The sequence below is a fragment of the Halodesulfurarchaeum sp. HSR-GB genome, assembly GCF_031432215.1.
Lineage (GTDB): Archaea > Halobacteriota > Halobacteria > Halobacteriales > Halobacteriaceae > Halodesulfurarchaeum.
In genome coordinates this window covers 56,247-104,878 of record NZ_JAVKGN010000003.1, presented here as the reverse complement: position 1 = coordinate 104,878, position 48,632 = coordinate 56,247, and the positions used below count along the sequence as shown (strand labels likewise).

Here is a 48,632-nt window from a genome sequence, read left to right as displayed (position 1 = left end):
ACTCTTCGTACGAGGTTGGACTCTTTTTTGGTATCATGAGCCTGTCATAGAAAGCGTCACGTGCGAAGCAGCAGGGTTTGGAGACTGTGTCTACCAGCTCCAAAGCCCTGCAAAACGAAGTTTCGGTCAACGAGTTCTTGAATGCAGCGGCTACCGAGACGGTTCCGCTGTTTGAACATCTTGACTTTGAGTTTCTACTGGAGTACGAAGTGTTCGCCCCCGCTCGCCGGGGGCGAACACGAGTTCACAAACCACCAGACCTCTTTTGCGGCTTTCTGCACTGCTACTACGAGGATGTCTACGGCACACGCCCGGTCACACGAGAACTCCAGCACAGCCTTGTCTGGTACTACTGTGGACTCGACAAACCGCCATCCAGAGACACTGTTGATCGCTTCCTCACCGATCTCGAACACGTTATCAACGATATCTTCGACAGGCTCGTCGAGCAAGCCGCCGCCCGCGGCCTGCTCGACTTGACGTACTCGATCGATTCGACCCACGTCGAAGCGATCCAACACAACGACGCCGCCTCGTGGAACTTCGATCCAACAGCCGAGGAGTACTACTACGGCTTCGGCTGTACGATCGTCTCGACCGGCGCAAAGATCCCGATCGCAGCAGAGTTCACACAGGCTAACAGTTGTTGCAAATACAGTTTCTTTATCCAGTACAGGACAGAAAATAATATGGACTAATTCCGGTATGAAAGCTGGTGAATAATTGCCCTGGTCGTTTGATAAATATAGTGATACAATCGACACTCGGCGCTGAATATAGAGAGTGTTAGCGTGTCAGAGAATCATGCCCAAGCCTTGCTGTGGTCATCGATGAACGCTTGAACTCGTGGCTGACTCGAAGAGAGCCTGTCTTTTTAGACCCATCCTACCGTGTTTCCTGTCATCTATAATAAGTTTGATGGTGGCATAGAACTCTTCTCACACCGTGATGATCGTGCTTCCCGGATTGTCTCCGCGTTCGTAGTTGGTGATTGCAACGATGAGGCGAAGACACAGCGCGAGGAACACTTGCGCTCGGGCACGTCCGCGCCCGAGGCCGCGTCCACGCACGAACAGAGGTGTTCGTTGCGCTCTGCCTCCGGCTCGTCGTCGCAATCACCAACTACGAACGAGGGACCAATCCGGGCTGTGAGAAGCTATGAGATGGATTCTATGACAGGCTCCTGTAGGGGCTATCCGACAGGCCCAAGTGATACATTGCATCGATCATCGCGAGCCTGCTGAAGGTGTCTGACGGGACGATATGAGCCTCGCCAAAGACGATCATTTCTGGCGCTTCTACGCTATCCTGAAAGAAGTCCCCGACGACGAACCACGTGATACAGAACCAACGATTGTGAATACCCCGAGGGAGAATCGATCGATCAGTACGGTCCATCGAGAGAGCGGCGTTTTTGAGCGAGTCGTGTTCAGCGTCTCGTAGTGGCACCGACTCGTGAGTCTCGCCGGAGTGTTTTTCGACGGATTGCCCGCCGACCACACGCTGACTGGCCAGTGTACGGTGCGACGCCGCTGTACGAGCGAAGCTCGCTCGACGGACTAGAGTCGGATATCCGGATCGTCTCGCAGACCTGGTTTAAACATGACCGCCACGAGTCGATTGAGAACTTCGTCTGTGCACTTCCGCTGGCGTATTTCGAATTCCACGCTCACGACCGCTACGCGGGGCCAACTCGCTACGAGATGGACACGCTCTTTCGTGTGTTCTTGCTGAAGGAACTCCACGGGTGGGAGCACGAAACAGCGCTGATCGAGTATCTCGAGTGTCGCCCGGCACTCCGCGAGCAGTTAGGCTTGGAGAGTCTACCGAACCAGTCGACGCTATGGCGCAGTTGGCACGAACGGTTCACTGCCGAGCTTCGTGGTACAGTCGAGACAGCTGCGCGGACCATACTTGTTAAAGCCCAGAACGCAGATGTCGCCGTTCCGCGCGAACCAGAACGGCACCTCCCATCTCACGGTGACGAAGAGGACGAATCAGATCTGGACGAGCAAGCTGTCCTTGACGAAGCGGCAACCGTTACGGAGCACGTCAGTCACGTCGTCTTCCCGGCGTTCTCACTGGATCGAGGTGAGGGCTGTGAGATTCACGAGAACGCGTACTGGGACTTACAGACGTATCTCGGACTTCGCGAGCGGCTGGCTGCTAACGAGGGCGCTCGTAGTTTCACCTACGAGTCGACTCGTGAGCGAACGCCGTTAGGTCACTCCCATCGAGAACACATTCGTGACCTCTCCATCGTGGAGATTCGCGAGATGTACCGACAGGCCGTCAACAGGCTCCTGAGCGAAGTCGTGGAGACAGAGGAGTTCTTCCGAGCCGGAATCATCGCCATCGATATCACCGAAGCAGACCCCTTCACTGGTGATAGAACGGGCCACGAAGACGAAATCATCGGCACGAAGGAGAAAACTGACGAGTACGCCTACCAGTGGGCCACCGTCCAGTTAGTTGGGAATGCAGTGCCGATTGTGATAGACGCACGGCCAGTTCGGAAGGGTGAGTCCCGCTTGGAAATCGTCAAGGATCTCTTGGATTCTGCTGAGGAGATGGTACACGTTGATAACGTGCTGATGGACCGAGAGTTCGACAGTCAGCACGTCCTGGAGATGCTCAGCCAGCGTGGCCTGTCGTACGTCGTTCCCAAGCGGATGCAGACCAGCGAGAAAGCCCAGGCCAAGCGGTTGCTCCAACGAGATCGGGATCGATACGAGACCGACCGGAAGCTCCACCTCGGGAAGAACGAATGGCACGAGACGACGCTGATCTACCGCCGGAAAGAGAACACTGAGCACGAGGATCACCGGCAGTACTCGGTGTTCATGACGAATCGAGGGAGCGGACACCTCACGGAATACGGCCACCGCTGGGAGATCGAGAGCGGGTACAAATCGATTAAGCGGTTCATGGCTGCGACGACCTCGAAAGATTTCGGGCTCCGGTTCTTTTACTTCGCATTCGCCTGTCTCCTCTACTCAATCTGGCGGGCTGTCGATCTACTCGTCCAAGCCGAGTTGACTGGCGAGTATGAGCACTCACCGGTGATTACAGCGGACAACACGCTGACGCTGCTGAAGAAGGAAACTGGAATCGGGTAGTGAGGAACTCTGTTCGGGTTAGCGTGCCGTCTGAGTGGCTACGCTGCTGGAAGTCTCGAAAATTTGTCCATATTGTTGGGTGGATGACAAGAATAGCCGCTTTGAGGGCCATCTGGGGCAGTACCCGCTGACCGAATCAGTCAAATTCACGCATCAGAGCCCTGCTAAACCCGCTGTAGTCTCAACTTCCATAGAGTTAGATTCCATATAGCGATATACACTTTATGACGAGATAATTAGTAGCAAATCGGCAATAGAACGCTTGAAATAGTGGAATTTGGTGGATAAAACAAATTTTCCAGCTGGTCGTGATTACCTCGATAATCACGGCCACTTTGAAGTACCCCGACGCCGTCGGTGAAGCACGAATGCTGCAACCGCCTCACGATGACGCTTCCCCCGGGGTAGAGCCACCGAGATCGGGCCCACAGGACGGTGGAGGGCCGGTGGATGCCTGACCGGGCACTCTCTACGCCGCTCGCCGACAGCTTCGAGCGCTACCTCCAGGACAAGGGGAAAGGCCGCGGTAGCGACGGCGGGAACTACCGACGGAACGCTGCGCGCGAACTCGAGCGGTTTGCCAAGTGGGCTGCCGGCGACCGCGGTGATGACGACTGGACAGGGATCGTCCCCAATGACGCCAATGACGTCGACCGAGAGCCGACATTCGAGGACCTCGACGAACGCGTCTTCCGGGAGTACGCCCGGCATCTCAGCGGAGATCGGGGACTCAAGCAGAACACGGTACAAACCTATTACCGCTATATCTCTGCGTGGTGTGGCTGGTGCGTCAACGAGGGCTACCTCGAGGCGCACTACGCTCAGCGGGCGAGTGCGATGGCTCCACTTCCCGAAGACGACGGCCGCAAGCCCGGCGACCAGCAGGCCTGGACATCCGAGCAGCGGCACGCCCTCACCCGGCACGTCGACGAGCGAGCCCGTGACGCCATCGAGACGTACACGACAATCCCCGAAGATACCGACCCCCTCGACAGACAGCGAGCGCGCTACACGGCGCTGAAGACGGCCCGTGACCGCGCCTTTGTGTTCGTCCTTGCGTACACAGCTGTCCGGGTTGGCGAACTCCTTCGGGACCCGAACGACCCGCGCCGGCGCGGGGTCAGGTGGGAGGACCTCTCGATCGACGACGGGAGTATGGATGTCTACCGGAAGAAACAGCAGTGGGACGCAGCGAGCCTCCCTGATCCGGTGATCGCTCCACTTCGGAGCTATCGAAAGCTGATGGATCCACCGACGGAACGCTGGCCGGTGTTCCCGACGTTCGACCAACGGACGCTTGCAACACTCGTGCAGGATAAGCTGGCTGACCGAGGGGAACGCCCGGATGCGATCGACGAGCGACGTGAAGAATGCGCGCGTGACCTCTTGCTGGCGCTCGACGAGGACGTTCGGCCGCCGTCGATCACGACGGATGGAGCACGGTCGATTCTCCAGCGACTTTCAGAAGCTGCGGAGATCGATATCGACCATCCGAAGCACGACTATCTCGCACCCCACGGCGGTCGACGCGGGATGGGTGAAGTCCTTGTCCGCGCGTTCGGGTACACGGTCGCTGCCCGGTATCTTGACAACTCGGAGGAAATGGTCCGCGAACGGTACTCCCATATCGAGGCCGGCGAGCTGGGTGACGTTGCGACCGAAGCACTTGCCGAAATCGATGGCTCGACGACTGTTGCGTCGCGGGTAGAAGACTGATTTATTCGGCCGTCTCGAACTTCGACGTCCGTGCGTTCGTCGATGGCGAACTCGGTGCTAACGCTCTCTATTGAGCGAAACTGGCCAGCGAAGCTGTTGGCGAGGACGGCCGAGACGGACAGCAACATCGCGAGCATTGCGAACACTGGGTGAACGAGTCCGATCGTTGCGGCGGCGACGCCGACGCCGTTAAACGCGAAGGCTGTCGCGAGATTCTGGCGGGTCTTCCGGTAGCTCTCCGTTCCGATCTCGTAGGCGTCCACCACGCCGCCGAGCCGGTTGCCAATCAGGACGATATCCGCTGACTCGATGGCGATATCTGTTCCCGCGCCGATGGCGATCCCGATATCCGCCTGCGTGAGTGCGGGGGCATCGTTGATTCCGTCGCCGACCATCGCCACGCGGTGGCCCTCGTCCAAGCTCACTCTGAATATCGAGAGATGGACGAATCGGGAAGCGTGCTAACCCTGTCGAGCAATTTCTCTCGTATATCAGATACAGACTCGGAATCGAAGTGGACATAGTCGGTATCGCCGCTTAACGCTTCGATCGTGAATTCGTGTAGCTTTCCTCTGATCCGTGGGTCATGCATATGCCGCCAGTAGCTCTCGAAAAATTTGAACAAGTCAAGCAAGGCTTCAAACTCCATGAACACCACTTGAATGTCGTCAACGCGTTCCTGATCGGCCTTTTGGAGATTTTCGCGGATGTTTTCGCTTACCCTCTCAAACTGGGTGTGCTTGAAATTCTGTGAGATGAAGATGTGTGCACTTGGCCCGGTGTCATCAGTTTTGTTAAGGATTCGCTCGTTCTGCGCGGCAGCCAAAATATATCGTGTAGCCTTATCCTCCTCGCTCGAATTTAGATCATATCCGTCATCCTTGTAGGAAAGCTTCGCGTCACCAGTCGCCACGTAGTAGCTGTTACCATCTGGTAATGGGCTAATGAGAACGCTATCTGGTTCGCGTTTACCCTCTTTACCCATCCGTTCGGAGAATGAGAAAATGCTCTTCAGGAGATAGAAAACGTGTTTTTCGAACTTGTTTCGTTTGTAGATGTCAGCTAACTCTTCCCGGTGATCGGAGATGCTATCGAAACTATCCATCTGCCGCAAAAGCCTCGATCCTGTCGATCTAGCCTCTCGCGATTTTCGAAACACCCGTTCCTGAACCCCAATCAGAGCGGTGTATACCGCTTCACCCACTGCATCATCCGTGTTCACATCGTCGTCAAGGAGAAGATCATACAGGCTGAGATGGCCGAAACCCTCCTGCTGGGTTGTCCGTGATCCGCCGAACGTGATGAGTACTGATTCCAGCAGATAGTCGTCAAGTTGCCTAGGCCGACGCTGGTTTCCGAGGGAGACGAAGTAGATCTCGCCATACGACGTGGTACTCACGTCACCTTCAATATCGAGACCATGGAACGATGCTAGGCCAATGGGCCTTTTCGACTCGCCTGATCCAAAGTGATCCCGATCAACCTGCCACTCTTGGATGCTCAATTTATCATGGCTTGGAGAACAGTCCTCTAATTCCTCGAACAGCAGGTCGAACGCTTTGTCTTCATCTACATCAACTACTAGGCGTTCGACGGGCTCGAAAAAGTCGTCATTGCCGCACTCTTCACATTCATCCTCGTCTGTTTCCACCTGATTTGAGCAACTCCGGCAGATTTTACGGGTCTCCTCAGAAGTCTCGATCAGGTCATCAACCAAATCTTGGGCCTCGCTCCCGAGTTCTTCATAGTATTTGGTATACGCATCCGCGCTTTCTGCCAGAATACGGTTCACGAGGAATCGTTCATCAGCTTGAGAACTGTAATCGTACAGCTTGTCGAATGCTATGTCGGTTGCAGAAACGAAATTCTGTTTGAACCGATCTCGTTCCGAGTCGAGTTTTCGCGGCGCGACCAGCTCAAATTCAAACCCTTGGTCACGATGTTTCACTGTGATCCTGAAATTATTCCCTGTTTCCTTGTCCTGTAGGTATAATTTCCTGATTTCAGACATACCTTCGAGGGAGATCAGGCCGACCTCTTTGAGGGTTTTAACGTCATTGTAAATCGACGACTCGTTTTTCACCTCAATCTGTGAGTTTCCAGGGAGTTCCGATTCCGAGAACTCCATCCCGGTGATCTTGAAGAACTGGTTTTCCGTAGTTAGCAACTCCTCAATCTTCTCAGCAATCGATTCAGACACCTGTTCGGGTTGCTTTTCATCGACCTCTTCGTCCGCTCGTAAATCGCCCAAAAGTGTCTTTTTGTCCTGTGCCCGCCCGCGTACCTCAAATCCATTATCTGATTTCTTGATGATAACCGGTTTCGCCCGCAGATATTTCCGTCCGATGACCTCGTTGGAGTCTTCATCGATTTCAACGTCAATCGTATCGTGACTTGGCCAAAGAACACGATACGCTTCGTCCACCTGCTCCAGAATCACATCGTGCTCCTCAGAAATCGATTCGATCTTCTCATCGGCACTTCTGTCCGATTCAAATTCTTCCCCATCCTTCTTCTGTGCCCAGAGATACTTCGTATAAAGTTTCATCAACCGATTCTCGGCATCCCCGGCATCCTTGATCGACTGATTAAATGCCTCGACCGTCTCGTATTCTTCTTCTATAATGTGTCGCTTCCGTTTGACAAATTCATTCAGTAAAACATCAGCGAGACTCTGATCGTCGTCACTGTCGGCATCGTCCCCAGAGTCGGCCTGTTGACTTGCATCCTCATAGTCAACATCAAGCTTGTACCAGAACTCGGAATCGTCGAAGACCTCGCTCAACCCGGTCGATGCCATTCTTATCGGCACACTACGAATATAAATGATAAAAGCCTTAGGAGTGGTTTTCTGCCGTTCCCCCCTTCAAACGCAGTGAAGCGTCCCTGAACCAACGTAGTATACTGCATTACAGTTGGTACTGGTGGCTGATCGATTTACGGCGGAACATATCCCTCGACGATTGAGCGGGCGCAGAAGGCCGATTATATCGGATTCCTCCACCGACACCCGTATGCGACTGACGCCTACGAACTCGGGTACGCGGTCGGGCACCGCGAGGACTACGAATACCTTACCCGGGACTATCCGAATGTCGATCTACCGACCATCATCCTCGACAACGACTTCCGCGACCCTGACATCGGCCGGTACCTTGACCAGTTCGACACATACGATCCGTCCGTCGCCATACTCGGTGACGCGTACACTCCAGCTGAAGCAGAGGGGTTCAACGCGGTTGTCGAGCAGCTTCGCGACGAGTTCTCGCACAAGGAGTACGTTGTGGTCCCGAAGTGCGGGCGGGCGTTCGACATCCTCGATCGAGACACGGTTCTGGGCTACCCGATGGGCTACAGCGACGTAGAGGCCGACGATTATTCCGAACGCGAGGACTGGCGCGGTCGCAAGGTCCACCTGCTCGGTGCATCCCCTCCGAAACAGTACGCGGTGATGCAGGAGCTGACACAGCCAAACCTGCGGGACGACCCGCCGGCGAACATCGTCGGTGTGGACTGGAATGGGCCGCACAAGATGGCGTACCTCGGCGAGTACTGGAGCCGTGACGGCTGGCAACCCGCCGATCACCTGTCCATCCGTAATACCGTCCGAAAAAGCCTGGAGGAGATCAAGCAGTACTGGCAGGACCGGGGCGTGTGGCCGGAGACGGAGCCGATCGACCTGTACGGACCGGCAGTTGAAGAACCGAATGAACTGATCTACATGGACCAAGGCGGCGACCCGATCGGGACGCGGGAAGACCTGGAGGCCGCGTACGTCGAACGGTATGAGGAGTACGGCAGGATAGCGTTCTTGTCGGAGCACGCGAAGAAGCGCTGGGAGTACTACGAGGGGTTGACGCTGGCGGACTGACGCCTAGTGCTTTACCGTGAACACGCGGTCCTCGTCTTCGATCATCTCTAGCAGCTCCATATCTGTCCTGAACTCCACCCCATTCTTCTCGACGTAGGACGGAACGAGGTTCGACACCACGAGTTTCCGCACTGTCAGATCCTGCCAGTCGTCCTGAAACTCGTGTTCGGTCTTCTCGCCCTGCTCGTCTTGCGCAGTAAACCGGTCACCCGGATCCAGGGCGAGCCAGGTATCTACCTTTTCGGGGAAGGGTAATCCGGTCGGCGATCCCTCATACCCGTCTGCCTCGATGTTGAAGACCTTGTGGTCGAACTTGCCATTTAGGGCCTCTACGCCCTCAGCAGTCCTCATCAATAGCTCTGGCATCAGATATTTGCATTCGATGAACCAGAGTTCGCCTTCCGCGTCGTTCACGACGAGCAGGTCGATCTCAGACGAGTTCTCCCCAGGTATCTCCGCGCTGTGGTAGCACTCGAAGCCCTGTCCGGATAGGTACTCGTACAGGTTCTCCTCAAACGCTTCCCCCCGTCGAGTGGAGACCGTGTTCAGGATCTCATGGCTGCTGGGCTTCTCGCCATTCTGGAGCAGCGGGAAGATCTGGAACCGCAGCAACTTGGCGTACCACCGTGGATAGACGAACCGGGTGAGTTTCCGCGTCATCGGTGGACGCCCTGGTTGCTGGTAATAGACATCCGTGATTGAGAGCTCGAAAAGGAAGGGGTGAGCATCGAGGTTGTCCTTACCGACGACAATATAGTCCCGGACCTCCTCCCAGTCGTCGCCGAAGGTGGCCTCTCCGGCCTGTGTGAGTCCGTCCTCATTCGTCCACGCGAGCGTGCTGTCCTGCAGCGCGACATCACCCTCCTCGGTGATAAACTGCCCGTCGAGCCGGTCGAAAAGCTCTGTGAGGTCAAAAACCGATACGTGGTCGGGAAGCGACGTACCGTAGATATCCCCGACGATACTGTCTGCCGACGCGACAAAGAGCATTGAGAGGATGAATCCATAGAAGGTGTCGCCGAAGTCTTCCAACGTGTCTATTTCATCGCTCGACGGCCGGTCAAAGTCACGAATCTCCTGGTGCGTTTTGTCGAAGAGTTCGACATCTTCCTCCCTGCCACCGATTAGGCTTCTTAGGCATCTCTGGAAGCAGTACCGGTATTCTGTGTCACGGAGATCGTAGTCGGCAAACAGGAACTTCCCGTCCCTCATCGGGACCGAATATTCGAGGCAGAGTCTGAATCGGTCTTCGACGTGGTTGAGCGCCATGACGAGTTTTGCCTGCGTAGAGAGGAGGGTATCGATATCGTCATCAGGCTCTTCGCCTCGCTCCAGATGTTGGTTCCCGAACTCGTTTTTGTCTACCGGATAGACGATATTGATCAGGTAGTTGATGTACGCGAACTCCTTCATGTTCAGTCGGCGGTTCTCATAGAAGTCGTACGAGACCTTGTTGAGCCGTTCAATCAGATAGAGAAGCAGGTGGTCTTTACTGTAATCTTCGAGGAGTTGGACTAGGTTCTCATCCTGCAGTAGATCTCGGTCGCGTTCGGCCTTTTCTTCGACGATGTCCCGGTCCTCGATCTCGAGACCGAGACAGTTCGGGCACACCAGTTTCTCGGCGTCATGGTTAACGAGAAGAAGATGGCCGCATTCAGAACATGGCATATATTTGTTGTTTGTAAGCTTGAAACCCTAATATACCTTGTCAGGGTGAGCTAGCAAAGCACAGGATGTCGCGATACAGGAGGTGTAAGGTCACGGTCTGTTCCAGGTGTGTGGGTTTAAACGTGATACCGGGCAATAGCGGTCGCATCGCACCGTGGACAGCGGTCAGCGTCGTGATCGACGGTCGTCCCGCAGTGGCGGCACTCGTACATGACGGTGTCACGGCCGCGGCCGACGAGCTGTTTCAGCCCGTCGACGATGGTGGCCGTCATGCCGGATCCACGACCTCCCGGCATCCATGGCATTCGGCCCACACGGCTTCCTGGCCGTCGCTGGTTTCGTACTCGATCAGGATATGAGACGCAGTAATCACGGTGTGGCAGTGCGGGCAGGTGCCGAGCCGGGACGCGTGCTGTGTGGACATGCTGTGATTCATCCGGTTGTCCGGGTGAACGTGGAAGGGGGGAGCGTGTGACACTCGCAGTGAGGGCCGGTAGTGTCGTGCCCTCTATCTCCGAAGACGGCGGGAGCCGGTAAATAGGTCAGCGAACCGGGTTGGAAGTGAAAACCGGCAGCCGCCACCACGGTATGTGACCCGCGTCAGCCCTACGTCAGACATAGATTGTTCAGCCGCCCACGACACGTATTGGGGAACAGGAGTCTCCAGATCTCGTTTCCTGAGCGTTACTCACGTTCGAGGTACGTGGCGAGATTATCGAACGTGACATCGTTTAAAAATGTCTGCCTGACGTAGTACGGTATGCCAGTCGAGCTGTTGTTGCGGTCTGGCGATACCCTTGCTGTGGACACCGAGGACTTGGAGCGGATCGACGAGCAGGTTCAGCGCCGCGGCAAGCTGGCCCTGACCGATGACGGGGGAAAGGACACCGTGGTGTACGCACCGCATGTCCAGGCCGCTCGCGTCGTCTCTGACGAATAGCGCCGACCGTAGAATCGTGCACCACGGGAATCCCGGTGTAGTAATACAGTCACATCCGTACCGTCCCGTTCCTGGCCGATAGTGAGTAGACGACGCCAGGGTCGGCGGGAGCCGGGGTTGGAATCAATTCTCCGGCTTGCGGACCAGATCAATGCCAATGATTCGGATGTCCAGCAGCTGGTGACGGCCGCCATCGCGACGGGAAGCCCCAACGTACGGAAGCGAATCGAGAAACGGTTGGCGGCCATGACCGCCCGATAGCAGGCCAACCCGTTCGACAGCGACGCGCACCCCGTCCAGTCAGTGCCCGACCGCATCACCTCGGCACCACCATCACCGGGAGTACCTACGACCTGCCGGAAGCCGATCTCACACGGCACCTGCTGGCGGTGGGGAAGTCGGGGGCCGGGAAGACGACACTGTTCTACAACATCATGGACCAGTTGTCGGTGCCGTTCTGGAGCTTCGACCTGAAGCAAGACTACCGGCACCTGCTCCACGACCGCCCGGACCTGCTCGTCCTGCCGTGGAGCGCGTTCAAGTTCAACCCGCTGCAGCCGCCGGACGGTGTCCAGCCGCGGCGGTGGGCGCAGGTGTTCGGTGAGATCTTCGGCCACGCCACCAGCCTGCTCTCCGGGTCGAAGAACTACCTGATGCAGCAGGTCATCAAGCTCCACCAGCTGTACGACGTCCTCGACGAGGCCGCGCCGCCATACCCGAATCTCCTCGAACTCCAACTGTTGATCGAGCGGGACCCACTCAACTATGCGCGGAAGTCGCCGAACTGCTCGAAGACGCTGCCGAGCGTGCCGAAGCAAACGACCGGAAGACGGTGCAGTCCCACGACCTGTAGTCCCCGACGTTTATCCTGCTGGTTCGCAATCGAAGATACCTTTTTGAGCTTCTATCCAGACGTTACAAGACGTGCATGGCGGACTCTTCGGGCACTGATCAAACACCAGATGCGCCCTCCGCGGCAGACGTACTCACCGTAACAGAGCTGAACGAACGGATCGCCGCGTTTGTCAAAGAAATGCCTGCCCTCCACGGTGTCCGCTGTATCGGGGAGGTCACTGACCTACACCAGAACAGTACCGCCCTCTACTTCACCCTCACCGACGGCGACGCCGAACTCCCCTGTATGCTCTGGGCGAACCGCTACCGGAACATGGACATCGAACTCGAAGACGGAACCGAGGTCATCCTCGAAGGCGATATCGACTACTGGGTCGAAGGTGGGAAAATCGACCTTAAGCCCTGGGAGATCATCGTCGTTGGCGACGGCGACCAGGCAGCCGCAGTTGAGCGACTCCACGCCGAACTCGACGATCGGGGCTGGTTCGATGAAGACCACAAACAATCCCCACCGCGGTTTCCAGACCGAGTTGGGGTCGTCACTTCGCTTCGGGGTGATGCACGGGACGATATCCAAAATGCGATCCACAATCAGGACCCCACAGTCGACATCCTGGTGAAAGACGCGACTGTCCAGGGGCCGGACGCCCCGACCTCCCTTGCGAACGGTATCCATCACCTCGATCGGTCGGAAGACGTCGACGCCATCATCGTCGGTCGCGGTGGGGGCAGCGATTCGAACCTGCAGGCGTTCAATACGGAGCGTGTTTCCGAGGCCATCTTCACCGCGAATACGCCCGTCGTGACCGCGATTGGCCATACTGCAGATCGACTCATAGCGGATCACGTCGCTGACGTCGCAGCGATCACGCCGACGGCAGCGGGAGAGTACGTCGCTGAATCACGCGAGGAGTTCATCTCAAGTACGCTCGAACCGCTTAGCCAAGAGCTTGACACGGCTTTCGAAACGTTCGAACAGGCACATGAACACGAGAAAGAGTTAGAGCAAGCGGTTGAGACAGCGACTGAACTCGAGGGAATGGCTCCGATTTACTACAAAATCGCCATCGTGATTCTGGTTCTCCTGCTCCTCGTCATCACAGCACTCTGGCTTGGGGTGATCTGAGATGGCGAACGATCCCGAAATCGGAGAGCGATTAGAACGGGTAGAAGAGATCATCGAACAGCTTGATGCGGACGAATGTAGTCTCGATGAAGGTGAGGTCCTCTACGACGAGGGGCACCAACTTCTTGCGGAGGTTCGTGACACTCTCAGTGGCGATCCTGGCAAGGTCACGGAACTCGAATAGTTGTCTCAGCCCGTCTTAACCAACACGAGGTAGACCGATGTAACGTGTCATCGAAACATTCACACCCGATTTACTGCGGTGCAACCGGGGGTGAAAAGTGTTAAGATAAATATAATTACAGAAGGCAGTGCAAGATACAGACCATGAGGGCACCGTAGAAAGGGTGCGAGTCGTAACCTCATTCTCGGTTGTTGGGTGACGCATCATAACAAAGAAACGATATCGGGAAAATCGGACACTGCTTGGCTTTCCTGTTATAATCACTCACAAAAGTTATATGCCAATAGCGATTGTACACTTGGGTATCTGACCACTCGGGATTTTGGTGAACGCATGTTTCAGAAAAACGATTCTCATACCCAAGAGCAGCTCTTTTCGCCCGTCAAAGAGCTGCCAGACGGCCCGAAGCAAAAGTTAGCGAACCACTGGTCGACGCATTTCTACGAACACGTCTTCTCGGAGATCGACGAGCAGAAATTCGACGTTCTCTATCACGACGGGTTCAGTCGCCCGAACAAGCCCGTCAACGAACTCGTCTCCCTGGAGATTATCAAACACCTGCTGGGCTTGTCGGATAAGGAGCTTGAGGCGGCCTATCTCTTCGATTTTCGTGTCCGGAATGCTCTGAGCAAAGAGACGCTTGGCGACAACATCTGTCCGAAGACGTTCACTAATTTCCGCCGCCGATTGCTTGAGTTCGAAGAGGAGACGGGGCGGGATTTGCTGCAGGAAGTTTTCGAAGATCACCGCGACTACCTGCAGGACGAGTTCGATATCGACGCCAGTACGCAGCGCATGGATTCGACGTTCATTGAGGGCAATATCAAGCAGCTCTCGCGTATCGAGCTTATCGCCAAAGTCCTCCATAACTTCCTCCGCGATCTACCGGATGACACTGTCGCGGACCTCCCGGACGAAATCCAGGACTTCGCCGAAACCGAGAATCTGGAACTGTCCTACACACTCGAACCGGATGAGATTCAACCCACGATAGAGCAGCTTGTGGACCAGGCTGCCTGGCTTGTTGACCGCTTCGAAACTCATGAACAGTACGCCGAGTTGGAGAGTTTCGCTCACCTTCAGCGGGTTCTCGACGAACAGTGCTACCGCATCGCTGAACTCGAAGATGATGACAATGATGAGGACGACGGAGATGGCCAGCCTGAATCTGGTGATTCTCCCGGCTGGCAACCGATCAGGTCCGGCAGGTCTGCTGAGGATGAAAATGCCCAGACCGACGAGGACGGAGATACCAGCCACATCGAACTGAAGGACCCTGACGAGATAAGCAGCGATTCGATGCAAAATCCACACGACGAGGACGCAACACACCGCCGGAAAGCAGGCAAATCATATTGCGGCTACAAGGCGAACGTCGCCGAGACCTGCGATGGCGACAACCCGTTTCGATTGATTATGACGATTCGCGTTGATACGAACAACACTGACGATGGTACAATGCTGGCCGAAGACGTGGCAGAGTTGCCGTATAAGACGGGATTGACCGATCTCCTCCTGGACGGCGGCTACACGCACAAGGAAGTGGAGTCACAGTGTGCTTCCCACGGAATTACCCAGCACTTCACTGGACTTACGGGACAACGACCACCCGAAGAGAAACTCTCGCTGGCAGCCGCAGAGTGGGATGGTCATCGGATGCAAGCGTGTCCGGCGGGGCACGAACCGTTCGAACAGCAGTACACTCGTGAGAGTGGTCGGATTTCCGGCCGAATGGACAGTAAGTTCTGCGATGCGTGTCCGCAAACGGAGAATTGCTTCGTGACGGAAAAACAAGAGTTCTACAGCTACGGCTTCTACGAACGAAAGTTGAAGTTGGCCAAGCGCAGAAAACGGATGAACGACTCCGAGAGTCAGGCGTTTCTGAACCAGCGAGCGGGAGCGGAGTCGTTGATGAACGAGGTGTATCACCAGGACGGTGAGAAAACGAGGTTTACGGGGAAGATCAAGGTGAAGAACGCGTCGATAGCGAAAGCTATCGGGACGAATCTGAAACGGGCGTCGCGGCACCTGAATTCGAAAAGAGATGGGAAGAAATCAGCGGGATGATCAGGAGAAACGGGTCAGTGAGGGTTCGATACCGACCTGACTAAGCGAAGACAGATAGGTTGGTCATCTGACTGAGGTGTAATACTGAGGTTTTGACCTGAGCGACGCCGGTTTCGTTGGTGAGTTTGGCAATTGGAACACCCCTTTCTCCTGTGCCCTCAGACCATCTATGCAGCAGATTGAAAGCAGAGACATTGAGAAACAGGAGGGCCGGGTTCAACTACATGTGGGCAAAGATTAATGACCTTATTGGAACGACCTACAATTGATTAGGTACGCTAAATGGTTGCAATCTCCGCCCTTCTTTCTGGGGCCGCCGTTCTACTCTCGGTACTCGCCATTATCGCCGTGTACGATCGCCTGATTCGAAAAGCAATTTACCACTTCTACGACCCGCACATCGATCTCACCCTCCAAGGCGCTGGCGAAGACACAGTGAAGCAATTTCACGTGGAAGAGGGCGAAGGCCATATCCCGACGTATCATGACGAATTCGAAATACCATACTACAAACTCCCAGAAAGAGACCCGACCGTCGATCGTTTCGACGCCGATACAGAAACAGAAACACGGTCATTCAGCATCTCGGTCCACGGGCAAGACACGAAGAAAGCCACTATCCAACTCCGCATCAGAACGAGAGGTTCCGCCGTTCTCCGGTTCGAACCACGCCGGTTGAATGACCCGACTGATCCGATCGAAATCACGCGTGACGGTCCGGATAAGGTGTACGAATTCCCGCGAAGTGAGATATCGAACGTCGAACCGTATTGGGCTCAGGCGAACTTCGAAATCCAGATGAATGAAAAGGGGACCTACCGGGTATTCCGCCTCTCAGGCGAGGTTGACTATACAATTAACGCGTCTGAATTTAGTATCCCGATAATCGGGTGGCAATTCCCGGAAATCGTCGGTGACATCGAATTTCCACCGATTCGCCGGGAGTGGGAGATTCTCGGTCCAGACCATGACGAAGTTGATCTGGAGGTGGCTGAACGGTACGATACACTGGAAACGAAAAAAGTCGAACCCGAGCAACGGCAGTGGGTGGCGGTAAAGGATGGAACGCCGGTCGCTAAGTTTGACGTGAATTCTACGACAGAGATACCCGTTTCGTGCGATGTTGAGTACGTTGATGATTTAGATACGGTCGAGCGTGACCCGTCCGTGTTGACTGAAGAGGAGCAGCATTTCTTTGGCGCCTTTGAGGTTGAATCGTGATAGTAACGATCCCGGTAATAAACAAAGCCCCACTGCAAGATATGCGCGATCTATTCAGCAAGCTTTGATTGTACTCATCCAGATAGTAACCGAAATGGAGTGCAAGATACAGACCTTGTAGTTAGCACGACAACTTCGTTGTTTTCTCCAGATAATCCCTGAATCAGCCGTCAGAACGCGCCTGCAAACCAACCGCCGAGAGTTATATTCGGCTGGATCATCTACTGTTATTTATGGCGGATGATAGACAGGGCCGAGAGGAGCAAGAGGATCGTGAAGAGAATCGCCAGCGCGAGAGAGAATTAGAGGAGGCTAAAGCCCGCGGCGATGAAAAGGAACCGCTGTTTGATGACGAAAGCGTGCGGCTTGGTGATCTTGATAAAGCGCTCAAATCGCACGACTATCCAACCACCACAACTGAGTTGGTTGAGGCCTATGGCGATTATGAACTTGAAACTCAGGGCGACAAGAAACCCCTGGAGGACGTACTCTCTTCAACTAATAACCAAACCTATGATTCAGCCGAGAACGTTCGCAGACGGATACTGGGACTCATAGGCCGATAGCTAATGCCCCAAGACACTCATCTCGTAAATTAGACCGCCTCACGTTAGCAGGAAAGACTTGATGGCTTCCATCTGTTACAATCCCTGACGATAAGTTCGCACGCTGTACCTACCAATTCCACACACCTCAATTCCACAACGGTGGGATGCTGCATACGCGCTATCTATTCAGCAGCGATGAACTGTAACTATTCAGATTGTAATCAAAACGGAGTACAAAATAGAGAATTTTTTTATTCAGCACTCTTCTTGGACGAAAACGGTCTGTTAATCGTTATAGAACTGAACTCCCATTATATAGCGAGATCAGCAAAGTGCCTTTTTCATACACTTGGAATTGCACGATAACAGCTCCGGGCACAGCTCACTCATCTTCTCTATGAGATTAGAGCGGCGTTATCTCGAATTTCCATTGGCCGCCAGAACCAGTTAGTGATGATTTGTCCGACCGATCGGCAACTTCGACTCCATTTGAGGCGGCTCTATCCATGAGGTCCGTCAATGCGTGGCGAAATGAACCAAAATCTCTGGGCTCAGGAACCGACATTCCCGGATTCGTATCCTGACTTTGTTTTATAAACCCCATATCCTTGAAACTCTGAATAATGGCCCCGGGTTCCCCGGATTTATCCATTATCCGTTCGGAAACCATTGACATGAACCTCGTTTCACCATTTGGCATTTCCACTTCAAATTCTGTGGCAATGGTATCCTCATCAACGTAACGTAATTCGACTTCCTCTTCGCCGTAACGTAGTTTAGGGCCCTTACCATCATCGTCTCGAAATCGTTTCAGTGGGCACCCCTCAGTTTCACAAAGCAAATTTGGTAACTGATCGTGGCAGTTGACTTCCTGTGAATTGGTGTCAATACCAGTCAATTCAGTCATATCGGAATTCTGTTTTATGACGTTGAAATCGGAATCTATGACACGCATTGGGAAAAGGTGGGATGTTTCAACAGTAGATGGTGCCATAATACTAGTACAATCCTTAACGTTAAATAATAAAGGTCCTAACGCCGAATTTACGCCGCTTTCAGATCCATCAACCAGTAGTATTGTCTGGACTAAATTCACGCTTTCCATTCAGCACGAGGATATTGCACCTATTCAGATGATAACCAAAACCGGGTGATGAACTTTGACTTTGAGTTCAGCATGACGCCCTCGATTATATCGTACTTCTCGGGATGAACCAGCCAATCACTACACTTTCAGAGTCAACAATCTGGGAAAAGATATGTGGTCTGAATCGGTTACCCAATATGCCGGCACTGGTTTCACCTTTCGAAGTAACCATGGGGGACGACACTCCTGACCTTTAACGGAAACACTCGCCGCAGTTTTGGACTGTCTGTCTCTGTCGGTCCCTTCACACGTTTGACAATTTATTTCCACCGTGGGATACAGACTACGAGTGTTTGACTGTCTGGGTTTATTGTTTTGGCTCAACAAGCGTTGAGCCATCACTGCGGACAGTTACTGTATACCCTGGAATATCAAATGAAAGCCTCCAGCTCCCCTTCTCTGCGTTCACTAACCTAACCAGCGCATCGGTGTCAATATGATTGTACAAAGTAAGATCCAGCTCGCTCGGTTCAACACCTTCGGCATCCGCGACCTCCTCCACAATTTTAGCAATTACATTTTGGCTCATATGTCACAAGTTAAAAATATAATTGAAGTGAACATGCAAAAATGTTTGGTGGGAATCAAACGCAACACCATGAGGCGGTTCTGATGACGGCTTGTTGTATTCGGGCCTTCTATTCCGCAACGACTTCGATCCCTGTAATTTCGAATCGCGCTCCACCCTCCGAACCTTCGGTAATATGAATGTCCCACCCATGGGCGTCCACAATCTGCTTGACGATGGATAATCCGAATCTTGAACCGCCACTCTCCGAGTAGCTCGGCTCGAAGACACTCTCACGCTTCTCTTGGGGAATTCCTGTACCATCATCCTCCACGTAAAACCCTTCGGGCAGTGATCCAACCCTGATGGTCACGTCTTCGCCACCGTGATCAACCGCATTGCGGAACAAATTCTCCAGAAGTTGGCGAAGACGGCTTCTATCAGCCTGTATTGTTGACTCAAGATCTGTAACAACCCTTGCATCGCCTGTCTCGACATAATTCCAACAGGTTTGGACGAGATCAGCCATCTCCACAGGTTCCATTTCACCAATCTCTTTGCCTCCTCGGGCGAGGGTTAACAAATCATCAATCAGCTCAAGACTCCGTTCGATCCCCTCCGCTGCAGCGTCGAGATGGTCGGTATCACTATCTTCCCGGGCGAGGTCAACCCGCCCCTGGGCAACATTCAGCGGGTTTCGGAGGTCATGTGAGACGACGCTGGCGAATTCGTCGAGGCGGTCTTTTTCCCGCTGAAGTTCACGTTCCCGTTCTTTCCGGTCATTGATATCGAGATGAATTCCGACTGCCCGAACTGGATTCCCATCTTCGTCTCGGTCGACGACTTTCCCAATGGTTCGCACCCATTTCCAGTCTCCAGAAGCGGTTTTCAGACGGTATTCACACTGATAGTGGGGCGTTTGGTTCTCGATATGCTCGGCCAAGGCTTTGTCGTGTCGGGTTTTGCCCTCGGGATGCACGAGTCGTTCCCAATCATTGATGTGAGCGCCCATTTCTTCGGGCGTGTATCCGAGCATTTCGGTGAGGAGTTCGTCCCGTTCCACTTCGTCGATCTCCATATCCCAGTCCCAAATCCCGATATTCGCCCCCTCGATTGCGAGTTCGAGACGTTCATTGAGGTCCTGAATTTCCTGCTCGCGCTCTTTTCGCTTGGTGATGTCACGAGAACTAAAGAGTAATCCATCGATAACTGGGTCATTCAATTTGTTCACGCCCCGAACTTCGATCCATTTCCAAGAGCCGTCTTTCGTCTCAACCCGGAGTTCCGCCTGGACTTCTTCTTCTGGTTGTGACACAAATGACGGGAATTCCTTCTCGATTGTTTCAAGATCATCCGGATGGATGTGTTCAAATCCGGAGTCACCAATTATTTCCGCAGGTGAAAAATCAGTGACTCGTTCGGTTGAGGCACTTTGGTATTTCACTTCTCCGTTGATATCCATGACTGAGATGATGTCACTTGATTGATCTAAATACGCTTCCCGTCGCTCCAGTTCACGTCGTCGCGATTCGCGTTGGATTGCACTGGAAATGATTTCCCCACTGATCCGCAAAATATGAATGAAGTCTTCCGACCATGGTTCTTGTTTTTCCACCCAATCGAAGCCGATAAAGCCGACGAGTTTGTCCCCCGACATCATCGGCGAAACGATTAATGACTTGAAATCTTGCTCTTGCAATATCTCTTGCACGGCGGAAGCTTCCGGTGGGAGTTCGGAAACGGCTGGGATAATGAGCGGTTCGCGAGCCTCCAACTGCTCCATCCACCAAGGGAAGGTGTCAATGGGAAGATCCTGGAGGTTGTCGATCTGCGGCTCGACGCTTTCCGCAGTCCATTCATGCGTGTTGCTGAGTGTTTTCTCACCGTGGTCGATTTGAAACACATAACTACGGTCCGCGTCAACGAGTGTCCCAATCGTTTCCAACGCTCCATCGATTTTTTCCTCGATGGGTTTTTGACCGGTCTCTAAAAGATCACTTGCCAATTCCGTGAGTTGGGTTGCGAGTGATTCCAAGAACTCTAACCGTTCCCGGTCTTTCCGCTTGGTGATATCCCGAGCAAATCCAAGGAACCAAACGTCTCCATTGATTTCGATCTTATTCGCCCACACGTCGACGGGGAAAGTCGATCCGTCTTCCCGTTCGTGTTCAGATTCAAATTGGCGCATGTCCCCGAGGTCCATGTCCTCCACTAGCTCACCTAACTTGTCTTTAGAGAGTGTAACATCGAAATCAGTGATATTCATCGAGAGGAGTTCCTCTCGTGAATAGCCAAGGTTCTTCACTAGCTGTTCGTTCACCTCCTGGATGCTCCCCTGGCTGTCATGAAGGGCGATGGCTTCCGGAGCTCTCTCAAACAAGGTATGGAATCGATCTTTGAGTTCTTGAAGCTCTCGTTCACGCGCCTTGCGCTCCGAGATATCAATCTGGACCCCCACGGAACGAACCGGAGCCCCTTCCCCGTCTCGGTCCACGATCCGTCCCAAAGTTTGGTGCCACTTCCAATCGCCCTCGACCGTTTGCAATCGGTACTCAGTTTCAAAGTATTCCGTCTCGCCGGCAATGTGAGCGTCTAAGCTATTTTCAACCCGTTCACGGTCGTCGGGGTGAATACGGGTTTTCCAATCATCGATGTGGTGTCCGAATTCCTCTTTGGAGTAGCCGAGCATCTCGACATAGCGTTCGTTGAGCTCGACTTCGCCAGTGGTCATGTCCCAGTCCCAGACACCCAGCCCGGCCCCCTCGACTGCAAGTTCGAGGCGCTCTTTCAGCTGCTGAATTTCCTGCTCGCGCTCTTTGAGTTCAGTAATATCCTGCACGATCCCGATGGCAGAGACCGGCTCACCGTCATCGTTGAAGGTGAGTTCTGCCTGTTCGCGCATCCATTTTACGTCCCCATCACCGGTGATAATCCGATGTTCGATATCGTAGGGTTGTCCATTTTTTGCGGCTTCCCATTGTTCGTCAACGTAGGCGGCGTCCTCGGGGTGGACAAAGTCCAGAAATGTCTCGTGATCGATTGACGAGACATCACCCTCAGCGCCCCACATCTCGTACACCTGTTCAGACCAGGTGATATCGTCCGAGGGGATGTCTTTTTGCCACCAACCCACCTCGCCGACAGCTTGGGCTCGTTCGAAAAGCTTGTTTGTGCGTTTAAGCTCTTGCTCGCGCTCCTTCTGCTCGGTGATGTCTTGAATGTAACCACGAATCGTCTCCCCGCTGTCAGTAGGTCCTCCACTCGCTCGGACCCATCGGACATCACCTGTTGCGGTGATTATTCGTGCTTCCACATCGTACGTTTTTCCAGCCTCACGTGCCTTGTTGACGGCCTCCTCGATTCGTTGTCTATCGTTCTTATGATAAAACTCGATTGCGTCCGTTACCGTCGGCTCGAAATCCGCCTCGACCTCGTGGATGCGTCGAGTCCCCGCTGTCCACCTGAGGTTTCCATCCTCTTCGACTTCCCAGGCGCCAAGATCCCCGAGTCGTTGGGCCTCTTCAAATAAGTCTCGCATCCGCTCAAGTTCCTGCTCACGTTCTTTGCGCTCGGTTACGTCCCGGCTGACAATGAGGTGTTGGCCGGGGATGATATGGCTTTTCGCGGTGTATTCGATGGGGCTCACCCCCCCCCCGTCTCCACTGACGATTTTCATCTCACCACGTTTTATTTCGGTGTCTTTGATTGCACCCCATTCGGCTTCGAAATCGAAATTGTCGGAGATGAATTCGCGTATTGGGCGGCCGATCAGTTCCTGTTGGTCGACTCCATAGATCCGGGCGGCTTCTTTATTCACATCCAAAATGCGAGCCTTATCATCAGTGATCGTCATCCCATCGCCGGCTTCTTTGAAGGCTGCTTTATACTGATCACGGGACCTGGCCAATTCGGGGACCTCCTGCTGACCAACTTCTTTTGTGGTTCTCGGTATTACGACCGTCAGCATCGTGCCCTCGTCTGTTAAGATTGCGTCGGTTAACCCGTCATGATTGGTCACGATCCAGTGTGCCAGCCACAGTCCCAAGCCGCTGCCGTGCTTCAGGGGCTTCTCCGATCCAGACCGAAGCACCCTTGCCTCCTGCTCTTCGATTCCAGGCCCATTGTCGGCGATTCGGATATGGACATCGTCCGATTTCGACTCTACACTCACTTCGACTGTCGGTTCGTCGCCGCTGTGCTTGGCGGCATTTTCGATAAGTTCGCGGATGGCCCGTTTGAAACTCGGCCGCACTTCGGCCGTTATTCCTCCGTCTGCCTCGACCGAGATGGACGCCGATGGATAGTCACGCCGCACCTGTGTGACGATTCCATTGATGAGGTCAGGGATATCGGTCGGTTCGGGGTTGGCGTCACTGGAGATGATATCGTCAAGTACACGGGCTTTCTCGCTCAGTTCGACGAGACTGTCAATGGTATTCAGCGCTTTCTCCCCATGGGTAGTATCATCCAGTTCATCAGCCATCATTTGAGTATAGCCCCGAACCACGGAGATGTCGTTGCGCAAATTGTGTCGCAAGACTCGATTGAGGACGATACTAAGGTTGGTCTGCCTTTTGAGAGCTTCTTCTTGCTTTTTCTCTTCAGTTATATCAATGACCCCGCCTCTGTATCCCGTGATACCTCCCTCCTCGTCTGTAATGGCTCTCACACTGTCGGAAACCCACCGCGTCTCGCCATCTGCTGTCCTGATTTGATATTCAAATTGATTGACTTCTCCGACTGCTTGGAGGGTTTCAGAATATTCTGCATATCTGTCCGGATCCACAAAGACCTCTTCTTCGATACTGTCAATGGCCTCGCATACGGCATCTCCACTCTCGTATCCAAGCAGGTCCGCGAACGCTGGATTGGCCATGCGATACTCGTCGAGACCCTCGGTGGTCGTATAAATCCCTTCGACGGCACTTTCGAAGAGCTGCTGATATCGTTGCTCCAGTTCAGACGCGAGCTGGAGCGTTCCCTTCGTCGTTTTCTCCAGTTCGGTTTGGAGTGACTCCTTCTCTTCACGCAGTTGTTCGTTTTCAGCCTGGAGATCCTGCACTTGGCGGGTAATGGATTCCAGTTCTTGTTGTAGTTCTGGGCCGCTGCGTGCTTTTGCGGTCTTCAGGAGTTGTTCAATCTGGTCAGTCATTGGTTTGGGTGACGACGAGGGCTGTAGCATCGTCGTCGGATTTGCCATACTGTTCGAGCAATCGGTTTGCTATCGTGCTGGCCGTTTCCTGACCTCCTTGTTGGATGTCCTGCCACTCCCACCCTGTCGCAACCCCGTCCGAAAACATGACCAATGTATGCGAGGGGTCCCAGTCCCGAGTGACAACAGAAGCCCCCGGATTGTTTCCCCCGATGACCCCACGTCGGACAATGAATCTGGTCCACTCGGGTCCAGCGACCCGAACCTTGATATTTCCAACGTTGGCAAAGGTGATCGTTTCAGCGGTCCAATCGAATTTCGCGAGCGCCATAACGACCCCACGGGTCCCCCTGCAGGCACGGTCTGTCCCTCGAAAGACCGTCTCAAGACTCTTTTCGGCATTGGACTCGACGTACTCACGAGCAGCGGTTGAGGCCTGGTGGGCTGGAGGCCCATGCCCGAGGCCGTCAATAACGCCTACCAGGGTCGTATCGTTCCACGTTTTGCAAATATACGAATCTCCGTTTGGTACGCCCTTAGATATGGGTCTCGTTGCGGCTCCAATCGAGACTGGAATTTGTTTCGGCATTTCCTGGTCGTCAACATTGGTCGGCTCTTCATCGGGGGTGGATCCCGGGTTCATCATTCCCACTTCCTGATCCGAATAGTGGTCCCCTCACCAGGTTCGGTCTCGATCTCCATATCATCCATGAGCGTCTGGGTCCCGGACAAACCACGTCCCATTCCATTCGAGGTAGAACATTCTCCTTTGAGGGCCCCGTTGAGGTCGTCTATCCCCGGCCCGTCGTCCTCGAAAATGAAGGTGAGCCCCCGCCGATTCTGTTCGGGAATCCGCTCCCATTCCATTGCTCCCTCACCAGCATACAGATAGATATTCCTGGCGAGTTCGGAAACGGCCGTCACGATCCGGGTGGTATCGGTTGTCCCAAGGCCAATTTCTTCTGCCACCTCCCGGGCAGCCTGACGGGCCTTGAGGATATCACCCTTGGAGTCGATCTCGATACGCCCTGTGTGGGTATTCATTCTGAGTCCCGGTTAACCCCTAATATTTCCAGTGCTTGGTCAGTTGAGCGGGCGGTTTCCACGTCACCGAGACCGTAGCCAAGTTCAGCAGCCGTGATCGCAACTTCCGGTCGCATCCCAGCAATGACGGTCGTTCCGCCCATGAGCTCGATTAATTGTGCTGTCTCAGATATATGGCGAGCAAAAAACGAGTCCATCAACTCCACTCCTGAAACGTCGAGGATAACGCCCTCCGGCTGTGACGTTTCCATCGCCTCCAGGATCGTTTCTTGCAATTCGTCGATAATTTCGTCCTTGGGATTGTTGGGGAAGGTCCCTAACAGGATGTCGTGAATCCGAACGACATTGGCACTGTTTTGCAACATCAGTCGATAGACACCTCCTGGAGTTCGAGTGCCGTTTTGAGCCCATCTTGAAGCGACGAGCGGGTTTCGACATCGAATGCGACCCCGAGTTTGACGAGCGTCTGGGAAATGTCCGGATTGAGGCCCGTAATGATGGTTTGGCCGCCCATCAGCTTGACCGCCTGAATCGTGTCGATGAGATGTTGGGCGGTTTGCGTATCGACGGTTTCAGCCCCGGTAATATCGATAATGGCAATCGAAGCCCCACTGTCGGCAATTCGGTCAAGCAGTGCTTCTGTGAACGTTTCTGCCTCAGCGGAGCTCAACTTGCCGATGACCGTCGATAGCAAGATACCGTCCCAGATTTCAACAATGGGGACGGAGAGTTCCTGGGATTTGTACGTTACCTGTTGACTTTCCGCCTCGCGGTGGGGTTCAGCGATCTCCCGACCAATGCTTGCCACTGCGCCGTCGTTTCGGTCCGTATTATTGAGTTGGGCCCATTGGAATTCGTACGGGACCCGATTCCCAGTCTTGGTTACGAGTTCCGTAGAAAAAGTGACCATTGTGGAATCTCCGGTCACGGTATCGAGAGCTTCGTTCAACCGTTCTCGCTCGGCCTCGGGGACGAGAGCGGATACATTCAACTCCGTGATTTCTTCTTCGGAGTATCCGGTGACGTTTGTGAACTGAGCGTTCCACTCGATGACCCTGCCTTCGAGTGTGAAGACGTAGAAGAAGTCCCCAAAGGAGTTGATTGACTCTTCGAGTAATTCGTGGGAGATTTTATTTGCCATATTCGCTGATAATGAGTTTAGGTCACATAGATTTTGTTATTCATTAATATGCGCACATGGATTTTAATGAATTATCTACTCGTCGCATTATCCTAATTACCAGTAAGAATCATCCTTCATAACAGATCAAGAGGGGGATTTTACTTTCGCCAGTTGCTGAATTCGCGCTTTGTATTCAGCACGCGAGTCTTGACAAGACTTGGATAGGAAGAGCGTGCGAATCCTTCTATGCCACACTCCGATGGGCAGTTTGTTGGTTAAACTGTAAGATTTAACTGCAACGAATCATTCTGTTATAATTTATTTTAAATAATTATACTACTAGTTACCAAAAAGTATATGTCACTCATCGGGCTATCGCACCCATATGTACCGGGACTCAACCGGTGCGTATCCATCCCCACACGTATGATCACACGGTCAGTCACCATCGAAGAGATCGATGAGCTATACCTAATATGGAACGACCACATCAACGCCTCAGCCCTCTATCGCCGCGCCCTCCGCGAGGAAATGGACGTTCGGGATGTCGACCCTGATGAACTCCGTGACCTCCTCGAACGGGCCCGCGAGCAAGGGTACACACTCGAAGAGATCGCTGAAACCACCAATCGCTTCGCCGATCTTCGATCACTCGTCGAAGATCAGCAGAGTCAGTCACCCACCGAAGATGCCGCCCGTGAGTAACCCGCAATGTCACAGGATACCAACCCCTCCGACCCTGAGCGTCGCACCGACCACGAGCCAACGACGACCAGCAAGATAGCCCGCCAGGCCGCCCTGACGATTGTCCTCCTAGGCCTGTTCGCTGTCCAGCCCGTCGCCGCCCAGAGTAACGCGGTCTGTAGCGCGGACAACCTCCCGAGCATGATCGAGGGGTTCTTCCAGCTGACCACCGCGCTGGGGATCGTCGGCCTCGCCATTGTCTGGCAGGCCGACTCCCTTATCGAGATGTTCACCCTGAACCCGGAGCAGAAGAAGGGGCTTAAGCGCCACAAGCGCTCCGCGATGAAGTCTGCCGTCGTCCTCGTCGTACTCGGCCCGCTGTACACAGTCGCCGGGTCGATGATGGGCCTCCCGCTGGCGCAGTGCGTCGATCTCGTCCCCTGGTGAGAAACCCGCTGTCCCCGTCGCAAGCCCTATGAACCACCGAGAGCTCTCCATGCTCATGATCGGCTTACTCGTGACGAGCCTAGTCACGGGTATCGTCGCAGCCGACCCGCCGCGACCGGGGACGGAGGACAACGGGCTCACGGAAAACGAGTCGTCAACGCTCTGGTCGCGCGATGCGGACACCTACATCAGTCAGGAAGAGTACAGTCAGCGCTATGGTGACGAACGGACGGCGATACACCAGCTCGCGAACGGAACGGACATTACGTTCAAGCGGCCGCCTGCAACCGCCGCAACCTGGACCCGGAACGATTTCGAGGACCTCGAAGCCGGAGGGTCGGACACATCTGTGTATCCGCCTCACGCGTCGCTCGAAGACGGGGTGTTCATCGAGGACGCCCATGCGACCGTGTTCGCAGTGCAGCCGTCCACCCGAGGCCACCTCGAGTCCGGTGACACTCCACTCTATATCGCGCCGAATGGAACGATGCGCGGGTTCGTCGATTACCGCGTCCGTATTCCAAACGGGAGTTCCTCCGGCAACAAGACTGTTGAGTGGTCGCTCACGAATGACGAGATCGAGGAAGTGCGGTTGAAGAAAAACGAGAAGACCATCGCGAGAACAGATGGGTCGCACACGCCGGCTATTAACTATCGGATCGACGACGACTGGAGTGCCACCCTCAGCCTCGAAGCGGAGATCCACGCTCGGCTGAAAAAGACGATCCGGATCGACCGGGGAAATGGGACTGACGTCACTGTCGTCTACCGCACGGAGTCACACAACGTCTCGGACTCGGTCGACGTCGAGATTTATGACCTCTCGGCGTACCCCTACTACGCCGAGTACCCCGATGGCGATGCTGGGGTGGCTATCTTTCAGTCCCGACCGTGGCAAGGATATACGCTCACTGACGAGGGGAACGCAAGCGTGCGTGGTGTTTGGCGGTTCTACACCGCTCGGAACACCAACTGGGATACGCTTGTTCGGTCGGATCGGACGGATAGTGCTACTGTCCAGTCTGACGCGATTCCGGTCTACGTCCACGCGTATCCCTCGCGGATCGGCCCGCGTGCCGAACCAGTTCGAGACGGGCCGGAGCTCATTGATACATGGGGGACTGACCGCTCGTCGCCGGTCGGAACCATCGGCGAGAACATCAACATCGACATCATCAACGAGGCCTACACGACGACGTACGGTGTCGCCGTTCGAGCCCAGAACGTCGACCGTGAGGCGCTTAACGTTGCGGGGATCGTCAGGGGCGTGAATGCCTCAATTGTTGAGCCAGATGCTGGCTCTGAGCGGCAGCTCCGGCGCAGCAACCTCTCCGTAGAGGTCATCCAGCAGAACCAGTCGCAAGCGACGCTCAGGGTCGAACTCCGGGATAATCAGACCGATGCACCAATCGCGCTCGACGATAGCCGCCAATACCCGATCGGCGGAAGCACTCGAAGCGGATACATCACCATCGCAGATCAGCGCGTCGAGACTAACGCATCCGGGGTGGCTATCGTGACGATTGATGAGCCGGGAATCTACACGGCTCGGTACCATCCGGGCTCGTGGCTCGGCCATACTCCCGCGTACGTGAGCGATTCCGCGACCGCTCGCTGGCATCCGCTGGGAACGATTGACGGGTGGTTCGCTCTCCTGTTCGAGGTCGGCTGGCAGCTCATCCCGTTCTTCGTGATGTTCTACGCAGGCAAACGTCTCCTCCGAATGCTCGGTCCAGAAGACATCTTCGACAGCAACCCATGACTCAACACAACGTACTCAGCAGACGGACCGCCCTCCGAACAGTCGCCGGTGCTGCGCTCGTGAGCGTTGCCGGCTGCTTGAACAAGGATGGCGGCTCTGGAACGCCTGGTGACGGAACTACCTCTCCAGGCGGCCAAGGTCCGCTCGAGCCTGTCGCTGTCGAGGGGACGACGCTCGTCGTCGAACTTTCCGCTGATGCTGACGTCAGCCAGGTTAACCTCATCCAGCCGAACGGTGAGCTGTTCGGACAGCGTGACGTGGCCGCCGGGGCTCAACAGGTCTCGTTCGAGATTGGAACCGCCTACGCGCCCGGTGAGTACCGAGTGGTCGCACTGAAAGGCGAGGAAACGATTGCGGAGAGTTCCACCGAGATTCAACCAGAAATTCAGATGCAAGATGTTGGGTTGTTCCGAAACAATCCCGACAAACCGTGGGACGAAGTCTACGGCGACACTGAGACGGACCGATTGAAGAACGGCGAGGCATTCGTCACAGTGACAAATACGGGAACTGGTCCAGAGGCTATCGTTGAACTAGTGTTTGCTGGAGACGTCCCTAATCCAATCGAGAATCCCCAGGGAAACGGGATGTATGATACTGAACAAGTAATAGTCGACCCTGGGGAGACAACGGACCTCTTCAGTAACTCGTTTCCATTCGGCTCAGAGTCTGAGAAGGGAATGGGATGCTCTTCCGAAGGCAACAGCGGCCAATTCACAGTTTTCGTAGAGACACGAGTCGGAGGCGACGAGGTCGCGAAATTGTTTGATGTCCAGTACTCTGGTTCTGATGAGATGAGCGATTGTGAAATCACAATCACGGAGACCTGACGATGGTCGATCTCATAGATGTCGTACTGGAGGGGATCAAGGATGTCGTTGAGTGGTTCATCGGTCTGTTCATGGATGGACTCCGGTCAGGGTATCAGACCCTGACAGAGGGGATGTTTGGAACTCCAACGCCACAGACAGATGGGGCATTTATTTTCGGTGAGCCAAGCAACGCGCCCTGGCCAGCGATTCAAGATGGGCTCGTTGGTGGCGAAATCATGCTTATCTCTCTCCTGCTACTCGTGATGAGCGTTCAGGGGCGCCACACGGTTCGAATCTTCAACATGGGAAGTGCCTACAAGGCTCGAAAGACCAAGAAAACTGCATGGGTCGGAGCATTTCTGATCATCACATGGTACTGGATCGGCGCCCTCACCCTGTACCTCGTTGATGGATTCACTATTGCCCTGATGCCCGATCTCTCTTCGGTGTCCGCAGCTATGCTACAGTTCTTGGGTGTATCTATTGCCAACCCCGGTCTAGGGCTACTATTCGCCCTCTTCGGTGGGATTTCGATGTGGGCTTTGGAGGCGCTGTTCTACATTCGCATGATTCTACTCTACGTCTACCTATACGGGATGCCGATTGCGTTCGCCCTAGCCTACGGGAATATTCCCGTCATCTCCGACATTGCAATGGGATTCTCCAAACGGTTCGTTCCCCTAGCTGTCCTCCCACTTCCAGCAGCAATGGTTCTCAAGGGATATGATCTCATCTACGCTGGTGGGTCGTTAACGCCAGGGACCGTGTTTCTCAAGTACCTAGTCGCTGTATCCCTACCGCTCGTCGCACTCTATGTGACCTGGAAGACGTTCAAATACGCGACGCCACTGACTGCCAAGGTCGTCGGTGGCGCGACGAAAGGCGCAGCCCTCATCGGTGGTGTCGCAGCCGGTGCGTACGTCGGTGGCGCCGGCGTCGCGACGACCGCCGCTCGGTGGGGACCGAAAGCCGCCGCCGGCCATGCAGTCGCGCAGAAGGCGGCCGCTCGAGGTGCGAACAGCGACGAAGACAGCCCCACGCCGTCGTACCGGCGTACCGAGAACGACCCTGGAAGCTACTAACAATTCATGTCCATAGATAAAGACGCAGCCGCACGACGCATCACGGACCAGTTCGGCGAAGTAAGTCGCATCCCCTACCTCAACATCGAGGAGGGCGATGTCGGCGTACTCATCGCATTCCCGATCATTGGGCTGTTCGTTGCTGGTCTCACCGGAATCGAATCGCTCGCCCTCCCGTTCATCGCCGGCGGGTTCGGTTTCGGCGTCGCAGTCATCTACGTCTCTCCCGACCACCTCAACGCGTGGACGTGGACGAAGGACGTCTACCGGTACGTCAAGCGTCCCCGGATCACTTTTAGCGCCCCGGAGGAAGCCGACAGTAGTACTAACGAGACGGAGCGGAACGAAGGCGGGCTCGCAAACTACACGCCGTTCAAGCCGGACGAACGAACGCAGGACCTCACGAACATCGAGCGGGCGTGGCCGGGAGCTGGCGCGATACAGCGAGCCGACGGGACGATGGAGGCGTTCATCGAAATCAATCCCGGCAACATGGACTTCGCGATGTCCGACGACTGGGCCCAGCTCCAGGACGCCGGCGAAGAGTTCGCCAACAAAGAACTGGACTCGAAGCTCAAACTCCACGCGACAACCCGCTCATTTCCGGTGGAACAAATCACCGAGAATATTGAAGACCGACTGAACGATGAGGACGTCACGGAGAACTCGATCTTCAAAGAACTCCTCGAGGAATACCGCGAGACGCGGCCGAAGGAGATGCGTGACCGGGGGACTCAGCAGGTTCGGTACTACATCGGCGTCGAGGTCACGCCGTTGGAGGTCTACGACCGCTTCCGCGATGAGGGTACTCCTGCCGAGAAGCTGACGCAGTTCCCCGTCATCGGCTTCCTGTTCAACCCGTTCGTCACCCGACGTGAGGACCTCACCGACGTCGAACGCCGCGCACAGATGTTCGAGAAGCTCGACAGCCGGGTCAACGACGTCCGCGCCGAGTTCATCCAGCAAGCATCCGGGTGGTCCGCGCGTCGACTCAGCACGGTCGAGCTATTCGTCCTGAATATGGACTTCTGGAACGGGCACGAGCACGACTACGACAAGGCAGAGCGCGTCGTTCGCGAACAACCCATCATCGGCCACTCGCGCCGGGAGGATGACCACGGTGCATAACCTGGTCCTCCAGTCGGGAAGCGGAGCTGTCGGTCAGTTAGTCGAGTGGCTCTCGGACCCGACTTCGGCTGAAGGTGCAGCACTTTACGTCGGTATCGTCGTCGTCCTCGGCGCCGTCGGGAAGCTCCTCTGGGACAGGTACACCGAGGAGGACGAAGAAGAGGTCGAGTTCTCCGACCTCCTCGACGAGGAGACGCTCGAAGACGGCCACGGCGAACGCCAGCTCCTCGACGACATCGCCGAGTCGCACAAGACGGTGACGGCGCCGGAAACCATCGAGTGGGAAACACGAGCCGCACGGGTCGGCGAGCAGTGGACGACGACGCTGTACATCGCCGACTACGCCGACTACCCGAACGATGGCTACCTAAGCGACCTCTTCGAGATGACCGACGTCGAGTTCGATCTCACCGCCCACATCACGCCGAAAAACCAGCAGCGGGCCCGGAACGAACTCCAAGACATCGCGGACGACCTCCAGGTCGACGCCGACCTCGAACAGAGCGTCCGGAGTGCCTACCTCCAAGAGCGGGCGAACGAGGCGGCCGCGACGTACAAAGCCGTCGAGAACGGCGCGAACGTCTTCGACCAGGGGATGTTCATCACGGTCCGCGCCGACGACAAAGACGACCTTCGGGATGCCGTCCAGAAGGTCAAGAGCACGCTCCGCGACGATCCCGCGAACCTCACACCGAAGACGGCCATCTGTCGGCAGGACCTCGCCCTCCAGTCCGCAGCCCCGATCGGTGACAACGAGTTCGGGCGCGAGTCCATCGCGCTTGGCGGCGCTGTCGGCGCGTTGCTCTCCGCTCCTCATAACGCGACGATCCTCGAGGAGGGCGGCGTCGAGGTCGGCATCCACAAGGACAATCAGAGTCCCGTCGTCATCGACCCGTTCGCCCGGGACAACGGCTACGCGATGTTCACCGTCGGTGACACGGGCTCCGGGAAGTCCTTTAGCTCGAAGCAGAACTTCATCCGCTCCATCGAGCAGAGCAAGAATCGGATTGGCATCATCCTCGAACCGTTGAACAACTGGGCCGGCGTCTCCGAGGCGCTCGATGCAAAGCGCATCACCGTCGGCGGGACGCTCGGCCTCAACCCATTGGAGATCCGTCAGACGCCGGAACGCGTCCAGCGCGCGATGGGCGAGGACGCGAGTCCGTTCAACGAAAAGCTCGACGACGCAATGAGCTTCCTGACGAACTTCTTCGCGCTCCGCGGTATCTCACTCGGTGACCGGCGGACGACGCTCGAACTCGGCCTCAAGCGCGCCTACAAGCGCAACGACATCACCGACGACATCACGACGCACAGCAATCCGAGTCCGACGGTTCGGGACATGATGGACGTCTTCGAGGACATGGTTGACGACCCCGAGGAGTTTGTCGTCCGCTCCGACGAGGAGGCCGGGAAGATTGAGGAAGACGCGACGTGGCTCCTCGATCAGCTCCGCCCCTTCGAAGATGAAGGTCGGCACGCCAATCTCGGGAAGGAGTCGGCGTTCGACATCCGCGACGAGAAGGTCATCTACCTCGATCTCGCCCAGCAGGAGGGCAGCGTGGACAGCAGCACGGCGCTGACGATGCAGCTTCTCATCTCGCTAGTCTACGAGCGGGCAAAGGTCTCGGACAAGGAGGTCGTGTTCTACATCGACGAGGCGCGGTACATCATGCAGGACGCCGCGAGCCTGGCGTTCCTCGAGACGGTCTTCCGGCACCACCGGCACCACGACCTCTCGATTCGACTCGTGACACAGACCGTCGACGAGTTCTTCGAGCACGCTGAATCCGAAGCGATCCTCGACCAGTGTGCAGTCAAGCAGTTCCACCGCCTCGATGGGATGGACGACCAGTGGGCCGACGAGTTCGGGTTGAACTACGCGCAGATGCGATTCGTGCAGGACGCAGTGCCGGGCAACGAGGACGCTGGGTTCTCGGAGGCGCTCGTCGGCGTCGACGGCGAGTGGCGCGGGATGAAGGTCGAGGCGATGCCCAAGGAGAAACAGGTTATCGACTTCGACCCGACCGCACAGGTTCGGTCCTCGCTGCCCGGCGCCGGTGACGGCGCCGTCGATACAGAGATGCAGGAGTTCCAGGAGGAGCTCGAGAACCGAGCAACGAACGGAACGAATAGAACGAGCGAAACGAACGAGGGGTCAGACGGCGTCGAGGCCGAGCCAGACGGGGGTTCAACAGAAGGGAACGATAATGTCTGAGTACCTGCGCGTAACGCCGACGTCCGAGCGACTCGATCCGGAGAGTATCCCCCGTATCCTCGACAGCCTCCACAAACTGACCACACCCGGATCGTCGGGCCTCGGGGCGAAGCTGAATCCGCTCCACAGTGAGACACCACCCCGATTCGAGTTTCTCGCGATGAGCGATGGCCCGGACGACCCGGTGGAATTCTTCTACGGGGCCGATGCGCACCTCGATACGCTCGAGAAACGCCTCCGTTCCATCTACCCGGCCACGTTCGACATCGAACGCGTCGACGTCGACGTCGCCGACCGGCTCATTCAGCCGGTCGAGTTCACACCGCAGGAATTCGTCAACCACTACGAAGCCGGGCGGCTTCAGTACGAGTTTGGCCCGGCGGAACAGTACAACCCCGTCGACGAGGGGCCAGGTGACTCCGAGTCAGCCGAAGCAGATCCGGTTGTCGACGGCGGTACGGCATCCACCACAGTACCTGACCATCATATTGCTGTCGGGGACTCGGTCCTCGAACTAGCTCCGCCCGATTCCCTCCCGGAAGACGGGGAGCGGCCGGCCATCGAGAAGCCGACGATGACACCGGAGGGGACGATTCTGGCTCGCCCAGCGAAAGATGCCGTCTCGCCGCTCGGTGTCCGGTGGTGTGGATCCACGACGCGAAAGCAGGACTGGATGACCTCGCTGACGCCGTTCACGGCGAAGGAGACGACCGGAGACCTCTCGTCCGCCGACCAACCCGGCGCAGCGCTCGCTTCGCTTATCGACCACCTGATGGAGGCGACAGCGCCGACCGCGTTCCAAGTCGTTTTCCAACGACGATCTAGCTGGCAGTCCGACGCGGAGGTTCGGAAAGAGAACCTCGTCGACGGCCGGGATACGTTCTTCCAAGAGGTCGTCGGGTCGTTGCTCGAGGTCAAAGACCAACGGAGCGACCAGAACGAACAGCAGATCAGTGAATCCGTCGAAAAGCGGATCGAGTACATCGATGCGAAGAACGCCAAACGGTCGTTCACGGCCAATATCCACGCCGTCGGCGTCCCCACCGAGGACACTCGCGACGATCTCGATGCCCGAATGGACTCACTACTGCCGGTGTTCGATCCACTTGATGGGCCGTTCTACGAGGTCGAGGGGAAACGCCTCCGTGACAATGGCTTCCGTGAGAAAACGAAGGAGAAGAAGGCACGGGCCGCCCTGCAGCGCCTCCTCAACCGCGAACTGACGACCGGACGAGGCAAGACCCGGCCCGATTTGGTGCTCTGTGGGACAGAGCTCGCGAACGTTGTGTTGGTTCCCTCTTCCGAACAGTTGACGGTCGAGGGAACGCGGGGTACCCGCGCCGAACAGCAAAGCCGGAATCCGCTGCCGTGGCCGAATCCAGACCTGATTCATCAGTTCCAGGAGGGGATGGCTATCGGGTACGCACTCGACGAGAACGGCGAGCCGCGGCCAGACCCAATTCGAATTCCTCCGGATCTGTTGACGACGCACTACGGTCGCTTCGCGTCGACGGGCGGTGGGAAGTCGAAGGCGATCATCAACGACGCTCTCTCGCTCCGGGAGACGACCGGCGGGCCCGTCGTCATCGTCGACCCGAAGGGCGACGGGATGTGCGAGAACTATCTGCGCTGCCACTACGAGCAATTCGGTGGGTTGGACGACGTCTACCAATTCCGCGTCCCGGAGGCCATCCCCGCGTTCTCCTTCTTCGACATTCGTCCTGCGCTGGAGGCCGGGCGCAACCGCGAGGACGCGATTCAGGACAAGGTCGACCACGTCCACGACATCCTCCGGATGATTATGGGCCGCGAGCAGTACGGCCAGGCGTTCGTCGCGAACGAGATCCTCAGCTACCTGATCAAGGCGCTCTTCGACGAGGAGTACGGGAGCGACGTGTTCGGGCTGGACGACCTCTTCGCCGCCGCCCTCCGGATGCAGCGCGACCAGACGATCCCGCCCGTTTCAGCCGACAATCAAAACATCGAGGAATCGCTGACGCGCCACTTCGCGAAGGACAACCACCAGTTCCAGGTGTCGATGGACGCCGTCGGGAACCGCCTCGACAAGCTCAAAGAGGACGCGCATCTCCGTCGGATCTTCAGTCACGTCCCCGAGCAGAACGACGACGGCGAGTACGTGGACAATCACTTCGACTTCCGCGAGTTCCTCGATGAAGACGCCACCATCCTGTTCGACTTCGGGGATCTCCGTCCCGAGGCGCAGCGAGCGATCACCCTGCTCCTGTTGAGTAACCTCTGGGACGCGGTCCAGGTGCGCCGGCGCGACGGCCAGACCGACTACGAGAAGCTCACGAACCTCATTATCGAGGAGGCAGCCCCGGTCGCTTCTACGAAGCTTGTCTCCGAGCAGCTGCTGCCCCAGGGGCGGTCGTTTGGGCTGAGCATGGGACTCGTGATGCAGTTTCCTGAACAGGTGCGCAACCGGAACGAGCGGGCCTACGATGAGGTGCTGAACAACATCAAGACGAAGCTCATCGGCAACATCTCGGTCGAGCGTGACCTCGCTGAGTCGCTCGCCCACGAGGACCTCAGCCCGACCGAACTCCGCAACCGAATCAATACACTTCCGAGTGGCGAGTGGATCACCCAACTCCCGAGCCCGTCGTTCGGGGAGACTGGGCCCGCTCCGTTTTCGCTGAAGCCGCTCCCAATTGCGCCGGGGCATCCAGAAAGCGACCAGCCGCTCACAGAGCCGCAGGAAGACCATTTCGAGTCCGTGTCCCGGCCACGGATGGTGGAACGGACACAGGCCCAGTACGGCCTTACAGGGAGGACTGAATCGAGCACTGCCCCGGAGGATGCTGACTGGGGAAGCTTGGGAGCCGACACGACGGTTCCGTCCAAAGACGGTGGTTCCGCCTCAGAGCCTACTCAGTCCTCGTTTATCAAGCAACCAACGACCGAGACGGAGACCGCGCCGGACAACCAAGACGACGCTGAGAGTGCGCCCGATGAGGACTCTCAGGAGATCAGCTCGTTGTTCGGAGTATCCAACGAGGAGGAGAGCACTGATGACCAGGGAACGGAGCCGGAGAACGGATCGACTCCGGTTCAGGAGAGCAATGTGGCTGTCACCGATGACGAACTCCGAAAACGGGGACTCAGTCGTGACGACGTCCGCTTCCTGAGTCGCATCCTCGACGTCATGAACAGGGAAGCTACCGAGTACACCCTCCTCGACTCGATGCGTTCGCTCCGAGACGAGTTCGAGGATCTCAATCTCCGCCGCCTTATCGACCAGAACCTCGTCGAGGAAGCCTCGGCCTGTGGCCGCAAATACTACACCGTCCTCCCAGCGGGGCGCGAGCTCCTCGGAGAAAAGCTGCAGGTGGGTCCCGGAAGGGGCGATATCGGAGGGAAAACGCCGCACAAGGTTGGGGTCAGACTCCTCGAGCTGTGGCTTCAGCAGCAGGACGACGTCGCTCGCGTCGAGCCTTACTACGAACACGATGACGACACCGTGTTCGACGTCGCCGGGTTCGACGCGGGTGGTGAATTCGTCTGGCTCGGGGAAGCAGAACTCCCGAGCAACAACACCCACGCACCGGTCGACGATTACGATAAGTTGAGTTCGGTAGATGCGGACGCAATCTGGGCGTTCAACAACCGCGAGACGGCCATCGAAGTTCTGGACAAGCTGGCCCACGCGGACCGGATCGAAGAGAGTGTCAGCGGACGGGACGCACGGTCGTTCTCGACGATCCGAGACGCTGTGGCGGACTTCGGTGCAGCGGGAATGACCACCGTCCGAGGGTTCAAGAATCTCGATCAGGAGGTCAACCAATGACGTGGCGACAGGCAACCCGCGAGGAGATTTACGCGTACTACGCCGAGGAGTTCCCCCGCTACATCGACAACCTCCCCGAATTCATCACGTCGACCGGCCCGAAACAGTACGCCGTCGCCTTTCGAGACCCCCATCCGGTTCGCAAAGACGATGTCCCTGACAAGGACTTCATCCGGCGAGATACGTGGCAGACAGATGCATCGGGAGACCGAACAGCGCCCGAGTTCGACGACTTCGAGGACGTCGTGGAGTTCATTCGGCATCCGGCTCGCAACGACCCACTCGGACGGAGCAAGTTCGCGCTTGCTGACCCGGAGGTCCTGGAGAAACCGGATCCACGGCCCGACGCCGTCTACTACGCACTGGATCATTGGGAGCGGCCGTGGGTCCTCCTGGTCGACATCGACGCGAAAGAAATCGCCCGGGAACGAGCAGCGGATATGGTCTCGGAGGACGTCGACGGCCAGGATGACGATGCGCTCCTTGATGCCGCAGGCCTCCTCGACGCCGCTCCCGAGGGGTATCCGTATGCATTCGAGGATGTGGACCGCGCTATCGAGTACGGGTTCGAGGTGCGCGACATCTTCGAGGACGATTTCGACGCCAAGGAGACGATGGTCGTGTACAGCGGGCAGGGTGTCCATGTCTACCTCCTCGATACGGACCCGGCGCACCGATACGACGAACCGAGTCGCGAGGTGTTGAACGACCTCCTCCTCGAGACCTACGAGATCCCGATCGACCCCGTCGTGACAGCCGACCGCCGGCGAGTCGCTCGCCTGCCCTACTCGTTTCACGCCGACGTCTGTAGCATCGTCCAACCCATCGAGAGCCCGAATTTTGACGTTCGGTCGGCGACTCCGGAGGTGATCACAGAATGAGTCCGAGAACCCCCACCGACGACGAGGACGCCGCGTATCGGGTTGCAGTGCTCCCATTGGAATACGGTGACACCCGCATCAACCAGCTGTTTACGCGTGGCTACAATCGATACGTCGTCGACGGCGAGGACCAGCCCGAAGACCTCTTGAACGACAGCGAGCGGTTCGGGATGGCTGCGTTCAAAGAGCAGGTTCGTGCCGACGCTGCCGATGAACCGTTCGTCGACGAGCCCGGGACGCTCGCTGTGCTCGCGACGTTGAGTGCGATCTGTGTGAAAGAGCACCCGAAGTTCGAGCACGCCTCGCCCCGGAACATCCAGGTGCTCTACGACATCCGAGAGCTGTACGTCAACAATCTCGCGTCACTCATCCGCGCCCACGGTGATGGGTCGCTCCAGCAGGACATCGCCGAGGTGCTGTACAGCAAAGATCCCGGTGAGGATGGGCCGCATCCCGGACGGGTTTGTACGGGAATCAAAGAGATGGCGGGGTTCGGGGATGGGCTGTACCTCGAAATCCCGATGGCTGCGGCGTCACGCAAATGTCTCGTTCGAGAGGAGGACGAGTCGTCGACAGAGACGGGCGATGGCGGGGAGATACTGACGCGAGTGAAGGACAACCATCTGTACGTTCCGGTCGGCGATTTCGACAGCAAGTATCGTGACTATGCTGAGCGGGCGTTCAAGAAGCTCTTGCGCGTACAGGAGGACGGCCTCTCGGACGACCAGCTAACGTGGCTGACCACGAACGAGTCGGCAATCACGGAGCGAATCGACCGCTTCCTCGAGACAGGCCATCACGAACGGATCTGGCGGAACTGGGACCGTGGCGAGCGGACGATCCGCGTGCTCCGACGGGCCCTGAGTGGTGCCGACGACGAGGTCGCCCAAAAGGGAGAGTTCCACACGGCGAAAGAACTCTATCGAGCGGTCGACGCGTACGGCGCCGAGGACGACTGGGAATCCTCCGTGACGGATTGGATCTCGAGTCCGAGTAGTCTCGCGAAGACGCTGGCCGACCACGAGTCCCATTCGGCCGTCACGATCGACCGCGACGGGCGCGTCAACACGTACCGGATCGGGCGAGCCGGGACCGGCGCAGAGCAGATCGAGGTCCAGGAGATAGAGGACCTCTTCGAACTACCCTGTATGGCCAATATGGAGGAGCGGTTGCACGAGAAGAAGCCCGTGCGGAAGGATCTCTACAACTTTGCGCGGATGGTGATGTGGCTCCCGCAGTATCAGGATAGCAGCCTCGACGAGGTCGTCGCAGACCTCAAGGGCGTCTTCTCCCGGTGGCCGTGGTACGACAAACAGGAAACCGAGTACCAGATTCGCTACGAGTTCTCAAACACAATCGACGGCGACACCCCGTTGCCGATGAACTGCGATAACGACGATATGCAGCGCTACTGCATCGGCCAAGACCAGTGCCCCTACTCGATCTGGGGGAGTCTCCCGTTTCCGGACGAGATGTATGAGCAGGTTGTGGAGGAATCCGCCGGTCCCGCTGAGCAGTTCTGAACTACAGATTGCTGGCTCTATTGAAATACTATTGATTAGATACTAACCCTGGTGAGACAGCTGTTAGTCAGCGAGTGCTCATATTCCAACTTGAGCGCCTATTCAAAACAATGTATTCTCGTTGAACTTCACATCGACTGTTGTCGGGATCGCTGTCTTAACGACATCTTTGTCTTCTGGTGAGACCTCTCCGGTCAACCGAAGACATTCGTCTCCCCATTCTTGCGTGATTCGGCTCCCATCAAGATCTTTTACGGCTTTGTAGACAGTATTCTTTGCCCGCTCTACGTCATAGCCCTCTTCGAGATACGGCATCTCGATTGTAAATTCGACTGTTCGCCCTGCCGCATTACGACTGCTTAATGCCGAATCGTAGTTGTCCCAGTGATCTATAAAGTGGAGGTAGACTTCCTCCAGTTTCTCTTGCTGCGACTGGTGGTTTACACCCGGAGTAAGCTCGAAGCAGATGATGTCTTGGTAGTTCCCCGAGACGTGTGCTGTTTTGAGGCCTTTTAGGTTTTCACTCTTATATGACCCTTCTCTGATTGGATTCCGTATAATGCGGATTGTTTTCTTCCGATACGTATCGAATGAGCCACTCTGTTTGAGCTCTTCCAGCTGGGATTCGAATTTCTTGTCCCAATTTACGTCCCAAGGAACATCAGTCGGGAGTTGGCCCATCAGCTAGGAAAGAAGTCGTTCCATGTCGGCATCTTCCACGGGGTCTCTCTCTGGCTCTCGGGCCATATCCCTCTCATTCGGGGACATTATGACCTCGTCAATGTACTCGGCGAAATCCATATCCTCTCCGTATTCGTAGTTCTTCCAGAGCCACGTATTCTTCGCACGGTCAACAAGTTCGTCAGTACTCATCCGCTTCGTCTCCGAGTGTATCTTCCCGATTAGATAGGTCTTCTTCGGAGAGATATTCCCACCAGACAAAGTCGTCGCATACTGGCCATCCTCTCGGATCGATATACGACCCTCTTCAACTAATTCGTCTAGGACGTTTGTGATTGCCCGGGAGTAGGGACCGTAATCATACGGCATAAAATCCGCGTCCGTCAAGCGCTGCCCCGTCTTAATCGCAGTCGCTATCTCTCCGTAGAAGATAAGCTTCTGAATCCGCTTCTCGTAGAGGCCCTCATAGCGAGAGAGGAACTCTACGACTATTTCCTTCAGCTCCTGCTTATCGTCAGAGTCCAGCTCAAGCGGAGGGTCTTCGGACGCGCTAGGAGCCATGATTCTTACATCTCAATCTGTGTTACAGTGGCATAAGCTTGGTGTTGAGCCATTTTTCCGTGATTTCTCCTCAAACAGCATCTTCATCAAGCATCTATCCCAATCAACGTACTCACCGACTATCTGCTGTCACTCAGGTTTCTTCTCAGGAGCAGAGTCAGGAACAGTACATCACTATCGAAGAAATTCACGAGAAAATTAACCGGCTGATGACCTCAACAGAGGAGAAGGAGCGCATTGAGGAGCGTGTGGAGGAGTTTGAGTTGGAATTAGAAGACGAAAACCCCGATAAAGACAATATGCTTGATATCATCCCTTTCGTACGGGAAACGAGTACCCAACTGGCATCGAGATTGGGGATGGTAGCACTACAGCGCGGTGTTGACCTCCTTGACGCGATTTGAAAAATGCCCTTCAATACCGACGCAAGAGTTGGGGGAAGTAAAACTTAGTTCGACAACTGTAGCCACGTCAGATGAACGCGAAGTAAGTCTGAAAGACTGCGAGGAACGCTGGGTACACAATCGCCATCATTCCCATCATCCGAACCGCAGGAACGAACAGGTCGCGCCCCATCGACAGCGATAAGAAGCCATATTTTGGCTCGCGGACGTCGGGGTCAATCTCATCTGGAAGGTAGTCGGGCACCTTCTTTGCGTGGCTCTGGCCCATAACCGCGACGACCCGATCCCCGTTCCCCGCGACACCCTCAATTTTCTCGGCGATTTTCTTGTCGCGGTTGTCACCAGACTTCCGAGTCTCGTGAATTCGCAGTATGATGATTGGCCCAAGGCCGGCCATCAGTAGAGTCGCGGCGCCGTATACTTGCGCACCGAGAAGACCGAATAGTGCCGAGAGGAAGACGAGGAAGTAGAACAAGACAAACGCTGACGCTACCACCAGTTTGTGCGAATTCTCGATGAGGGCCGCGTCTGTCTCTCGGGTGTACACCACGTCTGCTCCTTGTCCCTTCGCTATGTCCACCAGCGTCTGGTGGTCGGTGTATAGAAAGCTAGCGAACAGGTACTCAAAGATCATCATCGCAATACCGAACCAGCCGTGGAGCCAGCCGACTTCAGTTTCATCCTGGCTCCCCTCAACCACGAGCGTATCAACTCCCTCGGCGAGGAGTTCTCGCTCTTCTTCGAAGTCGCCTCTGCTGGAGTGGACTTCCCCTTTGATCACTACGTCGCTCGTCGTTTTGAAGTAATTGCTACCACTCATGATAACCTCAAGGGTTCCACGCATCGACCTCTTTGTGTAGCCCTACGTAGAGGAGGCCGAGGATCCCAACAACTCCCACGAATGGGTTAGTGACGAAGAATCCGTAGAGCATTGGGCCAGCAAAAAACCCGGCTACGGTGGTGAAGGCGATAGACGCCGCCTTTCCGAACATGGCATCTGATTTTGTTCTGAATTGTCCACTCCGACCGTGGTAGCCCGCCCTCGACGTCTGCCCGAATAGTCGGGCATTAAACAGAACGCCGACGACAAATCCAACAATCGCACCTAGATAGACGACCTGAACTGACATCTGATCTTACCCCCCGCCACCACCGAAGATCATCGCACCGACACCGACTGCCGCCAGTGTGTAAGGGAGGGCGTCAGTCATCGCGTGCTTGACGGCGTTACCGTCATCCGGATTATGTCTATCCATCTGCACCGTGTGGTAGTCGTCGTATTCCCGAATCTGGAAGCTATCCGTAATCCGCTGGTCACGGTAAACCTTGTTCGCCCCCATGTGTAGTGACATCGGCGACTCCGTGAACTGTGGCGGTAGGCGCCCAGTGGCCACCTTTGGGATCTTGACTCTCTTGCCGTACTCCTGCTGAGCCATGTGGAAAGCGGCGTTCCACGAATGCGCTCTTTCCATCACGCTGGCGTATGTGAGGGTGTTACTTAGTAGTTTTCCTGATATTCTAGATGAAGAAGTCGTCATCAACTTCTTTTGAGTAGTAGTGTGGCTCACCACAGAATTGATGTTGTCTGACTTTATGATATAAGTAGTAGAATGGAACAATTAGGCGATGAGTTGGGCCGCCTCGGATGGGGAAAGTATGAATCAACTTGTTACCATGCGCTCGTAAAGTTTGGAGAAATGAAGGCGAGTCAGGTAGCAGCTCGGATCGACGCTCAACCCGCAAAGGTGTATCAGCCGCTAAACAGTCTTCATGAACAGGGATACGTCAAGGTTCGAGGAGAGAATCCGAAGCGGTATGTCGCTCAGAATCCCCGTCACGTAATCGAAAAAGAACGGGAGCGGTTCGAGGCAGAGTCGGACGAAATTCTCGAAAGTCTCGAAGAAGCGTGGGAAGTACAGATCGAACGGGGGCCCGACGCCGATGACTCCGCGTGGGTACTGTCTGGACAGGATGGTATGAATACCGAATTGAGGAACCTGATCGAGGATGCCGAGGATTCCATCATCGGATTCGATACTCGATTAGCCTGGGCCACCCGCGACGTAATTGAAGCAATCGAAGAGGCTCTGGAGAACGATATCGATGTCAACATCATCGGGACACCGCACTCTTCAGACACATTAGACCGATTAGAAGAATCCGGCGCTACCACGAACATAGACGACAACCACAATCGTTCATCTTACTACGTTGTAGACGAAAAGCGAGTGCTCCTGAATATCGGCACACAGGACGCAACACTCTCATTTGAAGATTCAGACGTTGCAAGAATTATGGTGGATGACTTTCAAACATACGCGCACGAAGAAGTTGAGGCTCAAACATGAACACCAGAAAGATGCTCCCGCTCGCGTTATTGTACGCTCATGAGGAGCATCAGATTGACGGGCGTACCCGATTCCAGAAGCTCATTTTCCTGATGCAGATGGAAGGGAATCTGGAAAACTTAACTCCCACCGACACATATCGGTTCGAACCATACGATTACGGGCCCTTCTCCAGTAGACTGTACGACGATTTAGATGCTCACATCGAGCGGGGTTTAATCGATGACTCGAAAGAGAAACTTGACGAAGAGGATGACATAGTCAAGTACAAGTATCAACTCAAGCCGGAGGGGCGGGATTTTGTCGGAGAAAAGATCTCTGACGGAGATATTGAACGGATAGTCCAAGAGGCAGAACGGATAGTACGGGAATACGGAGATATTCGGTTGCCAGATCTTATTGATATAGTTTACTCCAAATATCCAGATTATGCAGAGAACAGCGTCCTCAGATGATTAGACGGCATATTTAACCTCGATAGCTATCTGGACCCCCTTCGAAAGGTCAGACAGATCTTATACAGCTCTCCCCATTTCGGAGGAAAAGCCCTCAAGATCGATTTTCTTGGTAAGGAGTCGGTGTCGTCTATTGTCCCCTCAAAGGGTGAGGGGGTCGCAGTGCTGGCGAGTTCCCTGAACACGGTGAGAACGATGGCAACCAGAGATATCTACGAAACTGGCTTCGACGAAGACGTCAAAATGGAGTCGAGTGCGAACCAGTGTCCCGAGTGCGACGGCCGGGTCACGACTAACGCTGTGGAAACGGTATGTGAGGACTGTGACCTGGTCATCGACGAACAACGCATCAATCACGGGCCGGGGTGGCGGGCATACGACGACAAGGAGAGCGAGCGAACGTGCGCCCCACTCACTGCGGCCCGCCACGATGGAGGCTTGTCGACGGAAATCGGTAGCGGCACCGACGCAAAGGGGAACGAATCCCCGATCGGGAGCAGTGGGTCTGTTGGCGGGCAGCTGATACTGACGACTCGGCAGACGGGATTTCACTCACACCGATCGATCCGGCGACCGGCGAGCGCGCAACCTTCGATGACGAAGATACGTGGAGTGGTTTTGAGGATGCATACGCCACGGCGACGGCGTCCGAACTCGATGTCGACGGACTCGCCTTCTATCCCACACACGATGACCCATTTACTGCTGTCGAACTCTCCGCCTGTCGTGATCCTGAGACCGGCGACCTCGATGGCTGGGCCCGGACGGTGATTGAGACGCTTGATTCCTATACTGAAGCTGCATACGACGGTCAGACCATTCGGATTATCGTTGCGGGGCAGCCACCGAGTTGGACCTCCGGGCCGATCGACATCTGTGATGCGGAGTTCTACATACCGATTACGGGTGATCGGCTGTCGTCGACGCCGGCGACAGTTACCGAGCGAACGACGGAACTCCGGGGTGTCTACAAGGCGTGGAAAGGAGCTGCCGACCCAGCCGAAGCCGCGGCGACGCTGTCTGTCGTCGATGTTCAGGAATTCGGTGGGTTGCCATCAGAGCCCAGTGTCGACGTTGATTTGAGTGATACCGCAGTCATCGAACGGGCACAGTACGGGCCCGCTAGTGACGTCTTCCGGCGGTTATGGACTGGCAGTAGTGCAGGGTATGCAAGTCAAACGGAGGCTGACGTCGCATTCTGCAGCCAGCTCGCGTATTGGACTGGCGGTGACGGCGAGCAAATAGAACGGCTGGTTCGACAATCGGATCGAAATCGAGCCGAGTGGGTGAGTCTTGTTTCAGAGGATACGCTGTACGACGAGCGAACTATCGAACAGGCACTCGAGCTTGTCGACGATTACCACGATCCCCAGTCAGAACCTGGTAGGCTTTGAGAGCTCTCCGGATCCCCGATTCAAAAAGCCGGTAAGAATGTACGTCGCGGCCTTGAGTGACTGAGTATGAAATTCAGTGGTGAGATCCTCGTTGAGCACACACATAGCGAGGTCAAAACACATTGGCTCGAGCGAGCTGGGCCTCAATTAGTTCTTGATATCGACGACGCCGAACTATTGGATGAAGAAATCGAGAACACGATTGAACAGTACATAGCAGACACGGGGATACATTACGTGGATGAGTTCGCTAGCGGTGGTGACTGGGTGACCTGCCAATTCGGACGAGTTGAAGTTCCTATCGATAGTTGGCATTGCAAGATTACAGGTACTAACTGTCCGATCCAAGCAAAAATAGATTTAACCGACAAAGAGCGATTCCTCCATGGATGTAACATAGAAGCCTCTGAGGAGACTGTCCAAGCGAAGTATGATCGCAGCCCAGAAGAGTTCAAGGAAGACATCTGGGACACTGTTACTGACGGTGATTATGAGGGTCATCATCACCATCCAGGAACTGCGCCCTGCTCTTTCTGTGAAGACGCTAACCGACGTGACTCGTATTATCTCCCTTGGGAAATGACCAGACTAACCGACCATCTCGGTGATTACGAAGATGCCAGATCGTCTGTAGAACTTGTTCAGGAGGGTATTGCGTACAAATTGGGGGACGCTATTTGTTCAACGTGTTTCGTCTCTCTGGAAGAGTCTTACCCGTCAGTCGATTTCAGTGTGTATGGGATTGATTTGAATACCTATGATACAGTTGAATATACGTTTGAGCCATAGATCCAACGCAGCAATTTGTGCGATTCGTCAGGACCTGTTCTAGTATTTTTACCACTCCGGGTTTGAACCTCCGTAAATTGGTCCCGATCTGAGAGTGGGCGTTTACACAGGTGTTTCAGGACTATTCTGTAGGTTCTGGGTACTGAAACACTCTCGAATCGGTGGCTCTCACCTCCGTAAATCTCCGCGATTATTAGGGGGAGTGAGGGTTGGTTATTCTTCGAGAGAGGTGTCTAGGTGAGGTATGTTCGAGAGGTGAGGGATATCAGGAGTGGGTGGTGGCTGGTGGTGTCGCGAGGCGGGTGCGAGCGGCGGCGTCGTAGTGGCGGCCGTACCAGCCGGTGATCGTGTCGATCCGGTCGATGCCGGGACAGTGGTAGTCGGCGTCGGTGTGGCTCTGGTCGAGGTAGCGGTTGCCGACTTGGATGCTGTAGTTTTCTGGCGTATCGAACGGCGCGTTCGCGATCCGGCAGTCGACGTCGCTGGCCTCGTGGAGCCGGTTCAGCGTCTCGAAGGCCGTTTGTCTGTTCTCGAAGATCCAGAGGTGCTGTCGCTCCGGCCGTTCGGCGAAGGTCGCGAACTTCGAACGGGGCATCGTTCGGTCGTGGTGGTCAGTCAGCACTTCGGCTTCCCAGGTGGTACCGTCGAGTGCTGTACTCCGAATGTCCGGTTGGGCCTGCCCCTGTTCGCCAGGATACAGCTCGACTGAGCGTCCCTGCTGGCGCCAGACCGCGGCCACGACGGCGACGCCGGTGCGGTGGAAAAGCGACTCGTCCCAGTCGCCGACGAGGCCGATGTCGGGCTCGTGCTGGTGCTGCGGGAGGTCGTCGTCGAACAGCCCGGCAAAGAGCGTGTCCATCGCGGTTCGGGCGCTCCGGGTCGGTGTCCACCGAACCTTGCGTCGGAGGATGTACTGCTCCGTGAGCCACGGCTGTGACTCCTCGCTCTGGCCGCTGTGCCGGTCGTCGACGAGCGTCGGCGACGTCGCGGGGGACTGGAGGTCGGTGAATACATCTTCGTATCGTTGCTCCCACTCTGTGTCGGAACAGCCGAGGAGCGTCTGGAGATCTGGCGGACGGTGCCACCCGATGTGATACCGTTGGTCGTCTCGCTCCAGAACGGCGCCGTTGTACCACTGCGCGATCGCCCAGAGAATATCGAGCGCCGGCGGGGACCAGTCCTCGAAGACGTCGTCAGCTTGCGTTTGTGTTTCAGGTGGTGCGCGTACCATTGGTCGTATCCTCGATTATGTTGTTCTAATGGTGCCGTGGCCTTGAAACTCCGTTCCAGCGCGACTCACATAGCGAACTCCAGTTACCACCAGAAAATTGTACGATGCCAGGCAATTCGATATACAATGGATGAG

General features: G+C 55.7%; 42 protein-coding genes and 6 pseudogenes (1 of these 48 only partly in view). 30 read left to right on the top strand and 18 right to left on the bottom strand.

Features of this window, described 5'->3' with window-relative positions:
- Positions 1-86: 86 nt before the first annotated feature.
- Positions 87-642, top strand: a pseudogene (locus RH831_RS11855) (IS5/IS1182 family transposase); the annotation flags it as partial.
- 296 nt (positions 643-938) lie between these two features.
- Here the strand turns inward: RH831_RS11855 and RH831_RS11850 are convergent.
- Positions 939-1,064: pseudogene (locus RH831_RS11850) on the bottom strand (IS5/IS1182 family transposase); the annotation flags it as partial.
- Here RH831_RS11850 and RH831_RS11845 point away from each other — a divergent pair.
- The 3 genes and pseudogenes from RH831_RS11845 to RH831_RS11835 all read left to right on the top strand — a co-directional run.
- Positions 1,031-1,162: pseudogene (locus RH831_RS11845) on the top strand (IS5/IS1182 family transposase); the annotation flags it as partial. The pseudogenes RH831_RS11850 and RH831_RS11845 sit on opposite strands and share 34 nt — an antisense overlap.
- A gap of 280 nt (positions 1,163-1,442) precedes the next feature.
- Complete coding sequence (locus RH831_RS11840) at positions 1,443-3,119, top strand: transposase (protein WP_310554361.1); 1,677 nt, start codon at positions 1,443-1,445, stop codon at positions 3,117-3,119.
- A 450-nt stretch (positions 3,120-3,569) separates the two neighbouring features.
- Positions 3,570-4,835, top strand: a complete 1,266-nt coding sequence (locus RH831_RS11835; RefSeq protein WP_050049420.1) for a phage integrase SAM-like domain-containing protein — start codon at positions 3,570-3,572, stop codon at positions 4,833-4,835.
- 26 nt (positions 4,836-4,861) lie between these two features.
- Here the strand turns inward: RH831_RS11835 and RH831_RS11920 are convergent.
- Both RH831_RS11920 and RH831_RS11825 read right to left on the bottom strand, forming a co-directional pair.
- Positions 4,862-5,251: pseudogene (locus tag RH831_RS11920) on the bottom strand (HAD-IC family P-type ATPase); the annotation flags it as partial.
- 5 nt (positions 5,252-5,256) lie between these two features.
- Positions 5,257-7,635, bottom strand: coding sequence for a hypothetical protein (locus RH831_RS11825; RefSeq protein ID WP_050049421.1), 2,379 nt, complete (start codon positions 7,633-7,635; stop codon positions 5,257-5,259).
- A 135-nt stretch (positions 7,636-7,770) separates the two neighbouring features.
- On the opposite strand from RH831_RS11825, the gene RH831_RS11820 reads away from it, so the two are divergent.
- On the top strand, positions 7,771-8,706 hold the full coding sequence (locus RH831_RS11820) for a DUF6610 family protein (protein WP_050049422.1): 936 nt from the start codon (positions 7,771-7,773) through the stop codon (positions 8,704-8,706).
- A 3-nt stretch (positions 8,707-8,709) separates the two neighbouring features.
- Here RH831_RS11820 and RH831_RS11815 read toward each other — a convergent pair whose 3' ends face one another.
- Both RH831_RS11815 and RH831_RS11810 read right to left on the bottom strand, forming a co-directional pair.
- Positions 8,710-10,374, bottom strand: a complete 1,665-nt coding sequence (locus RH831_RS11815; protein ID WP_079977874.1) for a TFIIB-type zinc ribbon-containing protein — start codon at positions 10,372-10,374, stop codon at positions 8,710-8,712.
- A gap of 116 nt (positions 10,375-10,490) precedes the next feature.
- A complete protein-coding gene (locus RH831_RS11810; protein ID WP_186007758.1) occupies positions 10,491-10,646 on the bottom strand; it encodes a hypothetical protein in 156 nt (51 codons plus the stop codon).
- A gap of 488 nt (positions 10,647-11,134) precedes the next feature.
- On the opposite strand from RH831_RS11810, the gene RH831_RS11805 reads away from it, so the two are divergent.
- The 8 genes and pseudogenes from RH831_RS11805 to RH831_RS11770 all read left to right on the top strand — a co-directional run bounded on the left by RH831_RS11805 (position 11,135) and on the right by RH831_RS11770 (position 17,333).
- Positions 11,135-11,314, top strand: coding sequence for a hypothetical protein (locus RH831_RS11805; protein WP_050049424.1), 180 nt, complete (start codon positions 11,135-11,137; stop codon positions 11,312-11,314).
- A gap of 81 nt (positions 11,315-11,395) precedes the next feature.
- Positions 11,396-11,575 carry a hypothetical protein gene (locus tag RH831_RS11800; protein WP_144426134.1) on the top strand — a complete coding sequence of 60 codons (180 nt, stop codon included), beginning with the start codon at positions 11,396-11,398 and terminating at the stop codon, positions 11,573-11,575.
- 502 nt (positions 11,576-12,077) lie between these two features.
- A pseudogene (locus RH831_RS11795) lies at positions 12,078-12,167 on the top strand (DUF1931 domain-containing protein); the annotation flags it as partial.
- A 75-nt stretch (positions 12,168-12,242) separates the two neighbouring features.
- Complete coding sequence (gene xseA / locus RH831_RS11790; protein ID WP_310554360.1) at positions 12,243-13,295, top strand: exodeoxyribonuclease VII large subunit; 1,053 nt, start codon at positions 12,243-12,245, stop codon at positions 13,293-13,295.
- 1 nt (position 13,296) lies between these two features.
- Positions 13,297-13,479, top strand: a complete 183-nt coding sequence (locus RH831_RS11785; RefSeq protein WP_050049427.1) for an exodeoxyribonuclease VII small subunit — start codon at positions 13,297-13,299, stop codon at positions 13,477-13,479.
- Positions 13,480-13,812: 333 nt separating this feature from the next.
- The gene (locus tag RH831_RS11780; protein ID WP_310554359.1) at positions 13,813-15,546 is read left to right on the top strand and encodes a transposase; all 1,734 of its coding nucleotides are present in this window, start codon (positions 13,813-13,815) and stop codon (positions 15,544-15,546) included.
- A 282-nt stretch (positions 15,547-15,828) separates the two neighbouring features.
- Positions 15,829-16,767: a hypothetical protein gene (locus tag RH831_RS11775; RefSeq protein ID WP_310554358.1), complete on the top strand. Its 939-nt coding sequence runs from the start codon at positions 15,829-15,831 to the stop codon at positions 16,765-16,767.
- Positions 16,768-17,000: 233 nt separating this feature from the next.
- A complete protein-coding gene (locus tag RH831_RS11770; RefSeq protein ID WP_310554357.1) occupies positions 17,001-17,333 on the top strand; it encodes a hypothetical protein in 333 nt (110 codons plus the stop codon).
- 385 nt (positions 17,334-17,718) lie between these two features.
- On the opposite strand, the gene RH831_RS11765 is transcribed toward RH831_RS11770, so the two are convergent.
- From RH831_RS11765 to RH831_RS11735, 7 genes are all read right to left on the bottom strand, one after another.
- The gene (locus RH831_RS11765; RefSeq protein WP_310554356.1) at positions 17,719-18,309 is read right to left on the bottom strand and encodes a hypothetical protein; all 591 of its coding nucleotides are present in this window, start codon (positions 18,307-18,309) and stop codon (positions 17,719-17,721) included.
- Positions 18,310-18,769: 460 nt separating this feature from the next.
- Positions 18,770-18,991 (bottom strand): HalOD1 output domain-containing protein, encoded by a 222-nt coding sequence (locus RH831_RS11760; protein WP_310554355.1) that lies wholly within the window; start codon positions 18,989-18,991, stop codon positions 18,770-18,772.
- Positions 18,992-19,100: 109 nt separating this feature from the next.
- A complete protein-coding gene (locus RH831_RS11755) occupies positions 19,101-24,122 on the bottom strand; it encodes a PAS domain S-box protein (protein WP_310554354.1) in 5,022 nt (1,673 codons plus the stop codon).
- Entirely contained in the window at positions 24,115-24,765 is a 651-nt protein-coding gene (locus RH831_RS11750) for a SpoIIE family protein phosphatase (protein ID WP_310554353.1), read from the bottom strand. The genes RH831_RS11755 and RH831_RS11750 overlap by 8 nt, the downstream gene beginning before the upstream one ends.
- Positions 24,765-25,166, bottom strand: a complete 402-nt coding sequence (locus RH831_RS11745; RefSeq protein WP_310554352.1) for an anti-sigma regulatory factor — start codon at positions 25,164-25,166, stop codon at positions 24,765-24,767. The genes RH831_RS11750 and RH831_RS11745 overlap by 1 nt, the downstream gene beginning before the upstream one ends.
- Positions 25,163-25,531, bottom strand: a complete 369-nt coding sequence (locus RH831_RS11740) for an STAS domain-containing protein (protein WP_310554351.1) — start codon at positions 25,529-25,531, stop codon at positions 25,163-25,165. The genes RH831_RS11745 and RH831_RS11740 overlap by 4 nt, the downstream gene beginning before the upstream one ends.
- Entirely contained in the window at positions 25,531-26,307 is a 777-nt protein-coding gene (locus RH831_RS11735; RefSeq protein ID WP_310554350.1) for an STAS domain-containing protein, read from the bottom strand. Before RH831_RS11735 ends, RH831_RS11740 begins: the two co-directional genes overlap by 1 nt.
- A gap of 408 nt (positions 26,308-26,715) precedes the next feature.
- Here RH831_RS11735 and RH831_RS11730 point away from each other — a divergent pair, with 408 nt between their 5' ends.
- Genes RH831_RS11730 through RH831_RS11685 form a run of 10 tightly spaced genes read left to right on the top strand, consistent with a single transcriptional unit; the run spans position 26,716 to position 40,634 of the window.
- The gene (locus tag RH831_RS11730) at positions 26,716-26,994 is read left to right on the top strand and encodes a hypothetical protein (protein ID WP_310554349.1); all 279 of its coding nucleotides are present in this window, start codon (positions 26,716-26,718) and stop codon (positions 26,992-26,994) included.
- Positions 26,995-27,000: 6 nt separating this feature from the next.
- The gene (locus RH831_RS11725) at positions 27,001-27,420 is read left to right on the top strand and encodes a hypothetical protein (RefSeq protein WP_050049437.1); all 420 of its coding nucleotides are present in this window, start codon (positions 27,001-27,003) and stop codon (positions 27,418-27,420) included.
- 28 nt (positions 27,421-27,448) lie between these two features.
- A complete protein-coding gene (locus RH831_RS11720; RefSeq protein WP_079977877.1) occupies positions 27,449-29,182 on the top strand; it encodes a hypothetical protein in 1,734 nt (577 codons plus the stop codon).
- Positions 29,179-30,012 carry a hypothetical protein gene (locus RH831_RS11715; RefSeq protein ID WP_050049438.1) on the top strand — a complete coding sequence of 278 codons (834 nt, stop codon included), beginning with the start codon at positions 29,179-29,181 and terminating at the stop codon, positions 30,010-30,012. The genes RH831_RS11720 and RH831_RS11715 overlap by 4 nt, the downstream gene beginning before the upstream one ends.
- Positions 30,013-30,014: 2 nt before the next feature.
- Complete coding sequence (locus RH831_RS11710) at positions 30,015-31,076, top strand: hypothetical protein (protein ID WP_050049439.1); 1,062 nt, start codon at positions 30,015-30,017, stop codon at positions 31,074-31,076.
- A gap of 6 nt (positions 31,077-31,082) precedes the next feature.
- On the top strand, positions 31,083-32,204 hold the full coding sequence (locus RH831_RS11705) for a hypothetical protein (RefSeq protein ID WP_050049440.1): 1,122 nt from the start codon (positions 31,083-31,085) through the stop codon (positions 32,202-32,204).
- A complete protein-coding gene (locus RH831_RS11700; protein ID WP_200899181.1) occupies positions 32,188-34,422 on the top strand; it encodes a VirB4 family type IV secretion system protein in 2,235 nt (744 codons plus the stop codon). The genes RH831_RS11705 and RH831_RS11700 overlap by 17 nt, the downstream gene beginning before the upstream one ends.
- Complete coding sequence (locus RH831_RS11695; RefSeq protein WP_050049441.1) at positions 34,415-38,230, top strand: ATP-binding protein; 3,816 nt, start codon at positions 34,415-34,417, stop codon at positions 38,228-38,230. Before RH831_RS11700 ends, RH831_RS11695 begins: the two co-directional genes overlap by 8 nt.
- Positions 38,227-39,111 carry a DNA primase gene (locus RH831_RS11690; RefSeq protein WP_050049442.1) on the top strand — a complete coding sequence of 295 codons (885 nt, stop codon included), beginning with the start codon at positions 38,227-38,229 and terminating at the stop codon, positions 39,109-39,111. Before RH831_RS11695 ends, RH831_RS11690 begins: the two co-directional genes overlap by 4 nt.
- Complete coding sequence (locus RH831_RS11685) at positions 39,108-40,634, top strand: primase-associated protein (protein ID WP_050049443.1); 1,527 nt, start codon at positions 39,108-39,110, stop codon at positions 40,632-40,634. The genes RH831_RS11690 and RH831_RS11685 overlap by 4 nt, the downstream gene beginning before the upstream one ends.
- 102 nt (positions 40,635-40,736) lie before the next feature.
- Here RH831_RS11685 and RH831_RS11680 read toward each other — a convergent pair whose 3' ends face one another.
- Both RH831_RS11680 and RH831_RS11675 read right to left on the bottom strand, forming a co-directional pair.
- Complete coding sequence (locus RH831_RS11680) at positions 40,737-41,315, bottom strand: hypothetical protein (RefSeq protein ID WP_050049444.1); 579 nt, start codon at positions 41,313-41,315, stop codon at positions 40,737-40,739.
- A gap of 3 nt (positions 41,316-41,318) precedes the next feature.
- Positions 41,319-41,876 (bottom strand): type II toxin-antitoxin system antitoxin SocA domain-containing protein, encoded by a 558-nt coding sequence (locus tag RH831_RS11675; RefSeq protein ID WP_050049445.1) that lies wholly within the window; start codon positions 41,874-41,876, stop codon positions 41,319-41,321.
- Between the two features lie 59 nt (positions 41,877-41,935).
- Between RH831_RS11675 and RH831_RS11670 the strand changes: the two genes are divergently transcribed.
- Complete coding sequence (locus RH831_RS11670; protein WP_144426139.1) at positions 41,936-42,280, top strand: hypothetical protein; 345 nt, start codon at positions 41,936-41,938, stop codon at positions 42,278-42,280.
- A gap of 67 nt (positions 42,281-42,347) precedes the next feature.
- On the opposite strand, the gene RH831_RS11665 is transcribed toward RH831_RS11670, so the two are convergent.
- Genes RH831_RS11665 through RH831_RS11655 form a run of 3 tightly spaced genes read right to left on the bottom strand, consistent with a single transcriptional unit; the run spans position 42,348 to position 43,716 of the window.
- On the bottom strand, positions 42,348-43,124 hold the full coding sequence (locus RH831_RS11665) for a hypothetical protein (protein ID WP_144426140.1): 777 nt from the start codon (positions 43,122-43,124) through the stop codon (positions 42,348-42,350).
- Positions 43,108-43,410, bottom strand: a complete 303-nt coding sequence (locus RH831_RS11660; protein ID WP_050049448.1) for a hypothetical protein — start codon at positions 43,408-43,410, stop codon at positions 43,108-43,110. Before RH831_RS11660 ends, RH831_RS11665 begins: the two co-directional genes overlap by 17 nt.
- 6 nt (positions 43,411-43,416) lie before the next feature.
- Positions 43,417-43,716, bottom strand: coding sequence for a hypothetical protein (locus tag RH831_RS11655; protein WP_050049449.1), 300 nt, complete (start codon positions 43,714-43,716; stop codon positions 43,417-43,419).
- A 174-nt stretch (positions 43,717-43,890) separates the two neighbouring features.
- Between RH831_RS11655 and RH831_RS11650 the strand changes: the two genes are divergently transcribed.
- From RH831_RS11650 to RH831_RS11630, 5 genes and pseudogenes are all read left to right on the top strand, one after another.
- A complete protein-coding gene (locus tag RH831_RS11650) occupies positions 43,891-44,628 on the top strand; it encodes a TrmB family transcriptional regulator (RefSeq protein WP_079977878.1) in 738 nt (245 codons plus the stop codon).
- Positions 44,625-45,083, top strand: a complete 459-nt coding sequence (locus tag RH831_RS11645; protein WP_050049451.1) for a type II toxin-antitoxin system antitoxin SocA domain-containing protein — start codon at positions 44,625-44,627, stop codon at positions 45,081-45,083. The genes RH831_RS11650 and RH831_RS11645 overlap by 4 nt, the downstream gene beginning before the upstream one ends.
- Positions 45,084-45,278: 195 nt before the next feature.
- A pseudogene (locus tag RH831_RS11915) lies at positions 45,279-45,566 on the top strand (TFIIB-type zinc ribbon-containing protein); the annotation flags it as partial.
- 284 nt (positions 45,567-45,850) lie between these two features.
- The gene (locus tag RH831_RS11635; RefSeq protein ID WP_050049453.1) at positions 45,851-46,477 is read left to right on the top strand and encodes a hypothetical protein; all 627 of its coding nucleotides are present in this window, start codon (positions 45,851-45,853) and stop codon (positions 46,475-46,477) included.
- A 66-nt stretch (positions 46,478-46,543) separates the two neighbouring features.
- Positions 46,544-47,266, top strand: coding sequence for a hypothetical protein (locus RH831_RS11630; RefSeq protein WP_144426142.1), 723 nt, complete (start codon positions 46,544-46,546; stop codon positions 47,264-47,266).
- Positions 47,267-47,531: 265 nt separating this feature from the next.
- On the opposite strand, the gene RH831_RS11625 is transcribed toward RH831_RS11630, so the two are convergent.
- On the bottom strand, positions 47,532-48,497 hold the full coding sequence (locus RH831_RS11625) for a hypothetical protein (protein ID WP_310554348.1): 966 nt from the start codon (positions 48,495-48,497) through the stop codon (positions 47,532-47,534).
- Positions 48,498-48,623: 126 nt separating this feature from the next.
- On the opposite strand from RH831_RS11625, the gene RH831_RS11620 reads away from it, so the two are divergent.
- On the top strand, positions 48,624-48,632 hold the beginning of the coding sequence (locus tag RH831_RS11620) for a hypothetical protein (RefSeq protein ID WP_148561344.1). Its footprint extends 1,218 nt past the window's final position; the window shows 9 of its 1,227 coding nt (coding positions 1-9); the start codon lies at positions 48,624-48,626; its stop codon lies beyond the right edge, outside the window.

Excerpts from the sequence above, each read along its gene's own strand:
- RH831_RS11625 (WP_310554348.1), bottom strand. The coding sequence starts at position 48,497 with ATGGTACGCGCACCACCTGAAACACAAACGCAAGCTGACGACGTCTTC.
- RH831_RS11630 (WP_144426142.1), top strand. The coding sequence starts at position 46,544 with ATGAAATTCAGTGGTGAGATCCTCGTTGAGCACACACATAGCGAGGTC.
- RH831_RS11745 (WP_310554352.1), bottom strand. The coding sequence starts at position 25,166 with ATGAATACCCACACAGGGCGTATCGAGATCGACTCCAAGGGTGATATC.
- RH831_RS11780 (WP_310554359.1), top strand. The coding sequence starts at position 13,813 with ATGTTTCAGAAAAACGATTCTCATACCCAAGAGCAGCTCTTTTCGCCC.
- RH831_RS11710 (WP_050049439.1), top strand. The coding sequence starts at position 30,015 with ATGGTCGATCTCATAGATGTCGTACTGGAGGGGATCAAGGATGTCGTT.
- RH831_RS11720 (WP_079977877.1), top strand. The coding sequence starts at position 27,449 with ATGAACCACCGAGAGCTCTCCATGCTCATGATCGGCTTACTCGTGACG.
- RH831_RS11650 (WP_079977878.1), top strand. The coding sequence starts at position 43,891 with ATGGAACAATTAGGCGATGAGTTGGGCCGCCTCGGATGGGGAAAGTAT.
- RH831_RS11665 (WP_144426140.1), bottom strand. The coding sequence starts at position 43,124 with ATGCGTGGAACCCTTGAGGTTATCATGAGTGGTAGCAATTACTTCAAA.
- RH831_RS11750 (WP_310554353.1), bottom strand. The coding sequence starts at position 24,765 with ATGAACCCGGGATCCACCCCCGATGAAGAGCCGACCAATGTTGACGAC.
- RH831_RS11835 (WP_050049420.1), top strand. The coding sequence starts at position 3,570 with ATGCCTGACCGGGCACTCTCTACGCCGCTCGCCGACAGCTTCGAGCGC.
- RH831_RS11785 (WP_050049427.1), top strand. The coding sequence starts at position 13,297 with ATGGCGAACGATCCCGAAATCGGAGAGCGATTAGAACGGGTAGAAGAG.
- RH831_RS11645 (WP_050049451.1), top strand. The coding sequence starts at position 44,625 with ATGAACACCAGAAAGATGCTCCCGCTCGCGTTATTGTACGCTCATGAG.
- RH831_RS11765 (WP_310554356.1), bottom strand. The coding sequence starts at position 18,309 with ATGGCACCATCTACTGTTGAAACATCCCACCTTTTCCCAATGCGTGTC.
- RH831_RS11690 (WP_050049442.1), top strand. The coding sequence starts at position 38,227 with ATGACGTGGCGACAGGCAACCCGCGAGGAGATTTACGCGTACTACGCC.
- RH831_RS11700 (WP_200899181.1), top strand. The coding sequence starts at position 32,188 with ATGACCACGGTGCATAACCTGGTCCTCCAGTCGGGAAGCGGAGCTGTC.
- RH831_RS11810 (WP_186007758.1), bottom strand. The coding sequence starts at position 10,646 with ATGACGGCCACCATCGTCGACGGGCTGAAACAGCTCGTCGGCCGCGGC.
- RH831_RS11680 (WP_050049444.1), bottom strand. The coding sequence starts at position 41,315 with ATGGGCCAACTCCCGACTGATGTTCCTTGGGACGTAAATTGGGACAAG.
- RH831_RS11760 (WP_310554355.1), bottom strand. The coding sequence starts at position 18,991 with ATGAGCCAAAATGTAATTGCTAAAATTGTGGAGGAGGTCGCGGATGCC.
- RH831_RS11735 (WP_310554350.1), bottom strand. The coding sequence starts at position 26,307 with ATGGCAAATAAAATCTCCCACGAATTACTCGAAGAGTCAATCAACTCC.
- RH831_RS11755 (WP_310554354.1), bottom strand. The coding sequence starts at position 24,122 with ATGACTGACCAGATTGAACAACTCCTGAAGACCGCAAAAGCACGCAGC.
- RH831_RS11770 (WP_310554357.1), top strand. The coding sequence starts at position 17,001 with ATGGCGGATGATAGACAGGGCCGAGAGGAGCAAGAGGATCGTGAAGAG.
- RH831_RS11655 (WP_050049449.1), bottom strand. The coding sequence starts at position 43,716 with ATGGCTCAGCAGGAGTACGGCAAGAGAGTCAAGATCCCAAAGGTGGCC.
- RH831_RS11715 (WP_050049438.1), top strand. The coding sequence starts at position 29,179 with ATGACTCAACACAACGTACTCAGCAGACGGACCGCCCTCCGAACAGTC.
- RH831_RS11730 (WP_310554349.1), top strand. The coding sequence starts at position 26,716 with ATGATCACACGGTCAGTCACCATCGAAGAGATCGATGAGCTATACCTA.
- RH831_RS11685 (WP_050049443.1), top strand. The coding sequence starts at position 39,108 with ATGAGTCCGAGAACCCCCACCGACGACGAGGACGCCGCGTATCGGGTT.
- xseA (WP_310554360.1), top strand. The coding sequence starts at position 12,243 with ATGGCGGACTCTTCGGGCACTGATCAAACACCAGATGCGCCCTCCGCG.
- RH831_RS11775 (WP_310554358.1), top strand. The coding sequence starts at position 15,829 with ATGGTTGCAATCTCCGCCCTTCTTTCTGGGGCCGCCGTTCTACTCTCG.
- RH831_RS11705 (WP_050049440.1), top strand. The coding sequence starts at position 31,083 with ATGTCCATAGATAAAGACGCAGCCGCACGACGCATCACGGACCAGTTC.
- RH831_RS11660 (WP_050049448.1), bottom strand. The coding sequence starts at position 43,410 with ATGTCAGTTCAGGTCGTCTATCTAGGTGCGATTGTTGGATTTGTCGTC.
- RH831_RS11825 (WP_050049421.1), bottom strand. The coding sequence starts at position 7,635 with ATGGCATCGACCGGGTTGAGCGAGGTCTTCGACGATTCCGAGTTCTGG.
- RH831_RS11815 (WP_079977874.1), bottom strand. The coding sequence starts at position 10,374 with ATGCCATGTTCTGAATGCGGCCATCTTCTTCTCGTTAACCATGACGCC.
- RH831_RS11805 (WP_050049424.1), top strand. The coding sequence starts at position 11,135 with ATGCCAGTCGAGCTGTTGTTGCGGTCTGGCGATACCCTTGCTGTGGAC.
- RH831_RS11725 (WP_050049437.1), top strand. The coding sequence starts at position 27,001 with ATGTCACAGGATACCAACCCCTCCGACCCTGAGCGTCGCACCGACCAC.
- RH831_RS11740 (WP_310554351.1), bottom strand. The coding sequence starts at position 25,531 with ATGTTGCAAAACAGTGCCAATGTCGTTCGGATTCACGACATCCTGTTA.
- RH831_RS11675 (WP_050049445.1), bottom strand. The coding sequence starts at position 41,876 with ATGGCTCCTAGCGCGTCCGAAGACCCTCCGCTTGAGCTGGACTCTGAC.
- RH831_RS11695 (WP_050049441.1), top strand. The coding sequence starts at position 34,415 with ATGTCTGAGTACCTGCGCGTAACGCCGACGTCCGAGCGACTCGATCCG.